The 57,671-nt window shown below is 60.2% G+C and carries 40 protein-coding genes (1 of these 40 running past the window's edge); 13 read left to right on the top strand and 27 right to left on the bottom strand.

The window, feature by feature from the left end; all coding sequences use genetic code 11:
• Positions 1–164, bottom strand: the 5' portion of a protein-coding gene (locus QWJ34_RS23410) for a vWA domain-containing protein (protein WP_302731524.1). 1,642 nt of this gene lie to the left of the window's left edge; only the first 164 of its 1,806 coding nucleotides appear in the window; it begins with the start codon at positions 162–164; the stop codon falls past the left edge of the window.
• A 672-nt stretch (positions 165–836) separates the two neighbouring features.
• On the opposite strand from QWJ34_RS23410, the gene QWJ34_RS23405 reads away from it, so the two are divergent.
• The 3 genes from QWJ34_RS23405 to QWJ34_RS23395 all read left to right on the top strand — a co-directional run bounded on the left by QWJ34_RS23405 (position 837) and on the right by QWJ34_RS23395 (position 5,230).
• Positions 837–1,781 carry a hypothetical protein gene (locus tag QWJ34_RS23405; protein ID WP_302731523.1) on the top strand — a complete coding sequence of 315 codons (945 nt, stop codon included), beginning with the start codon at positions 837–839 and terminating at the stop codon, positions 1,779–1,781.
• The gene (locus tag QWJ34_RS23400) at positions 1,778–3,952 is read left to right on the top strand and encodes an ICP22 family protein (protein WP_302731522.1); all 2,175 of its coding nucleotides are present in this window, start codon (positions 1,778–1,780) and stop codon (positions 3,950–3,952) included. The genes QWJ34_RS23405 and QWJ34_RS23400 overlap by 4 nt, the downstream gene beginning before the upstream one ends.
• Before the next feature lie 507 nt (positions 3,953–4,459).
• Complete coding sequence (locus QWJ34_RS23395; RefSeq protein ID WP_302731521.1) at positions 4,460–5,230, top strand: hypothetical protein; 771 nt, start codon at positions 4,460–4,462, stop codon at positions 5,228–5,230.
• A gap of 654 nt (positions 5,231–5,884) precedes the next feature.
• Here the strand turns inward: QWJ34_RS23395 and QWJ34_RS23390 are convergent.
• Positions 5,885–8,656 carry an endo-beta-N-acetylglucosaminidase gene (locus QWJ34_RS23390; RefSeq protein ID WP_368047074.1) on the bottom strand — a complete coding sequence of 924 codons (2,772 nt, stop codon included), beginning with the start codon at positions 8,654–8,656 and terminating at the stop codon, positions 5,885–5,887.
• A 755-nt stretch (positions 8,657–9,411) separates the two neighbouring features.
• Between QWJ34_RS23390 and QWJ34_RS23385 the strand changes: the two genes are divergently transcribed.
• The gene (locus QWJ34_RS23385) at positions 9,412–13,506 is read left to right on the top strand and encodes a glycoside hydrolase family 38 N-terminal domain-containing protein (protein ID WP_302731520.1); all 4,095 of its coding nucleotides are present in this window, start codon (positions 9,412–9,414) and stop codon (positions 13,504–13,506) included.
• A 417-nt stretch (positions 13,507–13,923) separates the two neighbouring features.
• On the opposite strand, the gene QWJ34_RS23380 is transcribed toward QWJ34_RS23385, so the two are convergent.
• A complete protein-coding gene (locus QWJ34_RS23380; protein WP_302731519.1) occupies positions 13,924–14,514 on the bottom strand; it encodes a hypothetical protein in 591 nt (196 codons plus the stop codon).
• 4 nt (positions 14,515–14,518) lie between these two features.
• Entirely contained in the window at positions 14,519–15,121 is a 603-nt protein-coding gene (locus tag QWJ34_RS23375) for a hypothetical protein (protein ID WP_302731518.1), read from the bottom strand.
• A gap of 313 nt (positions 15,122–15,434) precedes the next feature.
• Between QWJ34_RS23375 and QWJ34_RS23370 the strand changes: the two genes are divergently transcribed.
• Positions 15,435–15,584, top strand: coding sequence for a hypothetical protein (locus tag QWJ34_RS23370; protein ID WP_302731517.1), 150 nt, complete (start codon positions 15,435–15,437; stop codon positions 15,582–15,584).
• 283 nt (positions 15,585–15,867) lie between these two features.
• Here the strand turns inward: QWJ34_RS23370 and QWJ34_RS23365 are convergent, their stop codons facing one another.
• From QWJ34_RS23365 to QWJ34_RS23355, 3 genes are all read right to left on the bottom strand, one after another.
• Positions 15,868–16,377, bottom strand: coding sequence for a hypothetical protein (locus tag QWJ34_RS23365; protein WP_302731516.1), 510 nt, complete (start codon positions 16,375–16,377; stop codon positions 15,868–15,870).
• 134 nt (positions 16,378–16,511) lie between these two features.
• Positions 16,512–17,570, bottom strand: a complete 1,059-nt coding sequence (add, locus tag QWJ34_RS23360; protein WP_302731515.1) for an adenosine deaminase — start codon at positions 17,568–17,570, stop codon at positions 16,512–16,514.
• A 211-nt stretch (positions 17,571–17,781) separates the two neighbouring features.
• Positions 17,782–18,348: a DUF420 domain-containing protein gene (locus tag QWJ34_RS23355; RefSeq protein ID WP_302731514.1), complete on the bottom strand. Its 567-nt coding sequence runs from the start codon at positions 18,346–18,348 to the stop codon at positions 17,782–17,784.
• Positions 18,349–18,547: 199 nt separating this feature from the next.
• On the opposite strand from QWJ34_RS23355, the gene QWJ34_RS23350 reads away from it, so the two are divergent.
• A complete protein-coding gene (locus QWJ34_RS23350; RefSeq protein WP_302731513.1) occupies positions 18,548–19,465 on the top strand; it encodes a DUF6612 family protein in 918 nt (305 codons plus the stop codon).
• Between the two features lie 174 nt (positions 19,466–19,639).
• On the opposite strand, the gene QWJ34_RS23345 is transcribed toward QWJ34_RS23350, so the two are convergent.
• From QWJ34_RS23345 to QWJ34_RS23315, 7 genes are all read right to left on the bottom strand, one after another.
• On the bottom strand, positions 19,640–20,245 hold the full coding sequence (locus QWJ34_RS23345) for a cysteine peptidase family C39 domain-containing protein (RefSeq protein WP_302731512.1): 606 nt from the start codon (positions 20,243–20,245) through the stop codon (positions 19,640–19,642).
• A gap of 99 nt (positions 20,246–20,344) precedes the next feature.
• Entirely contained in the window at positions 20,345–20,767 is a 423-nt protein-coding gene (locus tag QWJ34_RS23340) for an organic hydroperoxide resistance protein (RefSeq protein WP_302731511.1), read from the bottom strand.
• Positions 20,768–21,133: 366 nt separating this feature from the next.
• Entirely contained in the window at positions 21,134–21,412 is a 279-nt protein-coding gene (locus QWJ34_RS23335; RefSeq protein ID WP_302731510.1) for a GNAT family N-acetyltransferase, read from the bottom strand.
• Between the two features lie 33 nt (positions 21,413–21,445).
• Positions 21,446–22,807: a S1C family serine protease gene (locus QWJ34_RS23330; RefSeq protein ID WP_302731509.1), complete on the bottom strand. Its 1,362-nt coding sequence runs from the start codon at positions 22,805–22,807 to the stop codon at positions 21,446–21,448.
• 13 nt (positions 22,808–22,820) lie between these two features.
• The gene (locus QWJ34_RS23325; protein ID WP_302731508.1) at positions 22,821–24,824 is read right to left on the bottom strand and encodes a zinc-ribbon domain-containing protein; all 2,004 of its coding nucleotides are present in this window, start codon (positions 24,822–24,824) and stop codon (positions 22,821–22,823) included.
• A gap of 24 nt (positions 24,825–24,848) precedes the next feature.
• Complete coding sequence (locus tag QWJ34_RS23320) at positions 24,849–25,631, bottom strand: NAD-dependent epimerase/dehydratase family protein (RefSeq protein ID WP_302731507.1); 783 nt, start codon at positions 25,629–25,631, stop codon at positions 24,849–24,851.
• Positions 25,632–25,882: 251 nt separating this feature from the next.
• Positions 25,883–29,029, bottom strand: coding sequence for a PAS domain S-box protein (locus tag QWJ34_RS23315; protein WP_302731506.1), 3,147 nt, complete (start codon positions 29,027–29,029; stop codon positions 25,883–25,885).
• A 484-nt stretch (positions 29,030–29,513) separates the two neighbouring features.
• On the opposite strand from QWJ34_RS23315, the gene QWJ34_RS23310 reads away from it, so the two are divergent.
• Entirely contained in the window at positions 29,514–31,787 is a 2,274-nt protein-coding gene (locus QWJ34_RS23310) for a putative bifunctional diguanylate cyclase/phosphodiesterase (RefSeq protein ID WP_302731505.1), read from the top strand.
• A gap of 149 nt (positions 31,788–31,936) precedes the next feature.
• Here QWJ34_RS23310 and QWJ34_RS23305 read toward each other — a convergent pair whose 3' ends face one another.
• The 3 genes from QWJ34_RS23305 to QWJ34_RS23295 form a co-directional block, all read right to left on the bottom strand.
• On the bottom strand, positions 31,937–32,695 hold the full coding sequence (locus QWJ34_RS23305) for a DeoR/GlpR family DNA-binding transcription regulator (protein ID WP_302731504.1): 759 nt from the start codon (positions 32,693–32,695) through the stop codon (positions 31,937–31,939).
• Positions 32,696–33,038: 343 nt separating this feature from the next.
• A complete protein-coding gene (locus tag QWJ34_RS23300; RefSeq protein WP_302731503.1) occupies positions 33,039–33,428 on the bottom strand; it encodes a hypothetical protein in 390 nt (129 codons plus the stop codon).
• Between the two features lie 19 nt (positions 33,429–33,447).
• Positions 33,448–34,380, bottom strand: coding sequence for a manganese-dependent inorganic pyrophosphatase (locus QWJ34_RS23295; protein WP_302731502.1), 933 nt, complete (start codon positions 34,378–34,380; stop codon positions 33,448–33,450).
• A 168-nt stretch (positions 34,381–34,548) separates the two neighbouring features.
• Here QWJ34_RS23295 and QWJ34_RS23290 point away from each other — a divergent pair, with 168 nt between their 5' ends.
• Entirely contained in the window at positions 34,549–35,379 is an 831-nt protein-coding gene (locus QWJ34_RS23290) for a CPBP family intramembrane glutamic endopeptidase (protein ID WP_302731501.1), read from the top strand.
• 44 nt (positions 35,380–35,423) lie between these two features.
• Here QWJ34_RS23290 and QWJ34_RS23285 read toward each other — a convergent pair whose 3' ends face one another.
• From QWJ34_RS23285 to QWJ34_RS23270, 4 genes are all read right to left on the bottom strand, one after another.
• Complete coding sequence (locus QWJ34_RS23285; protein ID WP_302731500.1) at positions 35,424–36,911, bottom strand: alpha-N-arabinofuranosidase; 1,488 nt, start codon at positions 36,909–36,911, stop codon at positions 35,424–35,426.
• A gap of 13 nt (positions 36,912–36,924) precedes the next feature.
• Positions 36,925–38,448, bottom strand: a complete 1,524-nt coding sequence (gene arfA / locus QWJ34_RS23280; protein ID WP_302731499.1) for an arabinosylfuranosidase ArfA — start codon at positions 38,446–38,448, stop codon at positions 36,925–36,927.
• Between the two features lie 297 nt (positions 38,449–38,745).
• Positions 38,746–40,446: a glycoside hydrolase family 13 protein gene (locus QWJ34_RS23275; protein ID WP_302731498.1), complete on the bottom strand. Its 1,701-nt coding sequence runs from the start codon at positions 40,444–40,446 to the stop codon at positions 38,746–38,748.
• A 124-nt stretch (positions 40,447–40,570) separates the two neighbouring features.
• The gene (locus QWJ34_RS23270) at positions 40,571–41,356 is read right to left on the bottom strand and encodes a glucose-1-dehydrogenase (RefSeq protein ID WP_302731535.1); all 786 of its coding nucleotides are present in this window, start codon (positions 41,354–41,356) and stop codon (positions 40,571–40,573) included.
• Between the two features lie 249 nt (positions 41,357–41,605).
• Here QWJ34_RS23270 and QWJ34_RS23265 point away from each other — a divergent pair, with 249 nt between their 5' ends.
• The gene (locus QWJ34_RS23265; RefSeq protein ID WP_302731497.1) at positions 41,606–42,097 is read left to right on the top strand and encodes a hypothetical protein; all 492 of its coding nucleotides are present in this window, start codon (positions 41,606–41,608) and stop codon (positions 42,095–42,097) included.
• Positions 42,098–42,637: 540 nt separating this feature from the next.
• Here the strand turns inward: QWJ34_RS23265 and QWJ34_RS23260 are convergent.
• From QWJ34_RS23260 to QWJ34_RS23240, 5 genes are all read right to left on the bottom strand, one after another.
• The gene (locus QWJ34_RS23260) at positions 42,638–43,120 is read right to left on the bottom strand and encodes an SRPBCC family protein (protein WP_302731496.1); all 483 of its coding nucleotides are present in this window, start codon (positions 43,118–43,120) and stop codon (positions 42,638–42,640) included.
• A 137-nt stretch (positions 43,121–43,257) separates the two neighbouring features.
• Entirely contained in the window at positions 43,258–44,487 is a 1,230-nt protein-coding gene (locus tag QWJ34_RS23255) for a GTP-binding protein (RefSeq protein ID WP_302731495.1), read from the bottom strand.
• A 445-nt stretch (positions 44,488–44,932) separates the two neighbouring features.
• On the bottom strand, positions 44,933–46,288 hold the full coding sequence (locus QWJ34_RS23250) for an ABC transporter substrate-binding protein (protein ID WP_302731494.1): 1,356 nt from the start codon (positions 46,286–46,288) through the stop codon (positions 44,933–44,935).
• 182 nt (positions 46,289–46,470) lie between these two features.
• On the bottom strand, positions 46,471–47,310 hold the full coding sequence (locus QWJ34_RS23245; protein ID WP_302731493.1) for a carbohydrate ABC transporter permease: 840 nt from the start codon (positions 47,308–47,310) through the stop codon (positions 46,471–46,473).
• Positions 47,311–48,171: a carbohydrate ABC transporter permease gene (locus QWJ34_RS23240; protein ID WP_302731534.1), complete on the bottom strand. Its 861-nt coding sequence runs from the start codon at positions 48,169–48,171 to the stop codon at positions 47,311–47,313.
• 185 nt (positions 48,172–48,356) lie between these two features.
• Here QWJ34_RS23240 and QWJ34_RS23235 point away from each other — a divergent pair, with 185 nt between their 5' ends.
• Entirely contained in the window at positions 48,357–50,273 is a 1,917-nt protein-coding gene (locus QWJ34_RS23235) for a cache domain-containing sensor histidine kinase (protein ID WP_302731492.1), read from the top strand.
• A 227-nt stretch (positions 50,274–50,500) separates the two neighbouring features.
• On the top strand, positions 50,501–51,787 hold the full coding sequence (locus QWJ34_RS23230) for a response regulator (RefSeq protein WP_302731491.1): 1,287 nt from the start codon (positions 50,501–50,503) through the stop codon (positions 51,785–51,787).
• A 416-nt stretch (positions 51,788–52,203) separates the two neighbouring features.
• Here QWJ34_RS23230 and QWJ34_RS23225 read toward each other — a convergent pair whose 3' ends face one another.
• Positions 52,204–53,895, bottom strand: coding sequence for a methyl-accepting chemotaxis protein (locus tag QWJ34_RS23225; RefSeq protein ID WP_302731490.1), 1,692 nt, complete (start codon positions 53,893–53,895; stop codon positions 52,204–52,206).
• A 344-nt stretch (positions 53,896–54,239) separates the two neighbouring features.
• Here QWJ34_RS23225 and QWJ34_RS23220 point away from each other — a divergent pair, with 344 nt between their 5' ends.
• Together QWJ34_RS23220 and QWJ34_RS23215 are read left to right on the top strand one after the other, a co-directional pair.
• Entirely contained in the window at positions 54,240–54,758 is a 519-nt protein-coding gene (locus QWJ34_RS23220) for an antibiotic biosynthesis monooxygenase family protein (RefSeq protein WP_302731489.1), read from the top strand.
• Between the two features lie 351 nt (positions 54,759–55,109).
• On the top strand, positions 55,110–57,503 hold the full coding sequence (locus tag QWJ34_RS23215) for a UvrD-helicase domain-containing protein (protein ID WP_302731488.1): 2,394 nt from the start codon (positions 55,110–55,112) through the stop codon (positions 57,501–57,503).
• The last annotated feature ends 168 nt before the right edge of the window (positions 57,504–57,671 follow it).

Genomic DNA, 57,671 nt, shown 5'->3' with positions numbered 1-57,671 from the left:
AGCACGAGCACCGCGTCGATCGGCGCGGCTCCGGTCGAAGAAGCCGCCGCTCCGGAAGCGGCGCCGGCTGCCGAAGCATGCTGCGCCCCGGCGGCGAACCAGCCCGCGGCCAGCAGCAGAAGCGCCAGCAGCGGATAAACTGCCCTGCGTATTTTATGCGTCATATTTTGCAAAACCCCTTTGTCTGTGTTCAAGTCCGATATTTCTATTCGGCGATCAAGCAGGCGGCAAAGCGCCGACGAAACTATAATAGGCCTGTTTTCGAAAAAAATCCTTAATATTTCGTTAATAACTTCTGAAAAGCCTGTAACTTCCTTGCGAAAACTTTCGCAAATCTCCGCCGTTTTCGACGTAAAGCGAACCGTTAATCTCCGAATATGACCAACCGAAACCCGCTCCTTTCCGCTGCCGGGAATATTTTCCTCCGGTTGACGCGCGTATGCCGCGCCCGGCGCGCAAAAATCTTTCCCGGCATCCGCCCGGCGTCTTGTTGCGTCCGGCGCTTTTTCCAGCTATCGTTAAGCAAGGAGGCTCTGACCAAATTATAACGTAAAATCCGCGGCGGTTCACGAATTTGCATCCTTTCGTCCGACAGACGGAAGCGGCTTCGGCGCGCGGCTTTTCCTGCCTGCCTATTCTTTTGAAAAAAGCCCGGAAAGGAATGTGCATCCATTGTCCGCTTATTTGATCTATCTCACATACGGGGCACTCGGCATTTTGTTTCTTTTTACGGGGATCAAATCCCTGCTTTATCTCCGGGGCCGCGGCAAAGCTCCTTCGAGAAGCGAGCTGGACGAGCGGCTGCTGAATACTTTAAACGATCGGCGTGAGAACGAATGAGCAAAAAAATAGCCGTTACTTTCAAACCCTACGAACGAACCCAATATGCCTACGACAAGCTTCGGGTATGCCGCAAATGCGGCAATTATACCGTACTTGCCGACCGCGTCTGCCCGGCCTGCGGCCGCGGCTCGCTGCAAACCGTGCCGGATGCGGCGCGGCGGAATTTCCGGCGCGCCCGGCAGGGCGAGCTGCTGTTTGCGCTGCTGCTGACGCTGCTGGCGATGCTGTTCGCGGATAACACGGAGTGGATCGCGATCTCCGCGGCGGCGGGCGTCCTGCTGACGGCCGGGCTGTGGCTGGCGCAGCGCCGTTCGCTCGAACCGTGGACGCGCATCCACACGGACCGGATGTTCGCTCGCGACAACAATCGCATCCGCGGCGGACTGATCGAAGACATCCGCGCCGCGGAAGCGCGGCTGCAGGCCGAGCCGGCCCGGGCTTACGAAATGCTGCGCGAGGTGAACACGCTGCTGCGCAACGATCCCATTCGCAGCCTGCAGGCCGAACTGCTCCAGACCTTCGTGCTGCGGCGGGACATGGACCTGCTGCTGGACCCGCTGATTATGGACGGCTTCTCGCCGCATCTGGCCGGGTATATCGGCGAAGTCGCCCGGTTGAACCGCGACCTGATCCGCGAGAGCGCAATTCAGTACTGCCTGCGCTACGAGCCGCAGATTCGCAACATGCACCGCGGCGAAGATATTCTGGCGGCGGTCGCCGGGGCGGCGGTGCGGATGAAGCGGTATATCGAGCTGCATCCGGACTTTATCCGGCGCTACGCCCACAAGCTGCCCAAGGATCGGCTGATCCGTCTGCGCGAAGTGCTGTCGCAGTATCCGGACAGCTTCGGCCCGCTGCGGCTGGAAGCCGACGAAGCCTACCGCGTGCGCTTCTACGGTCAGGCCGCGCCGCAAACCGGCCGCGCGGAACGCTCATGACAGGCTCCGTCAAGAATACTTTTACGACGATCCGAAATCTGCTGACCCTGCGCAACCTGCTCGCTGTGCTGTGCGCGGCCGCGCTGGTCGCCGTCGTCGTCAAAGGATTCCGCATCGAAGCCAAGATCCGCCAGGTCGAAACGGCCGATGAATATTACGCCGACAACCGGCGTATTCAAGCCGAAGAAGCCTATGCCGAAGCGCTGTCCAACACGGTGATCCGCTATCGGGAAGAGCATGTGCGCGCAAGGCTGACAGAGCTTGAACCGATTACGCGTCTGCGCAAAGAACTGCTGAAATCCAAAAGCGAGCTGCTGGCGGCTGTTCAAACCGGCGGCTTCGATGCGTTTGTCTCGGCGTACGAGACGTACGACACATTCGGGCGTCTGTCGCTGGACGGCGATTACGCCGCGGAGTACCGGGAACTGCTGAAGCGCTACGGACTGGACGAAACGGCGAAAAAAGGCTTTGCCGATTTCCGCGCCCGGTTCGAGCAGTCGCTGAGCGCCAATCTCGACAGCGGGAATTACGGCGACGAATCGGCAAAGTGGAATCTGCTGCGTATTCCGGCGGCTTTTTTTGCCGGGGACGCGGCCGACGACGATGCGGATACGGCGGCGAAAAAAGCCGAATCGGCGGACGCCGGGTCCGAAGACGCCGGCGCCGACGCGGCAGAAGCCGTGAAATCGTCTTACCTGAGCGGTCTGTTCCAACGTTACGACGAGCGCAAGCTGCAAAAACTGGCGGCGGCCGGGCGTTTCGCGGATATGCTGAACGAAGCGCTGGCGACGCTCCAGGCGTATCGCCCGTATAACTTCGACGCGCCCTGGCTGCAAAAACAAACGGAATCGACGATGGAAGCGCTCCTGCGCAAAGACCTGGCCGGCGAAGCGTATGCCGCGTTCGCCGGCCATGCGCGCAGCTTCGGCGATTTCCTGACCTCGGCTTCGCTCGATTCCCATCTGGTCAGATGGATCGACCGGATGTACCTGTCGCTGATGAGCCGGGCGGCCGCGTCGGTATCGGCCGGCCGGTTCGAAGAAGCGATCGATCTGTATACGGCACTGAACGCCTATACCGATACGTCGAAGCAGATCGAAGAGACGGAAACGGCATGGACGGCGGCCGAACCGGTCCGCATCCTTCAGCAGGCGGACGGTTCGCATACGTATTCGAACGTCGTCAGCGGCAGGAACCGCTTCGGCGCGGACGTTTACGTCGCCGCGCTGGACGAGACGGGCCGGCTGTATTTCGGCACGCTGAACGGCGCCGCTACCGCCGTAGTGAGCGACCCGCAGTTTCTGGCGATCGAGAAAGTGCGCAGCCTGACGATCGACGAAGATTTGTCCACCGATACCGTGCCGGTGATCGTGGCCGACGCCGAGTCGGCTTCCCGCAAAGCCGTGTATACCGGACTGCTGCTGCGCAGCGGCTCTTTTACGGAGATGTTCCGCATCGAAGCGGACGGGTATGCGATCTCGGACGGCGGGCAGACGCTGCGCGCCGTCCACCCGCTCGACGCGGAAGAAGACGGCGAGACCGCCGTGTATACGCGCAGCGGCGATTTGTTCGAATTCGCCGAATGGGAAGGCGGCACTGCGGACATCGGTTCCGGCAGTCCGGACGATTATCCGCAGGAGAAAGTCCGGACGCGGCTGAACGTGATCGAAACGGGCTCCGGCCGGGCGCTGGCTCGGACGATGGACGGCGAGCCGATTCTGCTGCGCGGCAATTTCGACTTTGCGCCGGGGACTTACGAGGTCACCGGGACGTTCCGCGGACGGTACGAGCAGGTCGAAGACCCCGACGCGGAGAACGCTTCGGACTCCGGCGGCGCTGCGGACGACGCGGACGACAGCGCGGCTTCGCCCGGCACGGAGTCGGGCGCGGCCGAAGAGCTTGAGAGCGGCGGCGATACAACGCTGCCGCCGGAGGATTCGGCGGACGACGCGGACGACGAATCCGGGGCCGGAGGTTCGGACGGCGCGGATCGCTCGAACAGTCCGGAGCCCGGGTCTCCGGACGATTCTTTGGCGCCGGACGGCTCCGATTCCGCCGGAGCCGAGACCGAGCCGGGCGAACAGCCGGCTCCCGAAGCGCCGGCCGTTCCGGAGCCGGTCATGCGTTCCGTGCCGGTGTTCGAGGTCGAAGCGGTGGAATCCGCTTATTGAACGCGAGCATGAACGCGAGAACAGCCTGCTCTTGGGCGAGAGCGGGCTGTTTTTTTATGATTTAGAGGGGCTGCGGGCGGGCCGTGCTGCGGACAGCCCTTTTCTCGTCGCCCAAGCGGGTGGCCGTCCCAGACACGGCCCCAAATAAGTGCGGAAGTACCGTTATTTTGCCCGGACAACCGCCTTTTCTCAAAATAACTGCGCACGTACACTTATTTACCGGGAAAAGCTTCACGAAAACGTAAAACCGGCAATTTAGATGTACCTCTGCAATTATTTCGCCAGAACGAAAGGATTCGCAGAAAATAAAGGTACGGAGGACGTTATTTTGCGCTCCGGCCCGCTTCTACAGCTTCTATAGCTTCTTCCGCGATATTCCCCGGCATCTTCGCTCCGACTTCGATCCGCCAAAACGCCTTTTGTTCCACATGCAACTTTTTCCAAAAGAAAAACGTCGGATTTATAATGGCGCACGACTTAAAAAAGCAGGCGAAAGGAGGCCCCCGCATGAACCGGATCCTAAGCCGAACAGCCGTCAAGCTGGCGGCTTCGGCAGCCGTTTGTCTGATGCTGTTCGCGCCTTCGGCCGCGGGCGCAGGCCAGGCTTCCGCCGAAGAGGAATGGACGCGGCTTCTGCACGAGAAGCATATCGAAGCTTCGGTCGTATCGGCGGACCGAAGCTTTGACGGACAAACGCTGACCCTCGCTCTGGAAGCCCAACCCGACCCGATGATGCAGATTCGTACGAAGCGCGCGCTGCTGAACGAGCTTCGTTATAAATCGCTGCAAGCAGGCGAAGAAACAGAGAATCTGGAACTGGTATTCATCCGATCGGGAGAAGAATTCTATTCGGAAACGCAGAACGATCTTACGCGCAAGCGCGCCTTCTTCAAACCGGCCGACCCGGCGGCCGATCTCGAAGCAAGCCGGAACCGGCTCAACGCTCTGCTGGCTTTGCAGGCCGGCATATCGGATGCTTCGTCCCGGGTATTGGACAGCCGGCTCGGCGGCCGGGAAGCTTCTATCGTCTGCCGGGCCGAGCCCGCAGCGGTCAACGACCTGACCGCCGAGCTGGCGCGCCGGATCGGGGAACTGAACGACACCGACCGGGCCGCGATCGCCCGGTTCGATCTGACCGTCCTGCCGGCGGGCAGCGGCGGCAGCGATCCGCTACTCTACCTCTCGGCCGATCTGGTCTACGCCGACTACTACTGGTGGCAGTCGCCCGAATTGGGCGGCGAGACCTGGACCGGTTCGGGGCCGCGGCTTCCGCAGTAACTTCTCGGGAAATCACCTGCCATCGACCGGGTCAAGTCCATCATGATGTGTAAAAAACACTTTCCCAAAAAGAAGACACAACCGGGTATTCTTTTTACGCCCTCACCGTGCAACTCCTTTGAAGCTCCGCAGAAAATGCTGACTTTTAATCCGCATTTCGGGCTAAAAAAAACAGGTACGAAAAAATGCTGACTTTTCGTCCACATTTTACGAACCCATCGTTGTTTTTCACGATTTTCATGTCCAAATGTGTACATTTAGTCAGTATTTTCGTTCGATCCTCGAATTTTTCGCTCAAATGCTGACCTGGCGTCAACATTTGAAGTGCAGCATCCCCGGTGCTCCTTTTCAGTCTTGAGCAGCGGCCAGCGTCTTCCGACCTCGCCGCTGGATCGACGAGCTGTCTCGTTTTCACACACATATGGATTTGACTATCGGCTGCTCCGAAACGGAAGCTTCTACCGCTCCATCGAAAGTTCCGTTCCTTTAAACCGCCCGGCTCGCACAGCCGCTCTCTCCGGAGAACGCCCCGCGCCAAAAAGCCGCTGCCCGGCTTCTTCTCCCCGGCAGCGGCTTTCTTCGTTCATTTATTCCATGATCCAAATATGCGGTTATCCAAAATGCTCCGCTTGTCGCCGCTCGCCGCCGATCGGCCTATTCCAGCCCCATCACTTCAAACCCGTAAATCCGCGCCGCCGTATCCCCGCCCTGCGTCGGCCGGTCCACGACAAGCTGGACGTAGCGCGCCGACGTCAGCGGGATCGCATGCCGGCTCGACCCGGCGCTGTTGTTCGTCACGCGAACCACGTCTCTCCAGCCGTCTCCGTCGTCGCTCAGCCGAATCGTAAACGCCCGCGTATTGAACGCGGCCGGTTCGCCGCCGGCTTCGGCATGCTTGAGCACAAATTCATTGATCTCGCGCTCCTCGCCCAGATCGACGGTCAGCGTGTGCGGCCCGTCGCCGACGGCGCACCACTTGGTGCTGTCCTTGCCGTCCACGGCCATCGGCGGCGCTTCGCTTGCATTGGTATAGCCGGAAGCCGTCACGTCAGCGCCGAGCGCCAGATCCGTGACGCCGCCCGCCGCTTCCTCCGTCACCGTAATCATCTGCCGGGTCACCGTGTCTTCCCCGACCCGGTTTCTCGCAACCAGCGTGACTTCGTACTGTCCTTCTTCGTTATACACGACCTTCGGATTGCGTTCGCTGCTCGACTCGGGATCGCCGCCCGGGAAGCTCCACTCCCACTCCGTCGTCACCTCGGACGAGCGGTCCGTGAACTGCACCGCTTCGCCCGGCGCGATCAGCGTCCGGTCGGCTTCGAAGTCTGCCTGCGGCGCCGGATATCCCGGCCACTCGAACGACACTTTGCTTTCTTTGCCCGCTTCGTAATGGCGGTTGACCGGCACGACGATCAGCGTCGTGCGGTCTTCGCCGTCCGCGCGGCGCAGCTCCGGCACGTAGTAGACCGTGTTCGGCGTCTCGCCGACCAGCTCGCGTTTGCCGTCCGCCGTTTCGCGGTAAACCTGGTAAAAGGCCGCCGGTTCGCCTTTGGCCGGCGCGTTCCATTTCAGCCGCGCGTCGCCGTAGATGCCATCCCGGAAATCATTCTCCGTCACGGCAAGTCCCGTTACCGCGTCCGGTTTGCGCGCGTCGTCGCTGACCGTGCGCAGCGCCAGTTCCCCGACATTGATCGCGTAATTGTCCGAAGCCGTTTTGCCCGCGACTTTCAGCGCGATTCCGGCGACGGTCCGGCCTTTGTACGCGTTCAGCTTGACGCTGCCCCGCTGCCACGATTTATCTTTGCCCGCCGACTGCCAGTTCTTCGGCTCCAGGAACACGTAATCGTTCGGCGCGTCCGTAAACGACAGCCCGATCTGCACCGACACCGCGCGCGACGGTTCGTTGACGACCGCGGATACTTCCATGGTCTTGTCGATCTTGATCTGCGTCCGGTACAGATCGACCGTCGTCGAAGCTCCCTGCGCCAGATTGCCCGCGAGTTTGAGCGAGCTGCCGCCGTAATAGGCGCGCTCGAAATCGAGCGACGGCTCAAGCGCCCGTCCGCCGCCTTCGGTCCGCGTCAGCCAGCGCCACGTCGGCAGGATATCCTGGATGCTGCGGTTGCTCCAGTCGCGCTCGCGCACGATCTCGCCGTTCACCGCGAACAGCCGCCCGTTGCCCGTGCCGAAATGCGTCATAAACTCCGGTCCCGCGATCACGGAACGGTCGGCGATATCCGCCGCGATTCCGCGCCAGGCGTACGGATTGGCCGGATCGATGGCGGACGCAAGACTCGGATCGCCCGACGGCCCGGTCCAGAAATTCTCGTCCTTGTCTAGATACTCTTCCTGCGTGGACGAACTGCGGAACGACCAGTCCGGCCGGTACAGGCCGAGCGACATGCGTGCGCCGTCGGCGGGGAACAGCTCCGGCCAGTTGTAGCGGCCATTGCTTCCGTTCGCCTCGACGTCCAGTCCCGCGAACAGGTCGTACGGGCTGCGTCCCAGCGCCTGCGCCGCGGCCGGCGAAGACCGGAAACCCGGCAGATAGCTTGCAGACTGCCAGCGGAAATCGAGGAACATCGCGTCGGAGACCGTTTGTCCGTCCTGCTGGAAAAAAGCGTCGTTCTGCGCATTCAGCGCGCCCTGCCAGCGGACCGGTCCCGATTCGATCATCGAATCGTACCAGATCGTCTCCATGCCCGGACCCTGGATCTCCTGCAGGTATTGAAGGAACTCCTGCATATCCGCCGCGTCCCGCGCCGTGGCTCCCTGCGTCTCCTGGTTGATAAACCAGCCGTCGAAGCCGTAGTAGCGCGCCGATTCCACCAGCTTGTCCGCGACCGGGAACGTGCCGTCGGCGTCACGCGCCAGCAGTTCCCGCAGCCACTGGATCTTCCCGCCGTGCTCCGTCTGCGGCAGGAACACCGTGCCGTACACCGGCACGCCGTTCTTGTGCGCGGCGTCGATTACGTCGGCGCTCGGCGGCACGATAATCCCTTCCCCGGCCGAGCCGCCCCACATGACCAGCTTGTCGATATACTGCCAGAAGCCGAACGTGTATGTATGAAAAACGTCCGAGCCCTGCGAAGGCGCGCCGCTCGTCGTCGGATACATCGTCGACAGCGCGATCACCTGCGCGTTCTTGTCCGCATTGGCATTCACCGGCGCGCCCTGGAACCGGCCGGGATTCAGCGGAATCGAACCCCGGTTGAACGGCGCGTCGGGATCGGACGACGGCGACCATTCCAGCAGCGTGTTCGGGTACCAGTAGGACGAATACGGCTGCGCGGCTTCGGCCTGCGGACTGAACGACAGCGCGGCCAGCGCCAGCAGCGACGCGGCGGCGGTTCCCCGCGCTTTTTTCCAAACGGGCGACGCTGCCTTGCTCTTGGCGATTCTTTTTCCACGATTCATTCTCTTCATCTTCTTCCTCCCGGATCGATCGAATAGGGACGAGCATGAACGCAACTTCCGACAGCGCGACCAAGGCAAAGCGGTACTTCCGGCTTGCCGATTGGAAACGTTTACTTTTTTGAACGCAAAAAAATAACGGATATATACAATACTAGGACACGACTGGATACAGCGAAACACTTACGGGCCGCAGGCGATAACGATCTCCCGGAATTCCCGCCGTTTTTGCGGCAGGCCTTTTTTTCGGCTTTTTCCGCAGCGCGGGGTTTGAAAAAAACTTTTGCCTGTGCCTATAATGGCCTTAACATCCCCTGAACCCGCTTCCACAAGCACAAGAACCCGGCACTCTTCCACGCAAGCGGCGAGTCCCTCCGGCTCTTCTTTGTCCAGGACGCGTCTTGAAATTCCGACTGTGCTTCAGCGAACTTTGAGACACGCCCTTATATACTCGCCTCCGACGTTCGGCCCTTTTCTCGCTAAACCGGTTGTATTCGCCTATTGCCTTGTTAACGCTAAAGGTAAGGTTACGCCCCCTGAGATTCGTACTTGAACCGTGTACGAAGTCTCCGATGGAATCGCACCTAAAGCGTGTGCGTTTCAGTTGAACGTAAGCCTCTGATTAAGAGTTGACAAGGTACTATTACCTAGTCAACGCTAAAGGTAAGGTTACGCCCCCCTGAATCGCACTTAAAGCGTGTGCGTTTCAGTTGAACGTAAGCCTCTGATTAAGAGTTGACAAGGTACTATAAGGAGGTTTTTTCCCTGTGTTTTTAACCGAAGCCAAACTGCGTTCCCGTCTGCACGAGTTATCCGAACTCCGCTACCGCGACCGTTTGACCGTTCCCGCTTTCCGTACTTTCGAAGATCCGCGCCAGGATGTCAATCCCGACGTTCCTTCCCCGGGCCTTTACAGCGGCACGCTGAAAGTCGGCGACACGTGGAGCGGGCGCGATCTGTATCTGTGGCTGCACGCCGATATGGAGATTCCCGCCGGGTGGGCCGGACGCCGCATACTGGGCCGTTTCGATCTGGGCGCGACCGGCGGCGGCAACAATTCCGGGTTCGAGTCGCTATTCTACCTGCACGGCAAACCGTACCAGGGCGTCGACTCCAATCACCTCGAAGTCTTTTTCAATGAAGAAACCGCCGGAACCACCCTGCCGCTGACGCTGAGATTGTGGTCGGGCCTCGAAGGCGGCGGCATGCAGCGCAACCAGACCCACGGCGTCCGTATCGCGGAAGTGTGCTGGCTCGACGAGCCGGCGGACGATTACTACTACACGCTGCTGGCGGTATCGGAAACGGTCGAAGTGCTGGACGAGAACCTGCCGGAACGCGCGCAGCTGCTCAAAGCGGCGGACCGTTCGCTGCTGCATATCGACTGGAACGCGCCGGGCTCGGACGAGTTCTACGATTCGCTGCGCGAAGCGCGCGACTTTCTGTCGAACGCGATCGACAAGATGGACAAGCACTCGGCGGTCGAGATCACGGCGGTCGGGCACACCCATATCGACGTGGCGTGGCTGTGGCGGCTCAAGCATACGCGCGAGAAAGCGGCCCGCTCGTTCTCGACGGTGATGCGCCTGATGGAACTTTTTCCGGAATATACGTTTCTGCAAACCCAGCCCCAGCTGTATGATTACGTCAAAAACGACTACCCCGAGCTGTACGAAGACATCAAAGCGCGCGCGGCGGAAGGCCGCTGGGAGACGGGCGGGGCGATGTGGCTCGAAGCGGACTGCAACCTGACCTCCGGCGAGTCGCTGGTGCGGCAGATCCTGGTCGGGACGCGGTTCTACCGGGAAGAATTCGGCGCGGAATGCGATTATCTGTGGCTGCCCGACGTGTTCGGCTACAGCTGGGCGCTACCGCAGATCCTGAAGAAGTCCGGTATCCGTACGTTTATGACGACCAAGATCAGCTGGAACCAGTACAACCGGATGCCGCACGATACGTTTATGTGGCGCGGGATGGACGGGACGGAGATCCTGACGCATTTTATCACGACGACGGAGCCCTGGTCCCGGCCGGGATCGTGGTTCTATACCTACAACGGCAATATCATGCCCAAAACGGTCAAAGGAAGCTGGGACGCTTACCGCGACAAAGAATTGAACCAGAAACTGCTGTTTTCCTACGGCTACGGCGACGGGGGCGGCGGCGTGAACCGGAATATGCTGGAGATGCGGCGTCGTATCGACCGGATGCCGGGCCTGCCGAAGATGACCGCGGGCAGCGCCGGCGACTATTTCCGGGAGCTGCGCGAAACGGTCGAGAACAGCGACAGCTACGTGCACACCTGGGATGGCGAGCTGTATCTGGAGTACCACCGCGGCACGTATACGAGCCAGGCGTACAACAAACGCATGAACCGCAAGCTGGAGCTGCTGTACCGCGAAACCGAGTGGCTGAGCGCGCTGGACGCCGTAACGGCGGGCGACTGGAGCCGGTATGCCAAAACCGATCTCGACGAGGGCTGGAAGATCGTTCTGCGCAACCAGTTCCACGATATCATCCCGGGCTCGTCGATCCGCGAAGTGTACGAAGACAGCACGATCGAATATGCGCAGGCGCAGCGGCTGGGTCTTGAAGCGCGGCTTGCCGCGGAACGCGGACTGCTGACGGGCGGGAACGATTCGGCCGGAAAAGGGGTTGGCGGAGACGCGATCGTTCGGAGCGTGGACAGCGAGGGCCGGAGCGAAGCGGGCGCGGCCGCGGCGGTTCCGGGCGAAGATTCCGGAACCCCTCGGCCGCAGGCCGGGGGGCCGGAGCGGGGCTTTGAAAGCGCCGAAAGCACGCCGGACGGCGGGCCGGGAGAGAGCACCGACGGCACGCCGGGCGCAGAGCCGGGAGAGAGCACCGGAAGCACGCCGGACGGTGGCCCGGGAGAGAGCACCGACGGCACGCCGGGCGCAGAGCCGGTAGAGAACACCGGAAGCACGCCGGACGGTGGCCCGGGAGAGAGCACCGACAGCGGCCTGCGGCGCTTTACGGTTTGGAACTCCGCTCCGTGGACGGAGAGCGGAATTGTGGAGATTCCGGCGGCGGAAATCGCCGGCGGGAACCGTTCCGGCGCGGAGGCGGCCGGGCGCGGAAGCGGCGCGGACAGTGCGGAGCCGACGGCGGGCACGCGCGGAAGCGGCGCGGACAGTGCGGAGCCGACGGCGGGCACGCGCGGAAGCGGCGCGAGCGGGGTAGAGCCGGCGGCGGGCGAAGCGGCCGCGGAAAGCGGGAGCGGCGTCTGGCGCAGCCACCGCGGCGAGCGGCTGAACGCGCAGCGGACAAGCGGCGGCGCGTGGTTGGTCGAAGCGAAGGATGTGCCTTCGCTGGGTTATGCGGAGCTGACGTTCGAGCCGGATGAGGGCTCGGAGGGCGGGATCGCGGCGGGCGGCACGGGAGCGGCCGCGGCCAAAAGCGCGGAGAGCGGCGGGCGCTCCGGCGCGGACGGCGATATTCCGCCGGCTTCGGCGGAACGCCGGGGCGCCGCAGGCGCGGAAATGCCGGCGGCGCAGCGGCCGGCGGACACGGGCTTGTCCGGCGCGGCCGTGGCGAAGGCGGCGGAAAGCGCCGCTGGCGGCGATGCGCTTGCAGCAGGCGGCGCGGACGCCTTTACGCTGCGCGAGCACGGCGTGTCCACGCCGTTCTACGAATTGGACTGGAACGAGCGCGGCCAGCTCACTCGCCTGTACGACCGGGCGGCCGAGCGCGAAGTGCTGGCGGCCGGGCAGCGCGGCAACGTGCTGCAGCTGTTCGAAGACAAACCGCTGGCGCACGAAGCGTGGGACGTCGATATTTTCTACCAGCAGAAGTCCTGGGAGCTGGACAACCTGACGGAAGTGTCCGTCATCGAGCGCGGGCCGCTGCGCTGCGTGGTCCGCTTTGTGTGGGAAACAAAAGCTTCCCGCATACAGCAGCACCTGACCGTCTATGCGCGCGACCGCCGCATCGACTTCAAGACGACGGCCGACTGGCACGAGCGGCGCGTGCTGCTCAAAGCCGCGTTCCCGGTCCACGTCCGCGCGACCGAAGCGACGTACGACGTCCAGTATGGCAACGTGACCCGTCCGACCCACTGGAACACGAGCTGGGATATGGCCCGGTTCGAGACCGTCGGCCATCAGTGGGCCGACCTGTCGGACAAAGGCTACGGCGTCAGCCTGCTGAACGACTGCAAATACGGCTACGACATCAAAGACAACGTGATGCGTTTATCCCTCATCAAGTGCGCGCAGCACCCCGATACCGAAGCGGATCAGGGATCGCACGAATTCACGTATTCGCTGCTGCCGCACGACGGCGACTGGCTGGCCGGCGGCACGGTGCGCAGCGCCTGGGCGCTGAACAGCCCGCTGCGCGCTTCCGCCGGCGCCCCGCAGCAGCCGGCGCTCTCCATGTTCCACCTATCGGGCGGAACCGAAGTCGTCCGGGCGGCTCAGCCTGCCCGGACCGCGGCAGAGCACGGCGGCCGTGCGCAGGCCGCCGCGGCGAACGGCACGGGCGGCGGCAGCGCAGCCGCCGGCCCGAACGGGACCGCAGCCGCCGCAGCCAGCGACGCGGCGGCGGCTTACCGCGCAGCCGGCGGCCCGACTGCCGGCGCCGGCGTTCACGCCGCCGATGCGGGCACGGCGATGATCTCCGCCGTGAAGCGCTCGGAAGACGGCAGGTCCGTCGTCCTGCGCGTGCACGATTTCTCAGGCAGCCGGCAGCGCCTGACGCTGGGCAGCGATCTGGAGATCGCATCCTGGCAGGAATGCGACCTGCTGGAACGGCCCGAAGGCGAGCGGCGCCACGAGCCGCAAATCCCGTTCGTGCTGGAGCCGTACCAGATCCGTACGTTTGCGATCGAGCTGCGCGCCTAAGCGCAGCCTCGGCCGCCTTCACGACCCGCCCGATCGAACCGAACCGCATCGAAATCGAATCGAAAACGCCAAAAAGCCTCCAAACTCCGCTTCATCCGCGGCGGTTTGGAGGCTTTTTTTATCGTGCTTGCCGGTTAAGCCTGCCTGCACCCGACCGTTCGTGCATATCCGCAGCATTTTCTCCGACTTCGCGCGAAACTCCGCCGATTGCTGCATATGCGCATCAATCTGGTTCTCATCCGGCCGTTTTCTGCCCGATCTGGCCGATTCTTCTCAGAATTAATGCCGATCCGCATGAATAACCGCCATTCCCTTTCCAATCGGTTCAAATTGATGCCGATCCGCACATTTGGCGAAGGCAGGCCCAGAAAGTTAATCAATGAACCGAACCGCCGGCCGTCGAGGCCGCCCAACCCGTCAATCGATCGCAACGATCTCCCATTCTCCGCTTTCGCTTTGGTCGAAATAGTAATAGTAGACGCCTTCGCGCGGAATGTCATCCGTCATTCGCACAATGTGGCTCACTCCGACCAAAAGTCTTCCGCGCTCCTCGACCACATCGGTTACCGCCCGGAAATCGAATTCGTAAGCGAGCAGATCATCGAAAGCGCCCGCCGTATCGGAGCGTACGGCAAGATTCAGCTTTTCGGCATCTTTTTGCGCAAGGGCTTCAAGCACGGCATTCAGTTTCGGCTGCATTTCCGCGTTCCACAGCGGGCTGTCGATCCGGTCCCAGTCGATATGGACGCCCCTGTCGATTGCATTCTCATCGCCGGTTCCGGCCTGTCCTTCCGCGTTTCGAGCATCCGGGCCGGCCGCTTCCGGAGGCGCGCTTTTTGTATCGTCCGCACGGATTTCCTTGTCCGCCGATTCCGACCGCGGCTTCGGATATGTCGTAACCGTTCCATTTCCGCAGGCTGCCATTACAATCAGGCCCAGGACCGAAGAAGCCAGAAAGGACCGCTTTTTAAGCAGGCCGATTCGCTCGCGCAAAATTTCCCGCTTCATCGCTTCATGCTCCACTCGTTTTCACGCCGTCCGCCGCCGCATTCTCTTCATACGATCGCAGATCGCGGCCCGCGCGGCGAAGACCCACAATAATCGAGATCGTCGCCGCCAGGGAGATCAGGCCGAGCACCAGGAGGGGCGCCAGCATATTCGTATTTTCCCCGAAATTGAGCAGGATCGGAATCAAAGCCAGCGCAATCAGGGCGGGGACCAGGTAGGTCCACCAGCCGAAGCGCATTTTTTTCGCCAGTTCCGTTTCTCCTTCTTTGTCCGCTTCGCGCGCCGTACCCGTACAGATCGCGTAGATCATCGCGAGAGAAGCGAGCGAGAACAGGATATCGATTCCCCATGCCCAGGACGGAGCGTTCGTCAGCGCCGCTTCGTTCACCGGCGAGGTGAGCATCGAGATAACCGACAGCAGCGCCGCGGTTACCGCGAACAGGCCGCCCGCCCCGAACATCGAATTGCGGCGTTTCAAACGAATAAGGCCGACAAAGATCAGCGCATGCGCAACCACATTGACCGCCGTGCTGATCCAGGGATTCGTAACGATATTAAGCAGCATCACCGTCAGTCCCCAGCCTACCAGGTAAAAATCTTTTTTCATCGTTTCTTCCCTCCTTTTCCTGCGCATCCCGGGGATGCGCCTCTCTTTATAAACGTTTACAAAGCGAAAAGCGTTACGTTTTATTCGCTTCGTTCCGGTTCCCTTCCCGATGAAGCGGCTCGTAAACCGGATTTTTGATTTTTTAAATTTGAATAAAATCCGAACTGTTGGCTGCGTTTTGAAATTTTATCTGGCTCGCTCGTTGCAATTTCTCTAAAAATATGGATAATAGAGAATATAAACGTGATAATGATTATCATTCCCGTACGGTAGCTGCATCTAATGACTTCACATAAAAGGAGAACAAAATCGTATGCAACCTTCATCTTCGAGAGTAAGCCTGAGCTTTGACGATTACCTGGATCTGCTTAATGTGGCCGTTCAAGTCGGCGACAAGAAATGGCAAAAAGAAATTACGCGCAAGCTGGAACGCATGATGAGATTCGAATCGGCGAAAGCCTGATTATCATAGAACGCCACAGAGCCGGCGGCGACCGGACCGCAGGAGCGCAGCAGATCCCGCCAGGCACGCACGGAAGCCCGGAACCTTCAATGGTTCCGGGCTTCTTTTTCTATACAAACTGCGCTCTCCGAGATTCCGCCGCGCTGCTCGAACCCGTTTAGCCGCCCGGCACGATAAAGACCCGCGCGCCGCGCGGGCCTTTCGTTTCCTTTCCTTGGGGATTCGTACACGGGTTCGATCCGAACCCACGGGCGGGCGAAACCGAATCTCCGATCGGGACAAGTCACTGAATCTTGACCGGCTGGAAATGCGCGGTTTCATTATCGCTGAAACGCGCTTCCAGATGTCCGTACGCTTTCTTGCCGACAATCTTGATCTCGCTGCGGCCTTCCGGCAGCTCGATCGTGACCGGCTCACCGCCCAGCGACGCGTCTGCCAGCTTGATTACTTCCCCGTCGGGACGGACGTGGACCACTTTGAACTTGCCGTTCTTGACGCCGACGTCGAGATCCAGCGTAACCGTCGCTTCCCGCTCGGCATCCGCCGACCACAGCGTATGCACGCCGGTAAACTGTTTGAATTCCAGGCTCGCCCCGCTTTCGTCGGCCTGTCCTTCGCGCAATTTGTAACTGTAGCTGTCTCCGCTCTGCGCGATCTTTTCGTTGCTGCCGTACATTTCAAGCTGCGCCATCGTTTCCCGAACCGTCGAACATCCCGTCAGCATGATCATGCCGGCCAGACCCAGCAGAATCGTTTTCCGTTTTATCCGCTTGCGCCACTTTCTTCCGAACATGACAAAGCGCCTCCTTGTTTGATGTCAACCGGTGTGTGTTATCTCCAGTTTACACCAAAAAGAAAGCGCTTCAATATGATTTTTGCCGCTGCGTTTATTTTTTATTCCAGCTTTTTACTGCTAAACGACTTTCCTTAACCGGCCATCATGCCCAGTTCCAGGAAGCTGCCGACAAACTCGGCGCGCAGCCGCGCTTTCTCTTCGGGACGCAGGAACGCGGCATCCACGCCGTTGAGAATCAGCGTCCCGATCTCGGGCAGCGTAAAGCCGAATTTCTCGGTCAGGATCCGGTACTCTTTGACCATCGACGTATCGGATACCGTAAGATTGTCCGTGTTGATCGTCAGCTTCAGGCCGGCGTCGAAATATTCGCGCACCGGGTAAGATTCCCAGCCCTCCATCGCTTTGGTCTGGTAATTGCTGACCGGGCACATCTCCAGTACGATCTGCCGGTCCCGCACCAGCTCGAACACCTGCGGGTTCTCCCGCAGCCGGACGCCGTGCCCGATCCGGGTCGCGCCCAGCCGGGTGATCGCTTCGCGGATATTGTCCGCTCCGCCCGCCTCGCCCGCGTGGATCGTCACCGGCATATCCATCAGCTGCGCGTATTCGAACACGGCGCGGTGCAGATAGGCCGGGTAAGCGGCTTCCGGACCGGCCAGGTCGACCGCGACCAGTCCCCGATTCTTGAACGCGGCCGCCGCCGCGACCACTTCGCTGTTCATATGCGGGGAATGGTGGCGCAGGCAGGCCGCGATCCCGCGGGCCGTTACGCCGAACTCTTTTTCGCCCCGGCGCAGCCCCCGCAGCACGGCGTCGATCACGTCTTCGCAGCTCAGCCCGTCCCGGCGGTGCAGCTGCGGACCGAAGCGGACTTCGATATAACGGCAGTTCTGCTCCGATGCTTGTTCGACCAGTTCGTACGCAATCCGCTCCAGCACATCCGTTTTATGGAGGAAACCTGACACAAAATCGAACTTTTCCAAATATTCGACCAGACTTCCGCATTCTCCCGTTACTTTCATGAAAGGAGTTAATTCTTCGGCGCGGACGGCAGGCAGCTTTACGCCCTGTTCGGCCGCGATTTCCCACAATGTGGATTCGCGGATACTTCCGTCCAAATGCAGGTGGAGATCGACTTTCGGCAGCCGGTGCAGCAGTTCGACGGGACTTGCAGAAGATCTATTCGGCATAAAACTTCCTCCTTTTCGCGCCAGGCGCTTCATGTTAGATTTCTTTTTTTGAAAATATATATTGTCACGATTTATAACATAAACGACCTGACATGCGCCAATAAAAAATATTTTTCAATCCCCCGAATTCGATAACTCCCCGGAATGACGGCAAAAAAAGCGCACCCGCCAAACGCGGATGCGCTTCTTCTGTCCTGCGTAAAAAGTCCGATCAGTGGTAATACGGAGCCATAAACAGATATACGATCACGCCCGTCGCGCTGACGTACAGCCAGATCGGCATCGTCCAGCGGGCGATCTTGCGGTGCTTCTTCACCTGCATCGTCCAGCCGAACACCAGCGTGAACAGCGCCAGGGGCACGATCAGCGCGGCCAGGATGCTGTGCGAGATCAGGATAAAGAAGTAAATCGGACGCAGGATGCCTTCGCCGCCGTACTTGGCCGTCTCCGGCGATACGTAGTGGAAGGTCAGGTACGACACCAGGAACAGCAGCGTGGAAGCGAAAGCCGCCAGGATAAACGCTTTGTGCACCGGCACGTTCTTGCGGATGATCGCGATCAGCGCGCAGACCAGGAAAATAAACGTGAAACTGTTGAAAATGGCGTTCAGCCGAGGAAAGATCGTCAGATCGAAATGCGCGGTCCCCTGATAGCCGATCGGCGAAAAGAACAGCAGCAAAATGATAATGTTCGCGACGACGGAAACGGTAATGATCAATCCGGCGAAATTGCGGTTCGTGGTCGGACGGTATTTCTCGTTCTCGTTCGATTGGCTCATGAGGGCGGATTCTCCTTAAAATTTGTCACCCCATATTATATCCCGCCAAAGCTTTGATGTTAAGTGACAAGAATTTGAAATATTCGTCGGGACGGTTTTTTTGTCGAGATTGTTTCCTTATTGTTTCCTTTTCGTTTTTTACTTTACAGGTTTGAAATGGTAAGGTAATAAGTATCGCACAAGTCGAAAGGGGATCATCATGTACTCGGCAAAAAGAAACCGCAATCGGCATTACCTGGGTAACGCACTTAAAATGAGCGCTCTGTCGCTGCTGCTCTTCTCGGCGGCCTGTACGTCGGAAAGCTCCACCACCGATCCGGCCAAAGAAAGTAAGCCTTCCGGCGAGTCGACGGAAACGGCGGCGTCGGTCTACGACCAGGCACTGGAGCAGGCCAAAGCGCTCGAAAGCTACAAGATCGATTCGAAAACGAACTATACCGTCGAAACCGCGGACAGCGAAGAACCGGTCGAAACGGCGATCGAGATCGCCGGCGACGTGATCGCGAAGCCGGAAGTCCAGTACGGCCTCAAGATCGACACGCTGTCGCAGGGCCAGCAGGCGGCTACGGAAGTGTACGCGACCGGCAGCGAGATCCACGCCAAGGATGCAAGCGGAGCGTGGAGCACGCAGACGCTGGACGGTTCCGAAGAAAGTTCGATCGTAACGACGGACATCCTCGACCCGGCTATGCTGATCGAAGAGCTGAGCGATTACAAAGACGGCCTTAAGCTGTCGGAAGAAGGCGGCGCGTATACGCTGACCTACGAAGCGGCCGACGCGGAAGCCGCCAAGCTGATCGAAGCGGGCCTCGGACGCCAGCTCGGCGAATCGGCGCAATCCGGCCTGAGCGAAATGCTTCAAAGCAGCGCAGGCAGCAAAGTCAGCTACAGTCTGGTCGTGGACAAGGAATCGCACCAGCTGTCGTCTTCTTCGGTCAAGATGGACACCACGCTGCAGGTGAACGAGCAGGACCTGCATATCGTCGCCAATTCGGACGGTACATATTCCGACCAGAACGCCGTCTCGGAGATCGCCGTGCCGGCGGAAGCGACGGCGGACGACTCGCAGTCGGACAAGGCGGATACGGAGTCGAAAGACGACGAAGCCGGCGAATAAGCGTTGCGTTGGGCGCTGTCGGCGGCAAAAAGCGAACCGGCAGGCGATCGTAAAGCAAGGCAGCAAGACCGTAAACGCGCAAAAAAACCTTCGGACCCGCGAACACGCGGAACTGAAGGTTTTTTGCTACCATTCGATCAAAGCAATCGGGAGCCGGCCGCTTCATCGCCTGAATCAAACGCCTTCGATCGTCAGCGCAACCATCGTCAGCACGCTTCGGTTCGGCGCGTACTCGATCAGCCGCTCGCGGCTGGCGGCATAAGTCCCGTCTTTGTAGCGTGTGCCCGCGTCGTGCACGATCAGCCAGGCCCGTCCCGCGTCGTCGATCCGATAGCCGCAGCCGACCGTCCAGTGGTAATCGAACGCATAGCGCCCGAACCAGCGCAGCGCGAACCACTTGTCGAACTTCACGGCGACCAGCCGGCCCGCGTCGATCTCGCCGCAGTAAGCGTCGAAGCCGCGCAGCCTCCGCGCCTGTACGCGGCCGGCAAGCCCGCCTTCGCGCAGCGCGGCGCCGAGGTGGCGGCGCAGACCTCGCGCCAGCAGCGGCGCGCCCATGCCAAGCGGCGTGCCGCCGTAAGCCGCGTACAGGCGGTTGACGGCCTGCGCGGGATCACCGGGCAGCCGCGCGAAGGACGTCTGCGGCCCGCGGGCGGCGATCCGCTCTTCCCAGAAGCGGATCAGGGCGGCCATCGCCGCCGGACCGCATGCGGAAGCGGAAGACCGGATACCGGTCTCCCACTGGGTGTAAGGCTGAAACGAGATGATTTTCTGCTGCATGCTTTCGCCCTCCCGAGGGCCCGGAACGATTGGGACTCCCGCTTCCGTAACCGATTGCCGCCGTCGCTGCCGGATCAAGGCTCCGGCTCTCGTTTAAACTTAAACGATGTTCAGGCTGACTTCAATATTGCCGCGTGTCGCTTTGGAGTACGGGCATACTTGATGCGCCGCTTCAACCAGTTTGTGCGCGGTGTCGGCGTCGACGCCCTGGATGCTGACGTTCAGCTTAACTTCCAGCTTGAAGCCGCCGTCCGCTTCGTCCTTGAGGATCGACACGTCGCCCGTTACACTTGTGCCCGTTACTTCTTTGATGCGCTCTTTGCGAATCACCAGATTCAAAGCGCTGTCGAAACATGCCGTGTAGCCGGCCGCGAAAAGCTGTTCCGGGTTTGTTCCGTCGCCGCCCGGGCCGCCGAGGCCTTTCGGAGTCTTCAGGCTGATATCGATAATGCCGTCCGAAGAAGTAACTTTGCCGTCGCGTCCGCCTACCGCCGTTGCCGTTGCCGTGTACAATGCGCTCATGTTTGAAAATCTCCTTTTCGTCGCCGAATTTTTTGAAGGAAAGGCCGTCCGGGATGAAAAAAGCCGAAGCGGCGTTCCGTTGCAAACCGTTTTGTGTATCGGATCAAGGATTAACGGAACGGGTTGTTCAATCCGCTCAATTAAGTTGTTTACAATTAAATAATACATAATCATTAAAAAGAAGTCAAGGTTGTTTGCAATTTAATTTCGGGGATTGTCCAAACGGTGAACGAACAGCCGAACGCGATCGACAAGGAGAATCTTTTTGAAAAAGAACGCCTGAAAAAAAGCTTCGCCGCCCGCCGGGAGAGGCGGTCCGCCGAAGCTTGTTCTTTTTCCGTCTTCTATCGTTTTCTGCCGTCGTCGTTAATCCTGCTTCCATACGTCCGCGTATTCTTTCTTGCGCCGGAACAGCGCCTGCGCGAATTCGCAAACCGGATCGATCTTCGCATTCCGTTCCCGCGCAAGCTGCACGACCCGGTCGACCAGCTGCTCGCCGACATGCTGGCCGCGCAGCGATTCGGACACAAAAGTATGATCGATCATCAGCACGTGTTCATCCCGCTCCATATAGGTGACTTCCGCCAGTTCTTTCCCGTTTTCGACCAGAACGAAAGCTCCGTCTTTTTGTTCGATGCTGCCCATGGCTGCAAACCCTCCCCTGATTTGAAATTCCGTTTATTCCGACTTGCCGCTGAACATCTTCAAGTCGTTGTCCTCGTAGCCGACCTGATAGATCAGGTCGTAAGCGGCCGCTTCCGCCGCTCCGCTTTCCTTGCGCTCGTCGGCGGTGATCGAGACGTATACGCTCACGGTCCCGTCCCCGTTCTCGACGCCTACGCAGTAATCCATGTACACGCCCAGCGTATCTTTGTAACCGGATGCGAACTTCTCGTACGACAGCTTGGCTTTCCAGTCGCCGCCCAGCAGTTCGTAAGCCGATTTGTAATCGCCGGCTCCGACAAAGTTGTAGAAGTCGTACAGCACGTCTTCGGCCGCATATTCCAGCTCGGTCGCCTCGCCGAGATCGTCGCCGTATTCGTCTCCGTAATCGTCGCCGGAGCCGTCCTGCGAATCGTCGTACGGCATTCCGTACTCGTCGTAGAGGTAGTCGGGCACGGGCAGTTCTTTCATCGGGCTTTCCGACCAGCCTTCGGCCGAATCGACGATGCTGACAACCGGAATGCTGAAGCCGATCCCGCCTTCGTCGGTGACCGCCGAGTTGATGCCGAGCACCTGGCCGGTCGCCCGGTCGATCAGCGGACCGCCGCTGTTGCCCGGCGCGATCGGCGCGGAGATCTGGTACAGGCCTTCATAGTAGTAAGGATCGATATCGAAAGTCCGGTCCACGCCGCTGATAATGCCGGTTGTCACGGTATTTTGCAGACCCAGCGGGCTGCCGAGCGCAAGGACTTCGTCGCCGACTTCCGCTTCCGCTTCGAGCTTGAGCGCCAGCGGCTCCACGCCTTCCAGGTCTTCGACCCGGACGACGGCCACATCGGTTTCTTCGCCGATGCCGATGACCCGGCCGGCCATCTTCTTCGCGTCGGACGTGGTGATTTCCACGTCTTCGAACCCGGCTACGACATGCGCGTTGGTCATGATATCGCCCCGGTCGTTATAAAGGAAGCCGGAGCCGATCGAACCGTCGGGCGTTTCGATCATGACGACTTTCTGGCCGACGGAAGAAATGATTTCTTTCAGCGTCTTGCCGTCTTCTTCTCCGCCCTTCTGGCTTTCGCCGCCCGCCGCCTCGCCGCCGTTGTCCGCGCCGCTCTGCGCGCCGGAGTCGACGCCGTCGGACGAGTCTTTTTCGGTCTTGTCCGCAGCCGTTTCGTCCGTTTGCGATTTGTTTTCCGTCCCCGCGTTCTGCCCGGCCGCCGAAGCGCTTCCCGCGCTCGCGGCGGAAGGAGCTTCCGCCAGCAGCGAACCGCCGCCGACGTTCAGGGCAAAGTCCCGATGGATCAAGTACGAACCGGCGGAGCCGGCCAGCAGAATAACGGCGCAAACGATAAGGCTGATCCACGTTTGTCTTCTCACGGTCGTTCCCCCTTTATTCTCTGTACCAGCTGACCGAATCGATCACGACGATCGCATCGTCGGGCGCTTCCGACGATGCGGCGGCGAAGTTCCCGCTTGCGCCGGGCTTCAGGTCGGCCGGACGCACTTCCGTCCAATCCTCGCCCAGGAAAGAACCTTCGGGGCTGTAGATACGGTATTCGACCAGCAGGTCGTACATCGCCTGATCCGTCGTATTGGTCAGCATGCCGGAGAACGACAATCCGCGTCCGGTCTCCGCCTGCCGCAGATCGGCAAGCGCAAGCTCGGCGCCGTCTTCGCGCAGCTGCGCGCCGGTCAACCGGGCCAGCTCCGGCATGGACGACTTCTCTTTGGAAGCGAGCGCCGACACCTGTTTCTCAAGCTCGATCAGACGCTCCGATTCCGGCGCGTAACCGCGCCCTTCGTCGATCACGGCCGCGGCTTCGTAATAGCTGCCGCTCGCAATCGCCGCTTCCGCTTCGTCGCCCGTCACGTCCACGATCCGGTTCGTAATCAGGCCCACTACGCCTTCCTTCTCCGCGGAAGGAGAAGCGCTCGCCGTCTTCAACAGTCCGGCCAGCTCGTCCAGCGTGGCGGCACGCTCGGCTTCGCCGCGGATGCCGGCGAGCGCCGTGCGCTCGCGCAGCCGGTTCAGGCGCTCCCGCACCCGGTCGTACGCGCCGCTCTTGCGGTCGCCCAGCTCGTTCTCCACTTCGCCCAGGATCTTCTGCGCCTCTTCGGCGCTGCCCGACGTTATCAGCTGCTGCGCTTCGCCGAGACGCCCGTCGAGCCGGCGCACGTCCTGCACCGTTTGCAGATCCGTCTTCAAGCCCGGATCGTCGGGACGCCGCTCCAGCGCCTCGTCCAGCTTCGCCTCGGCAATCTCGTAATTGCCGCCCAGCGCCGCCTGCGCCGCGCCCTGCTGATCGGCCGCCGCCTCGCCGTTGACGCCGCGCTCGTAAGACACCTGCGCCGTGAGCAGGCCGGCCGCCGCCAGGCCCAGCAGAACCGGCGCCAGCCACGCGAGCGGGCTTCTGCGCTTGTCGCCGCCCCGAGGCGCGGGGCGCCCGGCCGCCGAAGTCTGCGCGGCCGAAGCCGGCGGCGCATAGCCGCGCTGCCCGCCCACGGGCCACATCTGCGGCGGCGCTCCCGCCGCGCCGTCTCCGCCGCCCTGCGTCAGCCGGACGGCAAGAGGCTCCTGCGCCGCATCGCCCGGCGCCGGCGAAGCCCCCCGCTCCGCGTAAGCAGCGGAGCCGGACGGCATGTGCGCGTACGGCGCCGTGCCGATCCAGCCCGCGCCGGGCTCCGCGCCCGCGGGCGGCCCTGCCGCCGGCCGCGATGCCGGCGGCGCCGCATTGTAGCGCGCCGCTTCGGCCGGCGGCCGTTCTTCCCGGCGGCCGGCAGATTCCAGCCGGCTCTCGCCGGCCGGCGGCGCGGCCGTCTCGCGAGCGGCCGACAGCTGCGCCGCTTCGGCTCCGGCCCCGGCGGCTTCTCCGGCTTCCGCCCGCCGGTTCGGCCGCGCAGCCTCTGCCGCTTCCGCCGAAGCGGCCCGAAATCCCGGCCGCTTCGTCTCTTCGCCGGCCGCCGGGCCTGCCGCCGCCGCGCCGCCCGATACCAGCGGCGCGGCTTTATGCAGATCCACCCGGCCGACCGGCTGTCCGCCGGGCGCTTCCGTCCGGCGTTCCTGCGGCTCATGCGCCGCCGACGCCCCCGCCCCGGCCGTTTCCCGCAGCGCGGCCGTCCACTCCGGTGCCTGTCCGTCCTCCGGGCCGGATGCCTCCGGTTCCAAAGCTCCGGCCTCCCGTGCGGCAGCGTCGCGCTCTTCCTTCGCCGCCGCATCGGCTTCGACTTCCGCCGCCGCGAATTCCGTCTCCGCCGCAGCCTGCTGCGGCGCGAAGTCTTCCCGCTCGTCTTTAAGCTCTGCCCCGCTTCTCGAAGATTCCGGCTGCTCCGCTCCGCACTCGTTGCAGAAACGGCTGCCTTCCGGGATCTCCGCCCCGCATTCCGTGCATCTCATATTCGCCACCTCCCTTTTCCGCGTTTAGCGGTTTGTAAAGCCCCCGCCCTGCAGCGGCTGCTCGTCGTCTTTCAATCCGCCGTACAGGCGCTCCGCTTCCGCTTGAAGCTCCGCGGCGTCGTCCTGCGGCTCGTAGCCGATCAAGTCTTTCAAATAGGCGATATCGTAATAGTTGTCCGAGTTGGCGGACGTTCCGTACAGACTGAGAAAATCGATCTTGGGGTCCGCTTCGACGCAGCAGGCGAACAGCGAGGCCAGATCCCGCTCGGAGATCCAGATCTTGAGCGCCCGGCGGGAAGCCGGAGGCCGGTTGCCGGGGTAGTTCCCGATGCGGACGTTGAAGGAAGAAATGCCGTGCTTGTCGGCGTACAGGCGGCCGAGCAGTTCGATATAGCATTTGCTCAAGCCGTAGAAGCTGTCCGGCCGGTAAGGGTCTTCCGGTTCGACGTTCTCGCCGGCCCGGTAGAAGCCGGTCGCGTGGTTGGAGCTGGCGAACACCACCCGGCGAACGCCGTTCTCCCTGGCGGCTTCGTAAATATGGTAAGCGCCCGTCACATTGACGGGCAGGACCTTGCCCAGGAAATCTTCGTCGTCCTCCGCCCAGCCGATATGCAGGATCGTGTCGACGCCTTCCGCCAGGCGGCGCACATCCTCCGCGTTCGTCACGTCGAGGGACGCGATGTCCCGCTCGGCGTCTTCTTCCAAATCGGTCGCCACAATATCGTAACGGCCGGTTTCGCGCAGCTTGCGCGCGATGCTCCAGCCGACCTTGCCGGCGGCGCCGGTAATGAGCAGTTTTTTCTTCAACGGAGGTCCCTCCCCATTCTTGGTTGTCGATTAAGCTTCATTACCCAAAACAAGGAAGAAAGCGGCGGGATCCGCAAACTTATTCGATCTATTTTTATTGAAAATCCGGCAGTATAAGGGGCTTCCTCCCTTCTGCCGGCCCGAAAAGCGTCCGCAGCGCAAACAGGCCGTTCTCAAGACCGCCCGGGAGCGGTTTGAGAACGGCCTGTTCGGTCGGCGCCTAAGCACCCGGGACAGCCGGCGGCTTTCTTTCAAGCTCCCTGGCGTTCCCGCCGCATTCTCCATTTTTCGACCAGGGACTCGACTTCGGAGACGAACAGGGGCTTGCTGATAAAGTCCTGCATCCCCGCCTGCATGCACAGTTCGTAATCTTCGCGTCCCGCAAACGCCGTCACGGCGATCATGACGGGCGCGGACGCGCCGCCCGCCAGCTTCCGGATCGCGGCTGCGGCCGTCAGTCCTTCCATCTGCGGCATCTGCACATCGATAAAAATAAGATCGTAATCGGCGCGCCCCGCCGCTTCGACCGCTTCCGCGCCGGTATACGCCTGGTCGCAGACGCAGCCGATCCGCACGAGCATCTCTTCGAGCAGCCGGCGGTTGACCGGATGATCCTCGGCGATCAGGACGCGAAGCGACCCGTCCGAGCCGTACATTCCGCCCTTCGCTTCGGACCTCGCTTCTTTTCTCGCCGAAATCCCGCTTTCGCCCGGCTCCGGCGAAGCCAGTTCGCGCTTCTCGCCGATCGACTCCGGAAGTTCGTCTTCCGGGACGATGAGCGGCAGCGTAAAGTGGAAGTTCGAGCCTTCCCCTTCCTTGCTGTGCACGCCGATAAACCCGTGCATCAGCTCGACCAGCTTTTTGCAAATCGCAAGACCCAGTCCCGTTCCGCCGTACTTGCGGCTGATCGCCGGTTCGATCTGCGAGAACGACTGGAACAGCAGTCCCTGCTTGTCCGGCGCGATGCCAATGCCCGTGTCGGACACCGACACTTCGAGCGTCATCGCTCTCGGCTGATGGAAGAAGCCGGGCTCGATCACGACCGATACGCCGCCGGCGTCGGTGAATTTGATCGCGTTGCTGACCAGATTGACCAGCACCTGCCGGAATTTGGGCGGATCGCCGAGCAGCACTTCCGGCACCGACGGAGCCACTTTCCCGCCCAGCGTCAGCCCTTTTTCGGCGGCGCGCGGCAGGAACAGATCAAGCACCTGGTCGAGCAGCATCCGCACCTGCATCGGCTCTTCGTTTACCGTCATCTTGCCGGCTTCGATCTTGCTGAAATCGAGAATTTCGTTCAGGATGTGCATCAGCCCTTCGCTGCTCTGGGAAATGATATCCACGTAAGCGCGCTGCGATTCGTCCAGTTCCGTTTCCGCCAGCAGCGTCGTCATGCCGATCACGCCGTTCATCGGCGTGCGCAGCTCGTGGCTCATCACGGCGAGGAATTCGGACTTGGCCCGGTCCGCGCGTTCCGCCGATTCTTTGGCCTGGATGATTTCCCGCTCGCCGGTAATATCCGTGAAGACGACGACGGCTCCCTTGCGCTCGCCCTGATCGTACAGCGGCGTCACCCGGTACGAAACGAGGAAACTCGATCCGTCTTTGCGCCAGAAAATAGATTCCGACGTCTGGTGAGACTCGCCGGTCATCAGAGCGCGGAACAGCGGCGAATCCTGCACATTGTACTGCATGGCGTCCAGCCCGGTCTGCTGCACCGCCGTCAAATTAAGGCCGCCGATCGCCTCGTTCGGACGATAACCGAGCATCTCCGCGCCCGCCGGGTTGATAAAGACGACTTTGCCGTCCAGGTCGGTGCCGAAGATCCCTTCGGAAACGGAGTTCAGAATCAGCGTATGCTCGTAACTGAGCTTCTCGATCTGCGCCATATGGCGTTTGCGCTCCGTAATATCGCTGGCGATGCCGTAGGCGCCCACAATGCGGCCGTCGACGATGATCGGCGTATTCGTAATACTGACATCGATCCGCTCGCCGCTGCGGCGCGTCAGGCATATTTCGTATGTCTGCGCTTCGCCGTTCTTGACGCTTTCGAAGCCCGTTTCCACCCGGTCCCGGTGCTCGGGCACGGCCAGTTCGGCGATCGGAATGCCGATCAGCTCGTCTTCTTTGTAGCCGGTCAGCTCTTCCTGACTGCCGTTCACCGTGACATAGCGTCCGTCCAGGTCGTAAGCGTACACGCCGGAAGGGTTGTAATCGAACAGCGACTTGTAGCGCTGCTCGCTCTCTCGGATCAGGTTCTCGATCGTCGCCTGCTGGGTAACGTCCTGGATCATGCCGATAATCCGCACGACCTGTCCGCTTTGCGCGCGCTGCGTTTCCCACTGGCTGCGGATCGTTTTGACCGTTCGGTCCGGCAGCACGATCCGGTAGAGCAGCGTCGATTCGCCTTCGCCTTCGCCGCGCAGCAGGTTCTGCGCATGGGTGTCGACCCTGACCCGGTCTTCGGGATGCACTACCCGCTGCAGCGAATCGGGATAGTCCTCGCGTTCGGCAAGCTGCCCGCCGAACACGCGGCGCATCTCTTCCGAATAGTAGATCTGCTCCTCGGCCAGATTCCATTCCCACGACCCGATATGGGCGATCCGCTGCACTTCGTCGAGCATCTCTTCGTACATCTTGCGGCTCGTCACATCGCGGCCTATGCCCATAATCGTGTCGGGCTCCCCATCCACGCCGCGGATCATCTGGAAGATCGTCTCGAACCAGAGATAACGTCCGTCTTTATGCCGGATTCGCCGGGTGTGCACCCGGCCCAGACTTTCCTCCAGCGGGATGCGGCGGACCTCCTCGTAATCGTCGGAATGGTAAAATTCCGAGCGGGGACGGGTCACCATCTCCTCGGGCGTATATCCGATCAGCGTCTTCACGGAAGGCGAGGCGTACAGGAGCCTTCCGTCGAGCGCCGACTGCGTAATCAGCTCGCTCGTGTTGCGGGTGATGATCTCGAAAGCTTCATTATTCTCCAGCAAACGCCGGCGCTGCCGGTGCTCGCCGGTCACATCCAGCGCATGCACGGCGATCAGCCCCGGATCGGTTCCCGGCCCCAGATCCAGCTTCGACATGTGAAAAGAAATCCACATAAAACTTCCGTCCTCGTGCCGGCAGCGCCGCTCGAATTCCTGCGGCGCGCCGGGATTCGCGAGCGCTTCGACGATCCGCTCATCGTTGGCGTCCCTGGAGCAGACGTCGCTTCCGCCCAGAACCGATACGCATTCGAGTCCGATCAGACTGTCCGGTTCGCAGCCGAAGATCCGGCCGAATTTGGCATTGGCATACACGATCCGCCCCCGGCCGACAGCCAGAACGGCGATACCGACCGGAGACTGCTCGTAGATCCGTTCGAAAATAAAGTTGTCGTGTTCCGGCTGCTTGCTCATCTTATTTCCCCTCGTTCTGCCGCATATTCCGCTTGGACGTCCGTGCACTTTCCGCAGACGAACTTCTATGAGCGGTCATTTACCAATAGTATACATTTATTTTTTGCGAATCCAAAATCTTTTTGCGCAATAAACCAACAACGCAGCGTCCCCGCTCTCCGGCCAGCCTTCAAAACACCATTTATTCGACATTTTTTCCGATTGAAAAGTGCCGGTTTTGATTTCGCTTGATTTTGATGCAGTAAAAAGTCGTGTATATTCGGGAAAAAATAGTTTTTCGCCTAACCTATTGTTTTTCGCGGATTTTGTCGATAAAGAATAATAATCGATTTTTTCGCAAAGTGAGTTGAACCCCATGAACGAATACTTCCAGCTAATTCACTTAAATTTAATCTTTCTTGCCGGCGGCGTATTCTGTTCGATAGCCGCCTGTTTGGCGCTGACCTTTTTCGTCGCCAAAAGCAGTGCCGGCCCGAGACGCCAAATGAGTACTTCCACCGCCATTCTGCTGCTGCTTGCGGGCATCGGCTTTGCGGGAACGCAGTTTTTCGGCATGTTATCGGTGCTGCCCGACGATTCGGTAAAAACGGACCTCGCTTACCTGGTTACGCCCATGGTTTCCGGTTTCGCCGTCTGTCTGCTGTCGCTCCGGCTGATTAACCTGGGGCGCAGCGCCATGCTGCATCTGGCCGTCAAGTCGGTCGTGCTGTCGCTGCTGATTATGGTACTCTGCTATCTCAACGTCTACTTTGCTTTCGGCAGCGTCAACGACAGGCTCGAACCGGCCATATTGTCGGGTATCGGTTTGTTCTCGATGCTGTTCTCGATGGTGCGCCTGCTGACCATGATCTCGCGCCGTACGGGAACCACGTTCCAGCGCCTGCCGCTGCACACGCTGGTATTCGCGGCCGCGGCCGCGGCGATCGTGTCGCCCGTGCTGACGCTGGCCGCCGCGCCGGTCCCGCCCGAACTTACAACGGCGGGCCTGGGCGCCCATCTGACGCCTTATATTCTTATGTTCGCGTTCGCGGCGGGCCTGTTCGCTTTTGCCGACCGCTACCGCGAAGATGACGAAACGAAGCAGTATAAGGAGCTTCAGGAAAAAGAACTGCGCTACATGTCGCTGTTCGCGCAGAATCCGGACGGCGTGATCGCGTTCGACGCGAACGGCAATATCAGCGATCTGAACGACGGCGCGCGCAAAATGCTCGATCTGCTGATCGGGCAAGACGCCCCCGCCGATACGTTCGAATATTCGCGCTCGGGAGACCGGGAACGGCTGTTCGAACATTACGACAGAGCGCTGCACGGCGCCGCGGAAGAAATCGAAGTCTCTCTGGAGACGATCGACGGCGAACCCCTGCACCTGATCCTGACTTCGCTGCCGATCATATTGGACGGACGCTTCTCCGGTGCGTACAGTATCGCCAAGAATGTAACGGACAGCAAGAAAAACCAGGAGAAGATCCGCCATCTGGCGTATCACGACGAACTGACCGGGCTGACCAACCGCAAGCATGCGCGCGAGTATGTGGACCTGCTGATGGAAGAAGCGAATCCGTCTTCGTTCCATCTGCTGTTTATCGACTTCGACCGGTTCAAGAAGATCAACGATCTGTTCGGCCACGACTTCGGCGACAAAGTCATTACCCGCTGCGCCCGCAAGCTGCACGAATCGCTGCCTTCGGGCAGCCTGCTGTCCCGCTCGGCGGGCGACGAGTTTATCGCCGTGCTGCCGGAAGACAGCGATGCCGGCTATATCGCGCAGCGGATCTGCGACGAGTTTATGATGCCGTTCCGCGTCGGCCAGCAGATGATCGCCCTGTCGGCCAGCATCGGCATCGCCCGCTTTCCCGAAGACGGCCTGGACAGCGAGACGCTGTTCCAGAACGCGGACCAGGCTCGCTACGACGCCCAGAGCCGCGGCGGCGGACGCTTCGCTTACTTCGACCGCAGCCGCGCGATGGAGAACCACGAGCGGCTGATTCTGGAGCGCGATCTCCAGTCGGCGATCGAGAACGACGAACTTGTACTCTTTTATCAGCCAAAGGTCGATATCCGCACCCACCGCATGGTCGGACTGGAAGCGCTGGTGCGCTGGAACCATCCGACGCTCGGCATGGTGCCTCCGCTCAAGTTTATTCCGATCGCCGAAGAATCCGGCCTGATCGTGCCGCTGGAACGCTGGGTGCTGCGCACCGCCTGCTTGCAGACGCAGGAGTGGATCGCCGAAGGCCGGCCGCCGATTCCGGTCGCGGTCAATCTGTCGCAGATCCACCTGATGCAGACGGACATCGTCGAGAATATTCTCGCCACGCTGGAAGAACTCAAATACGACACCCGCCTGCTGGAGCTTGAAGTCACGGAAAGCGCCATGATGCACAACGAAGAGCAGGTCATCTCCATCCTGCGCAAGTTCAAGAAAGTCGGCATCTCGGTCAGCCTCGACGACTTCGGCACCGGCTACAGCTCGCTGAGCTATCTGCATATGCTGCCGATCGACTGCCTGAAGATCGACCGTTCGTTTATCAAAGGTATCACGACGCACGAGAACAGCCGCACGATCGTCGAGATGATCCTCACGATGGCCCGGCAGCTCGGCCTCAGCATTATCGCCGAAGGCATCGAGTACGAAGACCAGGCCCAGCTGCTGCGGGAGCTGCGCTGCTTCACCGCCCAGGGCTTCCACTATAGCAAGCCCGTTCCGGCGGAAGAAGTGTATGCTTGCAGCTATTCCGACAGTTCGATCGTGTCGTAACCGGCGGCGGAGTTTCTCAACCGCTCCCCGCTGCATCAAAAGGCCGCCCGGCGTCGATCCGACGACTCGGGCGGCCTTTTTGCCGCATGCGCGCTTTCGTACCGGTTCAAGGCACGAAAGCCGCGCTTGCGGTCGTTTTTTCACACAAATCAGAAGATCACTTCGACGCCCGCCTTCTCCAGCCGCTCCAGCCATTCGTCCGAAGGCCGGCGGTCGGTCACGAGGAAGTCGACCGCGCCCGGATCGAACAGCTTCACGAACGCCACTTTGTCGAATTTGGTATGATCGGCCAGCAGCACCGTGCGGCGCGCCTGCGCCAGCATACGCCGCTTCAGTTCGCTTTCGGGCTCGTTGGAATCGGTTATGCCGTGCTCCGCCGACAGCCCTTTGCAGCTGAACAGCGCGGTATCGACCACGTACTTCGACACCGTCTCGTTCGCCACCGGACCCACGAGCGAGTTGGAATGCGGGCGCAGCGTGCCTCCGGTCGAGATGACGGTGTGGCTCAGCTTGGCGTATTCGGTGAAAATAATGCTGGAGTTCGTAATCAGCGTCAGGTTTTTCCTGGCATTGCCGAGCTCCCGCAGTCCTTCGAACACGGTCGAACTCGGGTCGGCCATCAGCGTATCGCCGTCGGACACGAGCCGCGAAAGTTTGCGCGCGATATCGTTTTTTTCCTGCAAATTGGTCGTATGGCGCGTCTGGTAGGACAGATCTTCGTTGGTATGCACGTTGAGCACCGCTCCGCCGTACGTCCGCGTGACGATTCCCTCTTTCTCCAGCTTCTCCAGATCGCGGCGGATCGTTTCTTCCGTCACTTCGAACAGCGCGCTCAGCGCCGCCACGAACACTTTCTGGTCCCGGCGCAGAAACTCGATAATCTTCTCCCGTCGTTCAAATCCCAGCATCTATATCCCCTCGTTTTCTTCATTCGTCGCTTGAAAGCCCGGCTCTCCATCCGCGTCCGGACCGCTCTTCCCATCAGTATAGAGGATTCGGCGCGCGAACGGAACGGATTCAGACCAGAAAAGTCGCGACGACCGACAGGCAAAAACAAACGATCGATCCAATCAGGCACTCGACGGTCCTGAGGCGCAGCTCTCCGGCGAACGCGACAGCCGCAATCATCGCCGATATTCTGAAGCCTCTAACTAGGGCGTGTTTTAAAACTTACAGAAGTGCATCTTTACCTGCCTTTCCGCCCGCTAATGAACCGTACCTAAAGCGTGTACGCTTCATTCAAAGGCCGCGTCACTTTCCCTCGACGTGCCCCGGCACGCCTTCGGAAAAGTTCCTTGCATCGAACAAAAATTCAGTCAAATCTGCTTCCTTCGAAGTTTTAAAACACGCCCTACTTTCAACATTTCCACTTTCAACATTTCCACCGCCAGATCGTTTCGGAGTGGGAAAGCGGAATGTGCGGGCTTGTGTCGGCAGGCTCTCCCCTTTTCCATCATAAAGGACACGTTGATAAAAATGGAAGAGCGGCTGCGCCGGCGGAGGTATGGAGATGCGCTGCATCCGGATGATTCCACGCGAAAACGCGCCGAAAAAGCCCGGCGGAAAGGGTTCCCTTTCCAGCCGGGCTTCTCTGCGCGCAAAGCCGCTTCCGCCGCGGCCCGTATCGGACTCGGCGGTCAAAACTTTTTTTCCTGCTCGCTTACGCCTGCTCGAACGCTTTGGTCAGCACCGGCACGATCTGCGATTTGCGGGACACGACGCCTTTGAGCAGCGCTTTGTTGTTCGCAAGCTTCACGTCGTAGGCGCGTTCGACCGCATCGGCTTTGCCGCCCAGCGCAAGCGCCACGGAGTCGTTGTTCAGGATGTCGGTGATCGCCAGCACGAACAGGTCGAGGCCTTTGGACTCGATCGCTTCGTTCAGCGCCGCTTCCAGCTCGGCCTGCTGCGTCAGCACTTCGTCCACGTCGACCGCGTTGATCTGCGCGATTTCGACTTTGCTGCCGCCCATCGTGAATTCCTTGGCGTCGATGGAGATCAGGTCTTTCGCCGTTTTGCCGCTCAGGTCGGCGCCGGCTTTGAGCATGTCGAGGCCGTATTTGTCCAGGTCCACGCCCGCGATTTCGGCCAGTTCTTTCGCCGCCGCGACGTCCTGCTCGGTGCAGGTCGGGGACTTGAACAGCAGGGAGTCGGACACGATGGCGGATACCATCAGTCCGGCGATTTCCTTGCGGATCTCGACGCCGTTCTCTTTGTACAGCTTGTTCAGGATGGTCGCCGTGCAGCCGACCGGCTCGGCGCGGTAGTAAAGCGGGTGCGCCGTCTCGAAGTTCGCGATGCGGTGATGGTCGATCACTTCCAGCACGTGCGCGTCCGCGATGTCCGACGCGCTTTGCTGACGCTCGTTGTGGTCGACGAGAATAACGCCTTCCGACTCGTTTGCGACCGTTTCGACAAGACGCGGAGCCTTGACGCCGAAGTGCTTCAGCGCGTAAGCCGTTTCGCCGTTCACTTCGCCCAGACGGACCGCTTCCGCGTCCACGCCGAGCTGCTTCTTCAGTTCCGCATAGGCGATCGCCGACGCGATCGTGTCCGTATCCGGATTCTTATGACCAAAAACCAATACTTTTGCCATGGTTTACGCCTCCTCAGAGCTTATCTCCTGAATTCCGATGTTAATTATATCATTAATTCCAGTTTGGAAACATCTTTTTATCCCGACTGTCACAATACCTCCGGCCGGATTCCCGCATTCGATGATAAAGTAGAAGAGAACCGGCACGACACGTCAGGAGGAGAAACCATGGGTGGAGCGAGATCTTCGCATAAGCGGCCGTTTGAAACGAAGCGGGGAACCCCGGGCATTTTTTTTGCGGCGGTAATCGGATTGAGCCTGCCGTTCTGGCTGCTGGGAGAATGGATGGCGGTGCAGCTGCTGCCGGGCCTGCCGATCGACGCATTGATGGTGGTCTGTCCGGCGGCCGCGGCGCTCATCCTGACCGGCCGGCAGCAGGGCGGGCGGAGCGCGATCCGGCTGCTTCGCGCCGGTCTGGATATGAAAAGCGTGCGGCCCAAGGCCTGGTACCTGCCGATCTTTCTGATTATGCCGTTTGTCAGTTTATGCGCCTTTTTCTGGCTCCGGATTTCCGGAACCGACGTACCGGCTCCGCAGTTTACGGCGATCCAGTTTTTCTCCTACCTGCTGCTGTTTTTCGCGGGCGCCTGGTGCGAAGAAATCGGTTGGACGGGTTATGCGACCGATCTTCTGGCAGACCGCTTCGGCGCTTTCGGCACGGGCCTCGCCCTCGGTCTGTTTTCCGTTGCGTATCATCTTATTCCGCTTGTGCAGGTCGGCCGCTCCGCCGAGTGGATCTTTTTCTGGTCGCTGGGCACCGTCGCGCTTCGCGTGCTCATCGTATGGCTGTATCTCAATTCCGGAAGAAGCCTGCTGTCGGCCGTCCTTTTTCATATGACGATCAATGTCTGCTGGCAGCTCTTCCCGGTCAACGGATCTTATTACAGCCCGGCCGTCACCGCGATTCTGCTGGGCGCGGCGGCGCTCGGGATTACGGCCGTTTACGGTCCCCGCACGTTAATGCGCCATAAACCGGCAGCGACCCCAACCTCCGACTAAGGAGAATGGGGTCGCTTTGTTTTCTATGCGGATCGAGGCGGCCATCAGCCCCGGATCGTCAGCACCGTTACCGACATCGGCGGCAGCGTAACGGACAGCGCGCCGCTTTCGCCGCGCTCGAAATTCTCGAACGGCTGCGGCTTGACGGTATCCGGCTGCTCGAACGTGTTATGCGCCTGCATCACGTCCGAAGTCAGCACGCGTCCGCTTACCTGCCCGTCCGCTCCGATGCCGCGCAGATCGAGGCTCACGCCCGCTTCGGCCGACGGATTCACGTTGCACAGGCTGATATGCACTTCGCCGTTTTTGCGCGACGCCGAGACGCTGACCTGCGGAACGGAGTCGCCGTTCAGCTCGTAATCGCCGCTGTCCACCGACATTTGCAGCACTTCGGCGTCCTGATGCACTTTGAACATTTCGAACACGTGGTATGTCGGGGTCAGCACCATCTTGTCGCCTTCGGTCAGGATCATCGCCTGGAGCACGTTGACCATCTGCGCGATATTCGTCATTTTCACCCGTTCGTGATGCTTGTGGAAGATGTGGAAATGCAGCCCGGCCACCAGCGCGTCGCGCAGCGAATTCTGCTGGTACAGGAAGCCCGGATTGGTGCCCGGCTCGTGCAGGAACCAGGTGCCCCATTCGTCGACGATCAGGGATACGCGCTTCTCGGGATCGTATTTGTCCATAATCGTACTGTGGCGCGTAATCAGCTCGTCCATGTGCAGCGACTTCTTCATCACTTCGAACCAGCCGTCTTCTTCGAAATCGAGCGCCTGCTTCTTCTCTTCCCAGCTTCCGGCGATCGTGTAGTTGTGCAGGCTGAGCCCGTCCATATGGCGGCCCGCTTCGCGCATCAGCACTTCGGTCCAGTGGTAATCGTCCACGTTCGGCCCGCCCGCGATCTTGAACAGCTTGTTGTCGCCGTAGTTGCGCGAATACGTCTGGTAGCGGCGGTATTCGTCGGCGTAGTACTCCGCCCGCATATTGCCGCCGCAGCCCCAGTTCTCGTTGCCGACGCCGAAGTATTTGAGCTTCCACGGCTTCTCGCGCCCGTTCTCCTGCCGCCACTTCGCCATCGGGGATTCGCCGTCGAACGTCATGTACTCGACCCACTCGGACATCTCCCGCACGCTGCCGCTGCCGACGTTGCCGCAGATATACGGCTCGGTCTCCAGCAGCTCGCACAGACGGAAGAATTCGTGCGTGCCGAAATGATTGTTCTCCACCACGCCGCCCCAGTGGGTGTTGACCATCCGTTTGCGTCCTTCGCGCGGGCCTACGCCGTCTTTCCAGTGATATTCGTCGGCGAAGCAGCCGCCCGGCCAGCGCAGCACCGGAATGCTCAGGTTCTTGAGCGCTTCCAGCACGTCTTTGCGGATGCCGTCGATATTCGGGGTCTCGGCGTCTTCGCCGACCCAGAGTCCTTCGTAGATACAGCGTCCCAGGTGCTCCGCGAACTGTCCGTAAATATTGCGGTCGATCGTGCCCAGCGCCACGTCGGCGTTGACGACTACCGATGCTTTGGTCATGTCAAGTTCCTCCCTATGCCCGCTTGCGCAGGCGAATCACGTTCCACGAAGCTTTCGCCAGACGTCCGCTCACGATGCCGTCTTTCAGTTCGGAAGCACCGCGATTGTGCGGGGCCACCCGTTCCGAATCGGCGGTGTTGACGGCTTTGAGATCGTCGCTTTCCAGAACGATATGTTCCTCGATCGCGTAGCCTTCGAAGCTGCGCACGTCGCAGGTCAGGTCGAGGCTTTCGGTCAGGTGACGGTTCAGCGCGAAGATCGTCAGCGTGTCTTCCTCTTCGTTATGCACGACGGCGGTGTCCAGATACGGCACGTCGGTATAGTCCTGCGCGTCGTACTTCGGCGAATCGACGACCGGTTTGAGCGAGACGCCGCGGCCGTACACGGAAGCGTGCAGATACGGATAGTAGATTGTCTGCTTCCAGGATCGTCCGCCGTTCTCCGTCATGATCGGGGCGATGACGTTGACGAGCTGCGCGAGGCAGGCCGACTTCACGCGGTCCGCGCGCCGCAGGAACGTCATCAGCATGCTGCCGACGAGCAGCGCGTCTTCGAAGTTGTACACGTCTTCGAGCTGCGGCGGCGCGACGGTCCACGGATTGCGGTCGATCTTCGCGTCCGCTTCGTTGGAGTGGTACCACACGTTCCATTCGTCGAAGCTGAGCTTCATCGTTTTTTTGCTGCGCTTCTTGGCTTTGATGTAGTCCGTGGTCGCGATAACCGTATGGATAAAGTGGTCCATATCCATGCCGCGCGCCAGATAATTCGCCGTATCGTTGTCGCGGTTGCCGTAATACTGGTGCAGCGACACGAAATCGGCCACCTCGTAGGTATGGTCCAGCGTGTCCGCTTCCCACGACGGGAAAGTCGGCATGCCGGTGCTGGAGCTGCCGCAGGACACGAGTTCGATGTCCGGATCGATCAAGCGCATCGCTTTGCCCGTTTCGAGCGCGAGGCGTCCGTATTCTTCCGCCGTCTTGTGCCCGATCTGCCACGGTCCGTCCATCTCGTTGCCCAGACACCACATCTTGATCTTGTGCGGCTCCGCGAATCCGTGCTGCCTGCGCAGATCGCTGTAGCGGCTGCCGCCCGGATGGTTGCAGTACTCGACCAGATTGCGCGCCGCGTCGATGCCTCTTGTGCCCAGATTGACCGCCATCATGACGTCGGTGCCGGCGTCTTTGGCCCAGCGCATAAATTCGTTCGTGCCCACCTCGTTCGGCTCCAGCGTCCGCCAGGCCAGTTCCAGCCGCTTCGGCCGGTCCGCCACCGGACCCACGCCGTCTTCCCAGTCATAGCCCGAGACGAAGTTGCCGCCCGGGTAGCGCACGATCGGCACGCGCAGATCGCGGATCAGCTGCTTGACGTCGCCGCGGAATCCATGCTCATCCGCCGTCGGATGTCCCGGATCGTAGATCCCCCCGTATACGGCCCGTCCCAAATGTTCGATAAACGATCCGTAAATACGCTCGTCGATCTCGGAGATGCGAAATGCTTTATCGACGATCATTCCGGCTTTCAGGTTGGATGCTGCCATACCGTTTATTCATCCTTTCTATCTGCAAAATAATGAAGAAAGACTTTCCGGCAACGATGAAATAAAACGCTTACAAATACGGCCGGCTTCTCAAAGCGATTGCCGCTTTACCCCATGCCGTTTCCGTTTTTATAAGCCAAAGAACCTTTATGCCACTCATGGTACACGGAGGTTAATCAAATGTCAATTATAATACGATTAATTAATATATATATTAACTATAGAATAAGGCTTCACCTTGAAAAAGCCGCCTCGTTCACGCCATATCGGCGCGCGAAGCGGCTCTCTGTGTTCCTGTTATCCCAACCGGTATACCGCCGCCTCGTAAGGCCGCAGCTCGAACGAATGTCCTTCGACCTCGCCCGGCTCGTAGTTGCCGAGCAGCAGCTCGCGCGGACGCTCGCACAGCCGTTCCGGGCAGTTGAAATGCGGCGTGCCCGCAAAAAAGTTCAAGATGACGAGCAGCGTCTCGTCTTCGAACGTGCGCGTATACGCGTAAATATCCGTATCGAGCGGCAGCAGCAGCTTGTACTCGCCGTACAGCAGCGTCGGGCTGACTTTGCGCAGCTCGATCAGCTTGCGGTAATAATGATAGATCGAATTTGGATCGGCGACCGCGGCTTCGGCGTTGACTTCTTCATGTCCCGGCGCAAGGCCGATCCACGGCTCGCCGGTCGTAAAGCCGGCGTTCGCCGAAGCGTCCCACTGCATCGGGGTGCGTCCGGCGTCGCGCGTGTTGCGCCTCGCCACTTTGAGCGCTTCTTCCGGATCGATCCCCGTCCTTTTCGCAAAAGCCAGGTAGTTCAGCGTCTCCACGTCCCGGAAATCTTCCTCCGTATGGAACCCGCCTCCGATCATGCCCAGCTCTTCGCCCTGGTAGATCGACGGCGTGCCCTGGAGCGTCATCAGGAACGTCGCCAGCATCTTCGCCGACAGCTCGCGGTACTCGCCCGTATGGCCGAACCGGCAGACGCCGCGCGGCTGGTCGTGGTCGGCCAGATAGTTGGCGTTCCAGCCCTGCTCATGCAGCACCGTCTGCCAGTGGCTGACCGCCTTTTTGAGATCGAGCAGCGTCCAGGACTTGTTCGTCCAGCGGCCGATGCCCTGCGAAGAGTGGGTCAGCAGCATATGGTCGGAATTCATGACGATATTGGCTTTGCCCGGCTCGTCGCCGATGCAGTCGAGCGTCTGCGCCGGATCGAGTCCCGCCGCTTCGCCGACGACCACGATATCGTATTCCTCGCCGCTTTCCTTGTGCAGGCGATTCGCAATCGCGTTCACTTTTTCCAGACTGGAGAACATCTGGTACGCCCGCTCGACCGGCAGATGCTGCGGATTGTCGTCGTCGTTGTCTTGATGGCCTTCGGTCTTGACGATATGCGCGATCGAGTTGAAATGAAAGCCGTCCACGCCTTTGTCCGCCCAGAATTTGACGACCTGATACAATTCTTCGCGCAGCCGCTCGTTTTCCCAATTGAGATTCGGCTGTTTTTTGCCGTACAAATGCATGTAATACTCTTCGGTGTCTTGATCGAACTCCCATACGGAACCGCCGAAGTACGAGCCCCAGTTGTTCGGATAGCCCGAGCCCCGGCCTTCGCGCCATATATAATAATTTCGTTTGTCGTTTTGCTTGGAGGCCCGCGATTCTTCGAACCAGGCATGTCGGTCGGACGTATGGTTCAAAGGCATCTCCAGCATGATCTTCATGCCGCGTTCGTGCGCTTCGCCGAGCAGCCGATCGAAATCGTCCAGCGTGCCGAATTTGTCCATGATCGCCCGGTGATCGCTGATATCGTAACCGCCTTCCTGATCCGGAGAGCCGTAAATCGGCGTCAGCCACAGCACATTCACGCCCAGTTCGCGCAGATAATCCAGCTTGGACACAATGCCCGCCAGATCGCCGACGCCGTCCCCGTTCGAGTCCATGAAGCTTTTCGGATAAATCTCGTAGATGACGCTTTCTTTCCACCATTTCGGATTCACATTCGCCTGCATGATTGCTCCTCCTCCCGATTTCCGGAAAATCAACGAACCAAAAGAAGCGGAAGGGCTGCCCTGTTCAAGACGCCTTCCGCTTCTGCCTCATTTACACAACCCCGTCCGTTCGGGCAGACGCCGGTTATCCCTTTCCTCCCTGGAAAGACGGATACTTGGTCATACCCCCGTCGGCAAACAGCGTGATACCCGTCACGTAGCTGGATTCCGACGATGCAAGCCAGGCCGCGACCGCGGCGATTTCCTCCGGTTCGCCTACATATCCCATCGGGATCATGCTCTCGACCTGTTTTTTCTGCTCCGGATCTTCGAATTTCTCTTTGTTGATCGGCGTGTTGATCGCGCCCGGGCCGATTCCGTTCACCCTGATGCCCTTGGGCGCGTACTCCAGCGCAAGCGTCTCGGTCATCATCTTGACCCCGCCTTTGCTGGCCGCGTAATGCACGAAGTGAGGCCATGGTATGATCTCGTGGACGCTGGACATATTGATGACCGTGCCCTTGATGCCGTGTTCGAGCATGTAGGCGATCGCCTCGCGGCTGCCGAGAAAGTACCCCGTCAAATTCAGCTCAATGACTTTGTTCCAGTCGTCGAGCGGCATCTTGTGCGATTCGACTTCGTTCTCCTTGCCGGCGTTGTTGATCATGATATCGAGCCCGCCGAAGTTGTCGTGCGCGGCCTGGATCAGCTTCTTGACGCCTTCCTCTTCCGAGGAACTCGCCTGCACTTCGATCGCTTTGCCGCCGGCCTGCCCGATCTCCTTAATCATGTCTTCCACGCCGTCGTGGTTGCTGTGATAGTTGATGATGACGTTGGCTTTCTCGCGGCCCAGCCGCAGGGCGATCGCCTTGCCGAGCCCCGACGCGGCACCGGTCACGATCGCGGTCTTTCCTTCCAGGTCCGGATACATATCCATCCCTCCTTCTCTTTATTTGTACACCCGAACGCCGATGAATAAACCCCCTTTGCGATAATCGCTTTTCAAAAAAGCCCCCGGACTTAAGCTTCGGTTAAGATTCGGCGTGTATAGTAAGATCAGAAGGAAGCTCCCGAGGCCATAACAGCGCAAACAGACGAAATACCCATAGACGAGTCAAAAAGGCTTTAATCGAACGAGTCGAAAATTTGTAAACGAAGAACGAGAAAGCGAGGAACTCATATGAAAACTCTGAAATATGCAAAAAACAAGCCCGCGAAAACCGAATCGGCCGTTGGCTCCCTGATCTCAAGCCCCGAGCTTCCGTCCAAAAAACAGATCAACCTGAAACGCATCTGGATTATCGGCACGCTTGCGCTCGGCATCACGCTGGGCAGCGGATTCGGCGGAGGCCGGGTCGAAGCGGAAGCCGTGTACCGCGAAACGCCGCCGGCCTCGGCCGACAATAATCATGCGGGCCCGGACGCTTTCCTGCACGCGCTCGGCGCGGCGGCGGAGCAGGATGTGTACGAGCTGATGTACGAGGGATTGTCGCTGCGCGAAATCGCCGTGCTCGGCGGCGGCAGCGAAGAACAGCTGATCGCGCTGCAAGTCCGCGAGCTGGAACAGCAGCTTGAAGAGCGTCTGCAAGGCGGCCGGATCGGCAAAGAAGCCTACATAGCGTACAAAGCGGAGCTGCCGGAGATTGTGGCGAAAAGCATCGCGGGAGAGTAAGCGGGATAGCGAACGAGCGGCATGGCGAACGAGCGGCATGGCGAACGAGCGGCATGGCGAACGAGCGGCATGGCGAAGGAGCGGCATGGCGAACGAGCGGCATGGCGAAGGAGCGGACGGCGGTTGAGCGGAAAGCCGCCGATCCGCAGCGGCGCAAAATTCAAAAAAAACAAACTATCGGGATTTAAAAAGACGCATCCGTGCTGAACGGGTGCGTCTTTGCGTTTGCTAGTTTTTGAATTTGTTCTTTTGCGTTTCCGGGCCTTTGAATTTTGGCGAGCGGCGGCGGTGTTGTATGGAAGCCACGCTGCTTTTTCGTCAACGTAGAAGGCACTTTGCCGTCCCGCACAAACCTACGCTGCCGAAAAAGCAACGTAGAAGCGATTTAACGTCTGAATGAGCGCCATTTCGCTCTCTACATTGCTCAATCGTCAACGTAACTCTGCTATCGGCGAAATTTATCGCTCTACGTTGACATTTAAGCAGTGTAACCTGCGCAAACTGCGGTAATCGGTCGGGGCGGTTCATCCGATTCGCCCGCTAAATCTCCGCCGCGCCCGCCTGCACCAGCCGCACTCCGAGCCGCCGCGTCAGCCCCTCGATACAGTCGGCCATGACGCGGTTGTGGTTCCATACGAACGCCGGACGAAAAAAAGGCGCCCAGAGATTCATCCACCGCTTCTTCGTCCGCACTTCCCACGTATAGCGGACGCGGGTACAGGCGCCGATCTGCTCGAACTCCAGCAGGCCGCGTCCTTCGAGATGCCCGTCGGCGCGCAGTTCGATGCGCTGCGGACGGCATTTGTCCACGATCCGCGCGGTAAAAGACAGCTTGTACAGCATCCGCGTGCGGATTACCGTCAGGTATTCGTCGCCGATCCCGTCGCCGCCGGGGCCGGCTTTCACTTTGCAGATCGAACAGCCCCGCCACCAATCCGCGCGCTCGGGTTCCTCGATCAGTTTCCATAGCTCTTCCGCGTCCGTTTCCAGCATCCAGTCGCTGACGAATCGGTATCCGTTCATGGCTCTCGCTCCCCGCACGTTGAATGTCCTTCTCTTCATTAACACCCGGCAGGGAGATTGAACAACGGGATGCCGATATTGAAAAAGCGGACGTCGAAGCTGCGCAAACGGGTCGGGCCGATAAGGTCGCTCCAATACTAAGACATCACCGGCTTAAACGGATTCGGGAACGTTTTCCAGTCCCGCTCCAGCTCCTCCGGCGTCAGCAAAGCCGCGTCCAGCGATGCTTCGATCGCTTCCCGGTCCATCCCGATCCCGATAAACACCAGCTTGGTCACCCGGTCGCCCCACGTTTCGTCCCAGTCCGGGGAGTTCTCGATCGGCTCTCCCTCGCTGAAATAAAAGTCCCGTTCTTCCGGCGTCAGCGCGGATACCCATAGTCCGGCGCTGGTAAATTCCTTCGAGCTGCCGGCCTGGCTGAACGAGTAGGCTTTGCGGTTGTCGAACGCCATCCAGACGATGCCTTTGGAACGCACGACCGCTTCCGGCCAGCGCGACAGCCAGCGGCCGAAGCGTTCCGGGTGGAAGGGAATCTTCCTTTTATACACGAAGCAATTGATCCCGTACTCCTCGGTCTCCGGCGTATGCTCCTCTTTCGACAGCTCCAGAATCCAGCCGGCCGAAGCGCTCGCCCGTTCGAAGTCGAACCGGCCGGTATTCAGGATTTCGCTCGGATCGACCCGCCCTTTGACCGAACGGATAAACTTCGCCGTCGGCTGGAGGCTGCGCAGCACCTGTTCCAGCCGATCCAGTTCTTCCGGCTCGACGAGATCGCATTTGTTCAGGATCAGCACATCGCAGAATTCGACCTGTTCGATCAGCAGATCGACGATGCTCCGCTCGTCTTCTTCGCCCGCTTCCTGCCCCCGGTCGTTCAAGCTCTCGCGCGACCGGTAGTCCTTCCAGAATTCCGCCGCGTTCACGACCGTAACCATCGTATCGAGCCGGGTCAGCCGCGTCAGGTCGATACCGTTCTCCTCGTCCACGTAGCTGAACGTCTGCGCGACCGGAACCGGCTCGCCGATCCCCGTCGATTCGATCAGGATATAGTCGAACCGGCCGTCATTCGCCAATCGTTCTACTTCCATCAGCAGGTCTTCCCGCAGCGTGCAGCAGATGCAGCCGTTGGACATCTCCACCAGCTTTTCGTCGATCCGCGACAGTCCCCCGCCTTCGCGCACCAGATCCGCGTCGATATTCACTTCGCTCATATCGTTAACGATCACGGCCACCCGAAGTCCTTCGCGGTTGTTCAGCACGTGATTGAGCAGCGTCGTTTTGCCGGAGCCGAGATAGCCGCTGAGCACGGTGACCGGGATGCGCCGGTCTGCTGGGTTAGCGCCTGTTTGTTGAGTGGATGAATTCATTTTCGATTCACGCTCGCTTTCGGATAAATGTTTAATCGTAATTATTACGATTTATTTTGTTGTTATCTTAATCCTTCCGGGAAGGAATTGTCAACGAGCGAAACTTATATAGGGAGAAGCCGGCTACTAAATAGGCATATATCAAAAAATCGCACAGGATAGTCAAGTCCCGGCGGTTGTTTGTTATTCAGTTCTTAATCCAAACCATGTTTATTCCAGACTTCGTTCCAGTTCCGTATCGCGCAAAGGAGAAGCCTTGAAAAAATCGATCAGGCTGCTTTTTTCACGACAAAGCTTAATCGGTTCCTGGCTTCCTGCAGAATTGATTCAAATATATCCTATCGGTGCTAAATAAAAGCCGCTCCCGCAGGCATCTCTGCCCGCGAAAACGGCTGCTTCATTCGGTCTTTGATCCGAGCGGCGAGGCGCCTGCGCGTCTGCCTCCTTACTTCTTCGCCAACTTCAATACCGTCTCGTCCATCTGCTTGAACAGCTCTTCCTTCGTGATCTTCTTCGCCACGTAGGCTTGCATCAGGGCGCCGAATTCCTGGGAAGTGCCGTCCGGCAGCTTAGGCCACTGCCAGCCGAGCGTTTTGTCGGCCTGTACGTATTCCTGGATGCCGGCCGCGATCGTGCCGAGCTGGTCCGGTTCGTACGTGATCGTTTTGAGCGCCGGGATGAATTTGAATTCTTCGACGGTGTACTTTTTGCCCGTTTCGGAAGTCACCATCCAGTTGAGGAATTTCTTCGCTTCTTCCTTGTTGGCCGAATTCTTGTTGACGACCCAGTTGTTCGGTACGCCGACGAAGATATTGTCGTTCAGCGCTTCGTCGTCGTTGATCGGCATCGGCAGGACGCCGACTTGAAGTTCGGGGTCGATTCCGTCGATCTGAACCTGCGTCCAGTTGCCCTGCTGCGTCATCGCCGCCATGCCGGACGCGAATTCGGTCATCTGCGTGTTGTAGTCGGTCGTCAGCGGACGGTCGTTGCTGAATTCCATCGTCAGATCGACCAGGTTGATCCAGTCGTTGAACACCGCGTTGTCGACGATCGAGATCTTGCCCGCCCGCCAGTCCGCGACGAACTGGTCCGGGTCTTCCTGCTTGGCGTAAGCGTCGTTGACCAGATGCTGCCCGATGACCCACCATTCCTGGTAGCCGTTCTCGAACGGCGTGATGCCCGCGTCTTTGAGCTTCTGGGCCGCTTCGCGCAGCGCGGTGAGCGTGGTCGGAATTTCCGTGATGCCGGCCTGCTCGAACAGCGCTTTGTTGTACAGGAAGCCGTATCCTTCGATGTTCATCGGCAGGCCGTAGAGCTTGCCGTCCATCGTCATCGGGTCTTTCACGTTGTCGCTCAAGTCCGCTACCCACGGCTGGTCGGACAGGTCTTCCATCCGGTCTTTCCAGAGCTGCGCTTCGTTGAAGCCGCCGTTGTTGAAAATATCCGGTTCGTCGCCCGAAGCGAATTTGGCTTTCAACGCCGCGCCGTAGTCCGCCCCGCCGCCGACCGTTTCGATCGTGATCGTCACGCCGGTTTCTTTTTTATACTCGGCCAGCAGTTTCTCCATCGCGTCCGCGATTTCGACTTTGAACTGGAACATCTTGAGCGTCACGTTCGAGGCCGGCGCGTCGGCATCCGTGTCTCCGCCGCTGTCGGTGTCCGTGCTGCCCGTTCCCGTCGTCGTGCCGGTACCGCCCGTGCCCGTCGTTTCCGGATTCGGCATGCCGCCCCCGCCTCCGCAGGCCGCCAGCAGCGAGATCATCAGCAGCAGCGCCAGCGTAAGAAAACTCGTTTTTTTCATTCGTACAACCTCCCTTTTTGTGTATAACAAATGTGCAGCAAAATACCGGACTTCCGATAAGAATTCGCCAGGTTTTTCTATGGGTTGTTTCTTTGATGCCGCCTGTCTTCCCAACTTTTCAGTAAGCGTTTACAATAGGAGTATTCGATGCTTGCCCCCGCTTTTCGCCGCCCCGCTTCCGATCAGCCTTTGACCGCCCCGGCCGCGATGCCCGCGATAATGTGCTTCTGGAGCGCCAGGAAGAAGATGATGATCGGCGTAATGCCCATCAGCAGCCCGGCCAGCGCAAGGTCCCACTGCTTGGTGTACTGCGAGAAAAAAGAATTGGTCGCCAGCGGTATCGTGCGCAGATTCGGATTCCCGCCGACGATGAGCAGAGGCAGCAGGAAGTCGTTCCAGATCCACAGCGTGTTCAGGATGAACACCGTGACGACCATCGGCTTGAGCAGCGGCAGCACGATCCGGAAGAATACGCTGAACGGCGAGCAGCCGTCGACGATGCCCGCTTCTTCGATCTCGTACGGCACCGATTTGACGAAGCCGTGAAACAGGAAGATGGTCAGCGAAGCGCCGAAGCCGAGGTAGCAGATAATCAATCCGGGCAGATTGCCCGTCAGATTCAGGTTGGCCGCGACCCGCACCAGCGGAATCATGATCGACTGGAACGGAATGACCATCGCCGCGACGAAGATCATGAACACGATATTGTTGAAGCGGCTCGGAAACCGGACCAGCCGGTACGCGGCCATCGAGCAGAACAGCGCCAGAAACACGTTGGCCAGAATGGTAATCACAAGCGAATTGGTGAACGCCCTCGGGAAGTCCAGGATGGTCCAGGCTCTTGTAAAGTTGTCGAACGTGGCTTCTTTGGGCAGCGAGGCCGAGTTTTTGAGAATGTCCGCAAACTTCTTGAGCGAATTGACGATGACGAAGTAGAAAGGAACCAGGAACAGCAGCGCCAGCAGGCCCGCCAAGATTTCGAGAACCAGCGTGCGCCAGGAATAATTGCGGGACGTTTCCACCTACGACTGCACCTCCATCCTTTTCGTAAACCAGACCTGAAGCGACGAGACGGCGGCCACGATCACGAAGAACAGCAGCGCTTTGGCCGTGCCGAGTCCGTAGTTGCTGTTGGTGAACGCTTCGGTGTAGATATTGAGCGCCAGCGATTCCGTCGAGCCGAACGGCCCGCCGTGCGTCAGCGACAAGTTGAGATCGAACATCTTGAACGCGTGCGACATGGACAGGAACAAACAAACCGTGACGGCCGGCATAATGAGCGGAAACGTGATAAACCGCAGCTTCTGCCCGTAGCCCGCTCCGTCGATATCCGCCGCTTCCAGCAGCGAACGGTCTACGTTAATGAGGCCGGCGATATAGATAATCATCATATAGCCCGCGGCCTGCCAGACGAATACGATCACGATGCCCCAGAATCCGGTCGCTTCCGTTCCGAGCCATTCGAGGTTGAAAAAGCCGATCCCCGTCGCTTTGCCCACCGCCGCGAATCCCCGGATAAAGATGAACTGCCAGATAAAGCCGAGCAGCAGCCCGCCGATCACGTTGGGGATAAAAAACAGCGTCCGCAGCAGATTGCGCATCTTCAGCGGGTTGACCAGCAGCAGCGCGAGCATCAGGCCGATCACATTGGTCAGGATGACGACGGCCAGGGTGAAGCGGACCGTAAACCCGAACGAAGCCCAGAATTTCGAATCGCCGAACATGGCGGCAAAGTTGCGCACGCCCACCCAGTTGACCGTTACGGCTACGCCGTTCCAATCGGTAAACGAATAGTACATGCCCAGAAAAAACGGAATCACGACGATCACGATGAAGAAAAGCAGCGTGGGACCGAGAAATACGCTTTGCATCAGCAGGTTCATCCAGCGCTTGCGGCCAGCCAAGATCCTCCACCTCCCGTTTGTTTTTAGGATATGGACCTATTATAATTTCTCAAAGAAAGCGTTAACATGGAAATAAATGACGAATAAAGTGGACAATATTGACCGGAACCGGTTAAAAAGAAGATATCGACCCCGCCTGTCCGGGAGCGAGAAAGGAGTCCCCCATGTTCCGCCAGTCGATCCGCGGCAAGCTGATTCTGTTTCTGGTATTCGCGACGGCGCTGCCGATCCTGCTGTCGGCGTTCGTCGCTTACAACATGACCAAAGAGAACGTAAAACGCAGCGCGATCGAAGACAACGCCAGCCTGCTGTACCAGGGGCAGACCAATATCGTCAACTATCTCGACTCGCTGGACAAGCTGTCGCTGCAAATTTACGACGAATCGGTCTACGGCGACACAACGATCGATATTATCCTGTCCGGCTCGGACGGCGACGCTCCCGGCCTCGACCGGTCGGACGTCATGGGCGCGCTGCGGCGGATGTATTACGCGATGGACGGCATTTACCAGGTCTTCCTGCATATCGATCTCAGCGGCAACTCGTATCTGTATTTCGGCGGCAAAGCCTACGGTCCGGCGGCGCAGGAGCAGCTTCCGGAGTACCGGCGCTGGAGCGTGCAGTCGTTCGCCGGCGTCTCCCACCGGGCGGGCGACTATCGGCTGCGGTCCGTGGAGAACGGCCGGTCGGTGGACGTGTTTACGCTGAACCGGATCGTTTACGATATTCCCCGCAACAAAAAAGCCGGCCTGCTGTCGATCGACGTGCGGCTGGGCTTCCTGCGCTCGCTGACCGAACGGTTGGCGTCCGCGGGCGAGCAGGTGTATATCGTGGACGGCTCCGGCCGGCTGATCGTGGGACCGTCGGACCTGCTCGGGGAGAAACCGGACCTCGACGGTCTCGACCAGGTGCTCGGCTCGGGCAGGGATTCCGGTTATTACGCGCACGGCCGGGTCGGGAATTCCGGCGAAGATTCGATCCTTTTTTACGAAAAGGTCCGCAGTCCGCTCGCCGATTGGATCATCGTCAAGAAGGTCGGCACCGACACGCTGTACCGCCGGGAGCGGCAGATTCTGCTGCTGAACGCCGCGGTCGGCATCCTGTCGCTGCTGGTGGTCGCGCTGGCGACGGCCTGGATCTCGCTCAAGTTCACGCGGCCGATCAAGAAGCTGATCCGCGGCATGGAGCAGGTGGAATCGGGCGGCATGCCGCTGGAGCTGGAGACGGCGCGAACCGACGAATTCGGCGTGCTGTCGCGGCGGTTCGAAGGCATGGTGCGGCAGCTGAACGATTCCATCCTGCGCCAGTATCGACTGGAGATCATGAACAAGACCAACCAGCTCCGGACGCTCGAAGCGCAGGTCAATCCGCATTTTCTCAACAACGCGCTGCAGTCGATCGCCACGCTCGCGCTCAAGAAAGGCGATCGCGAGGTCTACGGCCTTATCTCTTCGCTCGGCCGGATGATGCACTACAGCATGCACGGCGGGGATGCGTTCGTTCCGCTGAACCGGGAGATCGAATACGTGCAGGATTATCTGGGTTTGCAGAAGCACCGCTTTCGCGGCAGCTTTCACTTTACGCTGGAGATCGAACCGCAGACGCGCAGCATCCCGGTGCCGAGGATGATTCTGCAGCCGCTGGCGGAAAATTATTTCAAACACGCCGGCGAAGCGCCGGACCGCGCGGGCGTGCTGCGGATTCGGGCTTTTGTGCGGGATAGCGAAGCGGCGGCGGGCGGCGCGGGCGAAGAACCGGGGCGGGCGCAAAACGAAGCCGGCGCGCAAACGCGCGGCGAAGCGGACGAACGCCGGGGTCGCCGCGAGCTGATCGTCATCGTCGCCGACAACGGCCCGGGCATCGAACCGGCCAAGCGGCGGGAACTTCAAGCGCTGCTCGACCGGCCGCTCGTATTCGGGCAGGAAACCGATTCGCCGCATATCGGGCTGCGCAGCGTGGGCGACCGGCTCCGGCTGTACTTCGGCGACTCGGCCGCGGTATTTCTCAACCGTTCGCTCGAAGGCGGGCTCCAGGTTACGCTGCGGATTCCGCTGTGGACGGAAGAGAACCGGCGGCCTTAGTACCCTTTCAACTCTTAATCACAGGTTTACGTTTTCCTGAAACGCACACGCTTTAGGTGCGATTCCGTCGGAGACTTCGTACACGCTTCAGGTACGAATCTCAGGGGAGCGTATTCCTACCTTTAGTGTTGACAAGGTACTAGAGCTTGTCTCGCTTAGATTGAGACAAGTCAATAGAGCCCCGCATCAAACAAGCCGGCGGAAGCCGGCTCAAGGAGGATATATGTATGAAAGTGCTGATCGTGGACGACGAAACGCATGTACGCGAAGCGATCCGCCTGCTGATCGACTGGGATCGCTACGAGCCGGCGGAGGTGCTCGAAGCGGCGAACGGAAGCGAAGCGATCGCCCTGATCGAGCGCCATGCGCCGCAGATCGTCTTGACCGATATGATTATGCCGGCCGGGGGCGGGCTCGATCTGCTGGAGTGGATCAGCCGCAGCGCGCCCGATACCAAAACGCTGGTCATCAGCGGACACGGCGACTTCTCCTTTGCCCGGCAGACGCTGCGCTACGGCGGCATGGATTACCTGCTCAAGCCGATCGATCCCGATCAGCTCAACGAATCGTTCGCCCGGGCGGTCGAAAGCTGGCGCGTCGGCGAAGAAAACCGGCGCAAGCTGCTGGCCCAGGCGATGGAAGTCAACCGGTTCAAGCCGGTGTACCGGGACAAGCTTTGCTCCGATCTGCTCGGCGGTCCGGCGGCGAGGGAAACGGCGGCCCGCGAGCTGGCCGGCGAATTCGGTCTCGGGACGCCGGCGGAGACGACGGTCGTCCGCAGCGCCGTACTGGGCATAGGCGGCGAAGACTCGCCGCTGTGGCGCAAATACGGCAGCCGGCCCGAGCTGCTGTTCTTCACGCTGGCGAATGTCGCCAACGAAGTGCTGGGCCGCGGCCGCGAAGGCTACGCTTTCCGCAGCTCGGGCCGCGAACGCGAGGTGGCGATCTTCTTCTGGAGCGGCGCCGCGCACGCCGCGGAGAAGCTGGAGCGCATGAACGACGGTTTCGAAGGCGTGCTCGGCGAGCCGCTGCATATCGGGCTGGGCGGCTGCGCGGACGGGCTGGCCGAAGGGCTGCGCGCTTCCTATTTGCAGGCGGAGGAAGCGCTGCGCCGCCCGGACCCGCCCGCCGCGGACCGGTTCGTGCACCGGTTCGAAGAGAATTCCCGGGTCGACGGCGGCGGGCCGGGGCCGATGGAACAGATCGCGGCCTATGTGCGCGATCATTACCGGGAGGAAGTCACGCTCCAAGGGCTTGCGGAGCGCTTCTTCCTGAGCCGCGAGTATATCTCGCGCCGCTTCAAGCGCGAATTCGGCCTGAACGTATTCGACTATCTGGCCGACGTGCGCCTGGACCGCGCCAAGCGCCTTCTGCTCGACTCCGAGCTGCGCGTCGTCCGCATCGCCGAACTGGTCGGCTACCAGGACGAGAAATATTTCAGCCGCGTCTTCAAGAAAGCGACCGGGCAAACCCCGAACGAATTCCGCCGGGCGGACAAAGCGATCGGCACGTGAAAAAGCCCGCCCAGATCGACGGGCGGGCAGACGGGAAAGCGGGAAAGCGGATAAGTCCGATTCCGGCCGGCCTCGCTTGAAAGCGATCCTGCCGTTCAAACCGGCGAGGACCGTTAGGGCATGTCTTCAAGTCTGCGCTCTTCGAAATTTGAAGAAACGCCCTGTACGATAAAAAAGGAAATGTTGATATTAGGGCATCATTTAGCGAAGAAATCCGGAGAATGAGCTAAAATGCTGACTAAATGCACACATTTTTACAAGAAAATCGCCAAAAAAGCCGATTTTCCTGCGAAATACGATCAAAAAGTCAACATTTCGCCGCGAGCCTTCTTTTTTCGCTGAAAATGCTGCCTAAATGCACATATTTTCAGCACTGCCCGACAAAACTCGGGCGTGAAGCCAAGTTCCTTTTCGCCTCACACCCGGAACTGCCCGATCTCGCCGCGCAGTTCCTGCGACAGCCGGCTCAGCACTTCGGCGGACGCCGATACTTCCTGCATGGAAGCGAGCTGCTGCTGCGAAGCGGCGGCGACGCTCTGCGAGCGCGACGAGATATCGCGCGACAGTTCGTTCATATCGCGCTCCGAGCTGAGCGTCTGTTGCATGCCCGCCGAGACCTGCTCGACGGACGAAGCCGCGTCCTGCATGCCGCCGTTGATCCGCTCCAGCGAATCGTAGATGCGGTAGAACGACTCGCCGGCCAGCGTCGCCGTCTGCTCCCCGGCGTCGACCTCAAGCGACCCGGCTTCCATCGCGGATACCGCGCCGCGCATTCTGTCGAGAATGCCGCCGATCAGCGCCTCGACCTCGGCCGTAGCGGAAGCCGACTGGTCCGCCAGTTTCTTGACTTCTTCGGCGACGACGCCGAAGCCGCGGCCGTGCTCGCCCGCTCTCGCCGCTTCGATCGAAGCGTTTAGCGCCAGCAGATTGGTCTGTCCGGCGATGCCGCCGATCAGCTGCACGATCTGGGCGATCTGCCGCGATTCCTGCTCCAGTTCGCGGATCGCCGAGGCCGACAGGCCGACCGTTTCCCGGGCCTGGCGCATCCGGCGCATCGCTTCGTCGATCAGCTTCGAGCCTTCCCGCGCGCCTGCGAGCGCCGTCCGCGACGCCTGCGACATCTCCTGCGTCGTATCGGCCACGCGGCGCAGATGATCGCCTCCGTCTTCGAGCGCCAGCTTGTTCTCGTCCATGCCGGCCATCTGGCGTTCCGCGCCCTGCGCCACGCTGGCGATTGCCGCCGTCACATGATCCGCCGCTTCCGCCGCCTGCTCCGAATGCTTGAGCAGCGAACCCGAAGCGCCGGCGACCTGCTGCGAACTGCCGCCGATCTTGACGATCAGGCCGCGCAGATTGTTTTTCATCGTATTGAACGCCGCCGCCATCTCCCCGATCTCGTCGCGGTTGTCCACCGAAAGATCGGCTCCCGTCAGGTCGCCGGAAGCGATCCGCTGGGCCTCGGCGGAGATCAGCGAGACCGGACGCGCGATCTGACGGCCGATCAGGTACGCGATCGCCGCGCCGAGCACCAATCCGGCCGCCACCAGCGCGACGATCACCGTTTCGATATGCCGGACGTCGGCCGCGGTCGTCGCCACCGAAGCGTCGAGCTGCGTGCGCTGCGCATTCTCAAGCTGCTGCGAGCGTTCGGCCAGCGCGTCGGCCAGCGGCACGCATTCTTCTTCGACCACGCGCGTATAACCGGCCAGGTCTCCCGCCTGCTTCATTTCGATCAGACGCGCGCCCACTTGACCGTACCGGTCTTCAAGCGTCGCGATCTCGGCCAGCAGCGCCTGCGACTGCGCATCTGCGAGCATGACTTCGAGCTTGTCCATCTGTACGAACAGGTCTTCCGTATTGCGCTCGAACGACCGGACATGCTCTTCGTTTCCCGTAATCAGGTAGCCGCGCAGGTTTTTGGCCTGGGCCGTCGCTTCGTATTTCATCTGCGCGATCGCCTGGATTTCTTCGACTCCGTTATCGATCAGTCCCGCGTAATTCCGGTGCACCCGCTCGACCTCGTAGAAGCTGAACGAAGCCAGAAACAGCGTAATCAGCAGTACTCCCGCGAAACCCGTGTACAATTTTTTGCCGATATTCATCTTCATCCGTTGGTTAGCTCCCGCTCATATGTATTTGTTCTCCCGGTATAGCGGCGATGCGCCGGACCCGACTGCAGGTGCGGTTATCGCCCGACCCTTCCTTTCGAAAAGATAGGTCTTTATTCCGCCTTCGCATCGGTTCTTTAGGTGACTGTCCGGCTTGTGGCACATAGTTATTTGGACTCATATTTAAAATTTGAAACAAACTCCTTTCTTTTTCCAAAACCCTTTTCGAAAAAAGCCGTTCCATGCTCCATTCTGCGCAAACCCGCCTTCCCTGCGCGTCCGCTTCCGTGCCGGCGGGTATAAGGTAGAGAGGGGAAATTTGACGAAAAGGCAGGTCGATTTTCATGTTTGTGTATCTTTTTCACGGAACGCTGCCGGAAGACCCGCAGCTCGATAACATCCATACGCTGAGCGGCGAGGACGAAACGCTGTATCTGTTCGAAGCGGTGTCGCCGCCCGATACTTCGATCGACTCGCGCTCCGCTTACCAGGTGATCGACAGTTCGGGATCGCTGGCCGGAGGCTGCGCGGTGATGAACAATATTCCTGTCGGCGAAGGGGGCCGGGAAGCTTTTGAAGAGCGCTTCCTGGGCCGCGCGCGCCGGGTGGAGGAGATGCCGGGCTTTGCCGGAATCCGTGTGCTGCGTCCGCTGCAGGGCGACACGTATGTCATCCTGACCGTCTGGAAAGACGAAGACAGCTTCAAGAGCTGGCAGAGCTCCGAAGCTTACAACCACGCCCACAAGAAACGCGAGTCGTCGGAAGGGCTGACGCAGCAGCGTCCGGAAATCTTCACCCGTCCTTCCTTCGTAACCGTCTACCGCGTGACGCCGCCGGATCCGGGCCAGGCGGGCAAGTGCTGAGCCGTTATCCGCTGCGCAAAAAGGACGGACTGCGGGAAGCTTGAGCCGGACGGCAAGCGTGAACGCGGTAGACAGAAAGGCAGGACCGCGCGCAAGCACAGCTTCATACGGCCGAAAGCCGCTTTTCCTCCTCCGGGAGCGAAGAGCGGCTTTTTTTCTGTAAGGCGCAGCTTCGCAATCCCGGAAAAAAACGCGCGAAACCAGCCGATTCCTTTGACGCTCGCAAAGGGCTCGTGCTACATTTATAGAATCGGAATTCGGACGAAACGGATGGAAGCAAACGGAATAAGCCGCCGGGCGGGCTTAAGGAGCATCGGCTGCGGGCGAGAACGGGAATGAGGGGAACGAGCAGTGAACAAGGCGACGACATCCAGATTTGAAAACAAACCGTTCGGGGCTTCCACCGCGGCAAAGGTGCCGAAAGCGGAAGTGGCTCAGGCGAAGCGGGAAGCCGGAAACCGGAGCGCGGACGCGCGGGAAACCGGTTATTTTCGCGCGCTCGCCGAGGCCGGCATCTCGCTGAACGCGGCGCAGACCGAAGCGGTGCGCTGCACGGAAGGCCCGCTGCTCACGCTTGCCGGAGCCGGCTCGGGCAAAACGAGTACGCTGGTGTGCCGCACCGGCTACCTGCTGAATGTGCGCGGCGCCGATCCGTCGGGCATCCTGCTGCTCACCTTCTCCAGCAAAGCGGCGGCGGAGATGCGCGAGCGGATCGCGGCGCTGCCGGGCATCGACCCATACGAAGCCGGACGCATCCAGGCGCGCACGTTCCACTCGTTCTGCCTGTGGCTGCTGTTTAGCCAGGGCGGACAGAAAGAAATCTTCGGCGACACGCGGCGCCAGCATATCCAGCTTCAGCAGATCATGCGCGAACTGGGCATGCAGGACGCTTATCCGCCCGAGAATCTGCTGGCGCTGCTTTCTTCGTACAAGGTCAACCTGATGACCGCGCGGCAGCTTCCGGAAAAAAGCGACGCCGACCGCCAGATGAAGCGGATTCTGCTGCGCTACGAAGCGTGGAAAGAAGAAACCGGCCGCATCGATTTCGACGACGTGCTGACCGGCGCGCACGCGCTGCTCAAGCAGCGGCCCGAACTGCTGGAGCGGCTGCGCCGCCGCTTTACCCATCTGATGGTCGACGAATTCCAGGATACGAACCTGCTGCAGTACGAAGTCGTCAAAATGATCGCCGCGCCGCGAAACAACCTGATGGTGGTCGGCGACGACGACCAGACCATCTATTCGTTCAACGGCGCGCGCAGCGAATTCATCCTCGAATTCGAGCGGCTGTATCCGCGGGCGCGCGTCGTCACGCTCGATATCAACTACCGCTCCGTGCCGGCGATCGTCGGCCTGGGCAACGAAGTGATCCGGCACAACAAGCAGCGCCGCGCCAAGACGCTGCGCGCGTCGCGCGGCGGCGCTCCGCAGCCGGTGTATCTCCGCCCCGCTTCGGCGGACGACGAAGCCAAAGAAATCGTCGACTTCATCCAGCGCGAAGTCTCTTCGCAAAGGCGCGGCTACGGCGACTTCGCCGTGCTGTACCGCTCGTCGAGCAGCAACCGCGCGGTGCTGGAGCAGCTCGTTATGCGGGATATTCCGCATATCGACTACGGCGACGGCCGGCTGCTGTACGAGCACTGGCTGGTCAAGCCGGTGCTCGACCATCTGCGCCTGTCGATCAACCGGCGCGATTTCGACGCGATGCAGAGCGTGCTGCCGACGCTGTATATCAACCGCGACAAAGGCATGACCCATATCCGCGAAACGGACGCGGGCCGGCCCAAGAAAGGGCCGCTCGTCCATCTGCTGACGCTGCCGGGGCTGAAAGAATTTCAGCTCGATAAGATCCGCCAGCGGCTGGAAGTCATCCGCTCGCTCAAAGGCCTCGTGCCCGCGGCGGCCGTCACGCAGATCCGCCAGAGCTTCTACGACGCCTATATCCAGGCGGGCGAGCACAGCGAACAGACCTCGCACCGCGAGATGCTCAAAGAAATGCTCGACGAACTCGAAACGTCCGCCGGGCGCTTCGATTCCATCGCCGCGTTCCTCGCCTTCGTCGACGACATGCTGCTGAAGAACCGGCAGACCGCCGCCGTCAAATCGCAGGCCCAGGGCAGCCGGGTCGCCCTGATGACCATCCACAAGTCCAAGGGCCTGGAATTCCCGGCCGTGTTCCTGATCGGCGCGTCCGAAGGCACGCTGCCGCATTCCTCCGCGCTCGGCGCCGATTCGCTGCGCGATACGCGCGTCGGCGCGGAAGGCGAAGCCGGCTATCTGGAGGCGCTCGAAGAAGAGCGCCGGCTGGCTTATGTCGCCGTGACCCGGGCGAAGGAAGAATTGTTTATCAGTTCGCCCGCCGCGCTGCGCGGCAAGAAGGCAGCGGTGTCGCGCTTTCTCCTGTCCGCGTTCGGACAGGATACGTCCGCGTCCGACGCGGCCTCGCGCGCGGAGTACGGCGCGCGCCGAAGCGGCCCCGATCCGGGCCGCTTCGGCAAGGTCCGGACCTTCGGCCGGACCGGCTCTTCCGGCGGCGCGGCTTCGGGCGCGGGCGCCGCCGGGGCGGGTTCGGGCGGCGCCGCGCAGCCGCAGCGCACGCAGAGCGTGCCCGCGTGGCTGTGCGGCAGCCCAGGCTGCGTCGCCTGGACGCGCATCATGCACAGCAAAGACATGCAGGCCGCGCACAAGCCCTGCCCGCTGTGCGGCTCGCCGATGAAAAAGGGCCGCAAGGATGTGCCGGTGTAGGCATAAATTTCAATTAAAAACCCTGCGGCAATCTAATGTTGTAAGATTGCCGCAGGATTTTATAAAAAAGAAAGGGATTTCTCAGTTAAGAGAAATCCCTTCAGAGTGTCGAGAAACGATTGGATGTCAACCTAGTACTTTGTCCCAGATGAAGGTAAGGTTACGCTC

The organism is Saccharibacillus sp. CPCC 101409 (assembly GCF_030518235.1).
Lineage (GTDB): Bacteria > Bacillota > Bacilli > Paenibacillales > Paenibacillaceae > Saccharibacillus.
Note: the sequence above shows the minus strand (reverse complement) of the source record. Positions and strands in the feature narration are given on the sequence as shown.

Excerpts from the sequence above, each read along its gene's own strand:
- QWJ34_RS23405 (WP_302731523.1), top strand. The coding sequence starts at position 837 with ATGAGCAAAAAAATAGCCGTTACTTTCAAACCCTACGAACGAACCCAA.
- QWJ34_RS23400 (WP_302731522.1), top strand. The coding sequence starts at position 1,778 with ATGACAGGCTCCGTCAAGAATACTTTTACGACGATCCGAAATCTGCTG.
- QWJ34_RS23395 (WP_302731521.1), top strand. The coding sequence starts at position 4,460 with ATGAACCGGATCCTAAGCCGAACAGCCGTCAAGCTGGCGGCTTCGGCA.
- QWJ34_RS23390 (WP_368047074.1), bottom strand. The coding sequence starts at position 8,656 with ATGAAGAGAATGAATCGTGGAAAAAGAATCGCCAAGAGCAAGGCAGCG.
- QWJ34_RS23380 (WP_302731519.1), bottom strand. The coding sequence starts at position 14,514 with ATGAAGCGGGAAATTTTGCGCGAGCGAATCGGCCTGCTTAAAAAGCGG.
- QWJ34_RS23375 (WP_302731518.1), bottom strand. The coding sequence starts at position 15,121 with ATGAAAAAAGATTTTTACCTGGTAGGCTGGGGACTGACGGTGATGCTG.
- QWJ34_RS23370 (WP_302731517.1), top strand. The coding sequence starts at position 15,435 with ATGCAACCTTCATCTTCGAGAGTAAGCCTGAGCTTTGACGATTACCTG.
- QWJ34_RS23365 (WP_302731516.1), bottom strand. The coding sequence starts at position 16,377 with ATGTTCGGAAGAAAGTGGCGCAAGCGGATAAAACGGAAAACGATTCTG.
- add (WP_302731515.1), bottom strand. The coding sequence starts at position 17,570 with ATGCCGAATAGATCTTCTGCAAGTCCCGTCGAACTGCTGCACCGGCTG.
- QWJ34_RS23355 (WP_302731514.1), bottom strand. The coding sequence starts at position 18,348 with ATGAGCCAATCGAACGAGAACGAGAAATACCGTCCGACCACGAACCGC.
- QWJ34_RS23350 (WP_302731513.1), top strand. The coding sequence starts at position 18,548 with ATGTACTCGGCAAAAAGAAACCGCAATCGGCATTACCTGGGTAACGCA.
- QWJ34_RS23345 (WP_302731512.1), bottom strand. The coding sequence starts at position 20,245 with ATGCAGCAGAAAATCATCTCGTTTCAGCCTTACACCCAGTGGGAGACC.
- QWJ34_RS23340 (WP_302731511.1), bottom strand. The coding sequence starts at position 20,767 with ATGAGCGCATTGTACACGGCAACGGCAACGGCGGTAGGCGGACGCGAC.
- QWJ34_RS23335 (WP_302731510.1), bottom strand. The coding sequence starts at position 21,412 with ATGGGCAGCATCGAACAAAAAGACGGAGCTTTCGTTCTGGTCGAAAAC.
- QWJ34_RS23325 (WP_302731508.1), bottom strand. The coding sequence starts at position 24,824 with ATGAGATGCACGGAATGCGGGGCGGAGATCCCGGAAGGCAGCCGTTTC.
- QWJ34_RS23315 (WP_302731506.1), bottom strand. The coding sequence starts at position 29,029 with ATGAGCAAGCAGCCGGAACACGACAACTTTATTTTCGAACGGATCTAC.
- QWJ34_RS23310 (WP_302731505.1), top strand. The coding sequence starts at position 29,514 with ATGAGTACTTCCACCGCCATTCTGCTGCTGCTTGCGGGCATCGGCTTT.
- QWJ34_RS23305 (WP_302731504.1), bottom strand. The coding sequence starts at position 32,695 with ATGCTGGGATTTGAACGACGGGAGAAGATTATCGAGTTTCTGCGCCGG.
- QWJ34_RS23295 (WP_302731502.1), bottom strand. The coding sequence starts at position 34,380 with ATGGCAAAAGTATTGGTTTTTGGTCATAAGAATCCGGATACGGACACG.
- QWJ34_RS23290 (WP_302731501.1), top strand. The coding sequence starts at position 34,549 with ATGGGTGGAGCGAGATCTTCGCATAAGCGGCCGTTTGAAACGAAGCGG.
- QWJ34_RS23285 (WP_302731500.1), bottom strand. The coding sequence starts at position 36,911 with ATGACCAAAGCATCGGTAGTCGTCAACGCCGACGTGGCGCTGGGCACG.
- arfA (WP_302731499.1), bottom strand. The coding sequence starts at position 38,448 with ATGGCAGCATCCAACCTGAAAGCCGGAATGATCGTCGATAAAGCATTT.
- QWJ34_RS23275 (WP_302731498.1), bottom strand. The coding sequence starts at position 40,446 with ATGCAGGCGAATGTGAATCCGAAATGGTGGAAAGAAAGCGTCATCTAC.
- QWJ34_RS23270 (WP_302731535.1), bottom strand. The coding sequence starts at position 41,356 with ATGTATCCGGACCTGGAAGGAAAGACCGCGATCGTGACCGGTGCCGCG.
- QWJ34_RS23265 (WP_302731497.1), top strand. The coding sequence starts at position 41,606 with ATGAAAACTCTGAAATATGCAAAAAACAAGCCCGCGAAAACCGAATCG.
- QWJ34_RS23260 (WP_302731496.1), bottom strand. The coding sequence starts at position 43,120 with ATGAACGGATACCGATTCGTCAGCGACTGGATGCTGGAAACGGACGCG.
- QWJ34_RS23255 (WP_302731495.1), bottom strand. The coding sequence starts at position 44,487 with ATGAATTCATCCACTCAACAAACAGGCGCTAACCCAGCAGACCGGCGC.
- QWJ34_RS23250 (WP_302731494.1), bottom strand. The coding sequence starts at position 46,288 with ATGAAAAAAACGAGTTTTCTTACGCTGGCGCTGCTGCTGATGATCTCG.
- QWJ34_RS23240 (WP_302731534.1), bottom strand. The coding sequence starts at position 48,171 with ATGAACCTGCTGATGCAAAGCGTATTTCTCGGTCCCACGCTGCTTTTC.
- QWJ34_RS23235 (WP_302731492.1), top strand. The coding sequence starts at position 48,357 with ATGTTCCGCCAGTCGATCCGCGGCAAGCTGATTCTGTTTCTGGTATTC.
- QWJ34_RS23230 (WP_302731491.1), top strand. The coding sequence starts at position 50,501 with ATGAAAGTGCTGATCGTGGACGACGAAACGCATGTACGCGAAGCGATC.
- QWJ34_RS23225 (WP_302731490.1), bottom strand. The coding sequence starts at position 53,895 with ATGAAGATGAATATCGGCAAAAAATTGTACACGGGTTTCGCGGGAGTA.
- QWJ34_RS23220 (WP_302731489.1), top strand. The coding sequence starts at position 54,240 with ATGTTTGTGTATCTTTTTCACGGAACGCTGCCGGAAGACCCGCAGCTC.